This is a genomic window from Bacteroides sp. AF34-31BH (assembly GCF_003602795.1).
In the GTDB taxonomy this organism is placed as follows: domain Bacteria; phylum Bacteroidota; class Bacteroidia; order Bacteroidales; family Bacteroidaceae; genus Bacteroides; species Bacteroides uniformis.
Genome location: NZ_QTLV01000004.1, coordinates 287,562 through 345,232, shown reverse-complemented (window position 1 = coordinate 345,232; position 57,671 = coordinate 287,562). Strand labels below are relative to the sequence as shown.

Sequence of the window (57,671 nt, the reverse complement as noted above, 5' to 3'; positions counted from 1 at the left end):
CCGTGATTGTGGAATCTGCGGAAAAAGGAGATGTGGAGATATATGGCGAGTACGTGGGACGTATTCGCGCTCAGCAGTTTGTAGAGGTACGTGCGCGTGTGGAAGGGTATTTGGAGAATATGCTTTTCGCAGAAGGAACATATGTCACCAAGAACCAGGTACTTTTTGTGATAAACCAGGACCAGTATAGGGCAAAGGCTGACAAAGCTCGTGCACAGTTAAAGAAGGATGAAGCGCAGGCATTGAAGGCAAAGCGCGATTTGGAGCGTATCCGCCCCCTCTATGCGCAGAACGCTGCCAGCCAGCTGGATTTGGACAATGCCCAGGCTGCTTACGAGACTGCAGAAGCCTCAGTAGCGATGAGCCAGGCCGATTTGGACCAGGCTGAATTGGAATTGGGATATACGTTGGTCCGTTCTCCGCTATCGGGACATATCAGTGAAAGAAATGTGGATTTGGGAACATTGGTCGGACCGGGAGGCAAGTCCTTGCTGGCTACGGTTGTGAAAAGTGATACGGTTCTGGTAGATTTCAGCATGACGGCATTGGATTACCTGAAAAGCAAGGAACGGAATATCGATATAGGGCGTCAGGACTCTACACGTTCCTGGCAGCCGAACATTACGATTACTTTGGCGGATAATACCGTCTATCCTTATAAGGGCTATGTGGATTTTGCCGAACCTCAGGTGGACCCTCAGACCGGAACATTCTCCGTGCGTGCCGAAATGCCGAACCCTAACAAAGTGTTGTTACCGGGGCAGTTTACAAAGGTTAAGCTATTGCTGGATGTACGTGAGGGTGCTGTCGCCGTTCCTCAAAAGGCGGTTACCATTGAGAAAGGTGGTGCATATATTTTTGTGATGCGCCGGGACTCTACGGTTGAAAAGCGTTTCATTGAACTGGGACCTGAATTTGGCAACAATTGGGTGGTTGAGCGTGGTCTGGTTGCCGGAGAACAAATTGTGACTGAAGGTTTCCACAAGCTGACTCCGGGTATGAAAGTACGTGCCCAGGCTGCCGTTCCTAAAAAGGAGGAAGAGCAGACGAGTGATTCTCTGAACAAGCAGGTTGTTTCCGAAACGAAGCCGACCGCTCCTGCTGAGAATAAATCAAAGGACAACAACCCTTCAAAGTAATGATGCCATGAAAGTAAGTTTCTTTATAGACCGGCCGGTATTCTCGGCGGTGATATCGATTGTGATTGTGATTGTCGGTATCATTGGCCTGACGATGCTGCCAGTAGACCAATATCCGCAGATAACGCCTCCCGTAGTGAAAATCAGCGCTTCCTATCCGGGAGCCAGTGCGCTGACTGTTTCGCAGGCGGTGGCAACCCCTATCGAGCAGGAGATAAACGGCACTCCCGGCATGTTGTACATGGAGTCCAACAGTTCCAATTCCGGTGGCTTTTCGGCTACGGTCACTTTCGACGTGTCTGCCGACCCGGATTTGGCTGCCGTAGAAATACAGAACCGTGTGAAACTGGCGGAGAACCGTTTGCCGGCCGAAGTGATTCAGAACGGTATTTCTGTGGAAAAGCAGGCTCCCAGCCAGTTGATGACCATCTGTCTGACTTCCAGTGACCCGAAGTTCGACGAAATTTATCTGAGTAACTTTGCCACTATCAATGTACTCGACTTGTTGCGCCGTATCCCCGGTGTGGGACGTGTTTCCAACATCGGTAGCCGCTACTATGCCATGCAGATATGGGCGTTGCCCGACAAACTTGCCAACTTCGGACTGACGGTGCAGGATTTGCAGAATGCCCTGAAGGACCAGAACCGTGAGTCTGCTGCGGGTGTTTTGGGACAACAGCCGGTGAAGGGACTCGACATTACTATCCCTATCACTACCCAGGGACGTTTAAGTTCGGCAAAGCAGTTTGAGGACATTGTGGTCCGTGCCAATGCCAACGGTTCCATTATCCGTCTGCGCGATGTGGCGCGTGTTTCATTGGAAGCATCTTCATATAGCACGGAGAGTGGCATCAACGGTGAGAATGCTGCCGTTCTCGGTATCTATATGCTTCCCGGGGCCAATGCAATGGAAGTTGTAAAGAGCGTAAAGGCTGCTATGGAGGAAATCAGTGCAAATTTCCCTGAGGGGATGAGTTATGAGATTCCCTTCGACATGACGACTTATATTTCCGAATCCATTCACGAAGTGTACAAGACGTTGTTCGAAGCGCTGATTCTGGTGGTGCTGGTTGTATTTCTATCCTTGCAAAGTTGGCGTGCGACGGTGATACCGATTGTTGCGGTACCTATTTCCCTGATTGGTACCTTCGGTTTCATGCTTATTTTCGGTTTCTCTCTGAACATACTGACTTTGCTTGGATTGATTCTCGCCATCGGTATTGTGGTGGATGATGCCATTGTGGTGGTGGAGAATGTAGAACATCTTATGGAGACGGAGAAATTGAGCCCGTATGAAGCTACCAAAAAGGCGATGAACGGATTGGCAAGTGCCTTGATTGCCACATCATTGGTGCTCTGTGCCGTGTTTGTGCCGGTAAGTTTCTTGAGCGGAATCACCGGACAGTTATACCGTCAGTTTACCATTACTATCGCCGTTTCCGTATTGCTTTCTACGGTAGTGGCCCTGACGCTTAGTCCCGTCATGTGTTCGCTCATATTGAAGCCCGACAGTGGAAAGAAAAAGAACATAGTTTTCCGCAAAATCAATGAATGGCTGAACTTGGGCAATCACAAATACGTGGCTGTCATTAACCGGGTCATCAGGAATCCCCGCCGCTTGATGAGTGCGTTCGGCCTGGTACTGGTTGCCATTTTCATTATCCACCGGTTGGTGCCTACCAGTTTCCTGCCGGTAGAAGACCAGGGCTATTTTAAGATAGAGTTGGAGTTGCCGGAAGGTGCTACTTTGGAGCGAACCCGTGTGGTGACCGACCGTGCCGTGCAATACTTGGAGAAGAATCCCTATGTGGCCTATGTGCAGAACGTGACGGGTAGCAGCCCCCGTGTGGGTAGCAACCAGGCACGCAGTGAGCTGACGGTTATTCTGAAACCGTGGGAAGAGCGTAAGGGGATTTCCATCGATAAGATAATGGAGAATGTGGAGCAGGATTTGAAGGAATATCCCGAATGCAAGGTCTATCTTTCCACGCCTCCGGTCATTCCGGGATTGGGTACCTCGGGAGGTTTCGAAATGCAGCTTGAGGCGCGTGGAGAGGCGACGTTTGACAACTTGGTGCAGGCGGCAGATACGCTGATGTATTATGCCCAGAAGCATAAGGAGCTGACGGGGCTTTCATCATCCTTGCAGTCTGAAATACCGCAACTTTATTTTGATGTGGACCGTGATAAGGTGAAAATGCTGGGTGTGCCCCTGGCGGATGTATTCTCTACCATGAAGGCCTATACCGGTTCAGTATATGTGAATGACTTCAATATGTTCAACCGTATATATAAGGTGTATATCCAGGCCGAGGCTCCTTATCGTGAGCATAAGGACAATATCAACTTGTTCTTTGTAAAGGCAAAGGACGGAGTGATGGTGCCGCTTACTTCCTTGGGAAATGCCTCTTATACCACCGGTCCGGGCAGTATCAAGCGTTTCAATATGTTTACCACTGCCGTCATCCGCGGTTCTGCGGCACAAGGCTACAGTTCCGGCCAGGCAATGGAGATTATGGAGCAGATTGCACGTGACCACTTGCCGGACAATATCGGTCTGGAGTGGAGTGGCCTTTCCTATCAGGAAAAGAAGGCGGGAGGACAGACGGGTCTTGTGCTTACGCTGGTATTCCTTTTCGTATTCCTCTTTTTGGCTGCGCAATATGAAAGTTGGACGGTGCCTATCGCTGTATTGCTTTCACTGCCGGTTGCCGCTTTGGGTGCCTATCTGGGCGTTGTGATATGCGGATTGGAGAATGATATTTATTTCCAAATCGGCTTGGTGATGCTGGTGGGGCTTGCGGCAAAGAATGCCATTTTGATTGTGGAGTTTGCCAAGGTGCAGGTTGACAAGGGAGGAGACTTGATACAGTCTGCCATCCATGCTGCCCAACTCCGTTTCCGGCCTATCCTGATGACTTCCCTCGCCTTTGTATTGGGAATGCTTCCTATGGTGTTGGCAAGCGGACCGGGCTCGGCGAGCCGTCAGGCCATCGGTACGGGTGTTTTCTTCGGAATGATATTTGCCATTGTATTCGGTATTGTGCTTGTACCGTTCTTCTTTGTCCTGGTATACAAGACAAAAGCCAAAGTGCAGCATAAGATTAAGAAAGACTGATTTTAAAGACAACGTTTATGAAAAGAAAGAACATATATATTATTTTGTTGCTGAGTATGTTTGCCCTTACCTCATGCAAGGTGGGCAAGAGCTATGTGCGTCCGGAGATGGCATTGCCGGATAGCCTGGCACAGCAGCAGGATAGCATGAGCATAGCCGATGAACAGTGGCAGGCAGTTTATACGGACAGCACGCTGCGTGCTTTGATAGACCGTGCTCTGGAATATAACAAAGACATGCTGATTGCAGCTTCCCGTGTCAAGGAGATGGCTGCCCAAAAACGTATCAGTGTTGCCATCCTTCTGCCGCAGCTCACCGGAAAGGTGGAGGCTGAGCGCGAGGTGGAGAATTACGGTGGTCATAGCCGTGATGTAGGCAATACTTACGAAGCCAAGGCGTTGCTCTCTTGGGAACTGGACCTTTGGGGAAACTTGAGATGGAAGAAAGTGGCTGCTGTGGCCGAATATTTGCAAAGTGTGGAGGCGCAGCGTGCGTTGCGCATGACCATCGTTGCCGAAGTGGCGCAGGCTTATTATGAGCTGGTAGCCCTTGATACGGAACTGGAGATTGTGCGCCAGACACAAAAGGCGCGTGAAGAGGGAGTGCGCTTGGCGCGTATCCGTTTTGAAGGAGGGCTGACCTCGGAGACCTCTTATCAACAGGCTCAAGTGGAGTTGGCTCGTACGGCTACTCTTGTTCCGGATTTGGAACGCCGTATCTCTCTGAAAGAAAATGATATATCCTTCCTTGTGGGGGAATTCCCTACCCGTATCAAGCGTGTCAATTTTCTGCAGGAACTGGATGTGCCGGAGTTCTTACCGGTAGGTCTGCCTTCCGATTTGTTGGAACGTCGCCCCGATGTCCGTGTGGCAGAGCAGCAGTTGAGGGCTGAACATGCCAGAGTGAAAGTTGCTTATACCAATATGTTCCCCCGTTTGGCCCTGACCGGACAATTTGGATTGGAAAGTGATGTGTTATCCAATTTCCTGGAATCTCCCTATTCCTTATTGAATGGGGCAGTCTTGGCACCACTTTTCGGTTGGGGAAAGAACCGTGCTGCATTGAATGCACAGAAGGCTTCTTTTGAAGCCGAAGTGCATAGCTATGAAAAGACAGTGCTGAATGCTTTTAAGGAAGCGAAGAATGCCATTGTAGATTTCAATAAGATAAAGGAGGTCTACCAACTGCGTGCCAAACTTGAACGTTCTGCCAAGGGATATGTGGATTTGGCACAGTTGCAATACATCAACGGTGTCATCAATTATATGGATGTGCTCGATGCCCAGCGTGGTTATTTCGATGCCCAAATAGGGGTGAGCAATGCCATCCGCGACGAACTTATTGCCATGGTAAATGTCTATAAGGCATTGGGGGGTGGCTGGCAAACCGAATGACGTGTGATTAAAGAAGATAGCAAGGGCGTGTATGTACCGAAATATTTGATGGTATATACACGCCCTTGTTCTATAATTGGCTTATTTCATCTAGGATTCTGTATTTAGAGTCTCCTTGTTTTCTTTCTTTTCCTTTGCCTTTTCTACTTCAAGAGCTACGTTTACAGCATTCATGCCTTTAAGGCCACGTTCGAGGTCGAACGTCACAATATTGTTTTCTGCTATATCTGTCAGCACATTGTTAATGTGGAAAAAGTATTTTTCGACCCCGGATAAGTCCTTGATGAAGCCGAAGCCTTTCGATTCATTGAAAAACTCGATACGTCCTCTGCGGATGACCGGTTCTTCCTTGTCTTTTTTGGGAGTTGATATGACGATTTCTTCCAGCTTTATTTCTTCTTTGGGAGTGTTTTCTGCCGGAGGAGTAGAGGTTATCATGCCGTTTTCGTCAACATAGGCAATCATATCTTCAAAGCTATTGGCTTTGTTGGATAGTTTTTTTTCTTCTTTCTTTTTTTGTTTTTCAGCTCGTCGGGCGAGTCTTTTCTTTTCATTTTCACGCTTGTCTGCGGAGATGGATTTGGCCATGTATTTTTATTTATTGAGTTATAAAAAAAGCAGGGGGCATTGTTACAACACCTCCTGCTCTTGTCAGTAGTTAAGAATATTAATATCTTCTGGAGTTGTAACCGCCTCTTCTGTCGCGATTGCCGCCATTGGAAGGTCTTTCTTCGCGGGGGCGTGCCACGTTTACCGAGATTTGTTTGTGGTCAAATTCAGCACCGTTCAATTCGTCAATGGCTTTTTGGCCTGCTGCATCGTCCGGCATTTCTACGAAACCGAAACCTCTGGATCTTCTTGTTTCTCTGTCTGTAATGATTCTTGCAGAAGAAACTTCTCCGTACTCTGAAAATAAATCGTTTAAGTCAGCGTCTGTTGTGCTGAAATTTAAACCTGAAATGTAAATGTTCATTTGAAATTTTAATTAATTGTAATTATTAAATTGGAGTATGGAGAATAATTATGGAAGAGACCGCCTAATAATAGTTGTATATTAAAAGAAGAACAATGCGATAACGACTCGTAACTCAAACTTTGCGGCAAAGATAACACAATAAATCAGTTAATTGCTTTCTTCTCCTTTTTATTTTAGGATAAAAAACGATAAATGTCATTTTATACATTATTTCGGCCTCTCGTTTGCATATCTTACGAAAAAAAGCGAAATTTGCGACGCTTTTAAACGGAACTTTACTAACACCTTTAAATAATTAAGAGAAATGACTAAAAGTGCATTGCAAATTGCAAGGGCTGCCTATCAGCCCAAACTTCCGAAAGCGCTGAAAGGAACTGTTAAGGCTGCAGAAGGCGCAGCTACTCAGTCTGTTGCTGACCAGGAAGAAATCAAGAAATTGTTCCCCAATACGTACGGAATGCCTTTGATTAAGTTTGAAACTACCGATGAGGTGGTTAACTTCCCCGCAATGAACGTGGGTGTTATCCTTTCCGGTGGACAGGCTCCTGGCGGTCACAATGTGATTTCCGGTATTTTCGACGGTATCAAGAAGCTGAACAAAGACAGCAAATTGTATGGCTTTATTCTGGGTCCTGGCGGCTTGGTTGACCATAATTATATGGAACTGACTGCTGACATCATTGATGAATACCGCAATACGGGTGGTTTTGACATCATCGGTTCGGGCCGTACCAAGCTGGAAAAGGAAGAACAGTTTGAGAAAGGTTATGAAATCCTGAAAGAACTCGGCATCAAGGCATTGGTTATCATCGGTGGCGATGACTCCAACACTAATGCTTGCGTACTGGCTGAATACTATGCTGCCAAGAATTATGGCGTGCAGGTAATAGGTTGCCCCAAGACCATCGACGGTGACTTGAAGAATGATATGATTGAAACTTCTTTCGGTTTCGATACTGCTTGCAAGACTTACTCTGAAGTAATCGGCAACATCCAACGTGACTGTAACTCTGCCCGTAAATACTGGCACTTCATCAAGTTGATGGGACGTTCCGCTTCTCATATCGCTTTGGAATGTGCATTGCAGGTTCAACCCAATATGTGTATCATCTCTGAAGAGGTTGAAGCTAAGGATATGTCTTTGGACGACATCGTGACCAGCATTGCCAAGGTCGTTGCTGAACGTGCAGCCCAGGGTAACAACTTTGGTACGGTTCTTATCCCCGAAGGATTGGTTGAATTCATCCCGGCCATGAAGCGTCTGATTGCTGAGTTGAACGACTTCCTTGCTGCCAATGCAGAAGAGTTTGCTCAAATTAAGAAATCTCACCAACGCGATTATATCATCCGTAAACTCTCTCCGGAGAATGCGGCCATCTACGCAAGCTTGCCCGAAGGCGTGGCTCGCCAGTTGTCTCTGGACCGCGACCCGCACGGAAACGTACAGGTATCTCTGATTGAAACAGAAAAGTTGCTGTCCGAAATGGTTGGCACTAAGCTGGCTCAGTGGAAAGAAGAGGGCAAGTTCGTAGGCAAGTTTGCTGCACAGCACCACTTCTTCGGCTACGAAGGACGTTGCGCTGCTCCGTCTAACTTCGACGCTGACTACTGCTACTCTTTGGGTTATGCAGCATCTGCATTGATTGCTAACGGAAAGACCGGCTACATGTCTTCTGTACGCAACACTACTGCTCCTGCCGAAGAATGGATTGCAGGCGGTGTGCCCATCACTATGATGATGAACATGGAACGTCGCCACGGTGAAATGAAGCCGGTTATCCAGAAGGCTCTGGTGAAGCTGGACGGTGCTCCGTTCAAGGCATTCGCTGCTCAGCGTGACCGTTGGGCTATGGAAACAGACTACGTTTATCCAGGCCCTATCCAATACTTCGGTCCGACAGAAGTTTGCGACCAGGCTACGAAGACTTTGCAGCTGGAGCAGGCTAAATAAGTTGATGCATCAACAAGTTGACAATAAAACGGAGGGGCGGTTCATTCCGCCCTTTCTTTTCCTTTGCTCATGGCAACCAAGACCTCCACAAATATCCGGCGTAAAACTACTGCCGCCCGTCGTTCTTCCTCTCCGCGGAGCAAGAAGAAAATGCAGCCGCGTACCATGCCCGTATGGTTGCGCAATCTTTTGGCGGTCTGTATCATTCTTGTTTTTTCTACCGGCTTTTACTGGTTTTTCATTCGTCCTTATGCTTATCGCTGGAAGCCTTGTTATGGTCAGAAAGGTTACGGTGTATGTATGCCTTGCAACTATGAGGTGCATGGCATAGACATATCCCACTATCAGGGAAAGATAGATTGGGAACTCCTGACACATAATAGAGAAGCCCAATTTCCCATTCACTTTATTTTTCTGAAAGCTACCGAAGGCGGCGATCATGGTGACGATACGTTTACGCAGAACTTCGGCCAGGCGCGTAAATACGGTTTTATCCGTGGTGCCTATCATTATTTTATCCCTAAGACCGATGCCCACAAGCAAGCCGATTTCTTTATCCGTACCGTGCAGCTGGTAAAGGGAGACCTGCCTCCCGTACTCGATGTGGAGACTACCGGCAAGCAGTCACCGCAGGAACTTAAAACGGCAGTCAAGACTTGGCTGGATAGGGTAGAGGCGCATTACGGCGTAAAGCCTATTCTTTATACTTCCTATAAATTCAAGAAACGCTATCTCAGCGATTCCATTTTCAATGCTTATCCTTATTGGATAGCCCATTATTATGTAGATTCCGTGCGCTATGAGGGCAAGTGGCACTTTTGGCAGCACACCGATGTAGGCACTGTGCCCGGTATCGAAAAAGAGGTGGATTTGAACGTCTTTAACGGGACACTGGAAGAGTTGCAGGCGCTTACATTGCAGAAGTAATCCGTCGTTACTGTCTTTCATCTGTCCGATAGTGGACATGTGTTCATTTTCGGACACAGGCTTAGTTTCGTTTTTCTTTGATAATCTGATTGTTGGCAGTTTGGTCTGTCTTTTGCTTTTTATCATACATTAATATGTATCTGTATGATAGGAAAATACTTGCAACAATCTTTTATGATGCTGAAGCAGCAACCCTTGTTCAGTTGCTTCTATATTGTCGCTACCGGACTGGCTATCTCTATGGTCATGGTACTGGCTGTCTTGTATTATATAAAGATAGGGGATATCTATCCTGAGACCCATCGTAGCCGTATGCTTGTTGCATCTTCAGCTCATATGCAATATACAAAAGATACGGACTGGAATACTACCTGGAAATTTTCCATCCCTTTTGTAAAGGATTGCTTTTACTCTTTGGAGGGAGTGGAAGCTGTGACTGCCGTGAGCGATGCCGATAGCTGGTTTGTGAAAGTAGGGAATGTGAAGCGTCCTCTTTCAGCACTTGTGAAGCTGACCGATACCGGCTTCTGGAAAGTATTCGATTTTTCCTTCATTTACGGACAACCTTTTACTGATGCCGATTTTCAGAGTGGCATGCGTACAGCGGTTATTTCGGAAGATATGGCTCGCCGTGTTTTTGGAAAAGGGGATGCCGTGGGGGAGTATATCAAACTGAATTATACGGATTACCGTGTATGTGGGGTCGTGAAGTCGCCAAGCTATGCCATGAAGCTGAGTTACGCGCAAGTCTGGTTGCCTTATACCTGCCAGCCTGCCTATGTGAGAGACAATAACCAGTGGGGAGTAATCGGACCGTTTCAGGTGGCAGTTCTTCTGCCCTCGGCAGCAGATGCCGACCGGGTGAAATTGCAGGTAGATGAATATGTACGCAAATTCAATACTCTGCCGCATGATGATTATCATCTGGTGATGCACGGTCAGCCTTATCTTTATTGGAAGACGCTGTTTTATGTCAATGACATGGACGACTTGGATTTCTTTGTGATAGTCCGGCAAATGGGATTGTGGCTGCTGATGCTGTTGTTAGTACCTGCACTCAATTTGTCAGGAATGATTTCCTCGCGCATGGAGCGCAGGCTTCCTGAGATGGGAATACGGAAAGCATTCGGTGCTACCGGGGAACGTCTTTTCTCACAGATTGTATGGGAGAATCTTTTGCTGACGTGCTTGGGAGGCATTATGGGGCTGATACTCTCTTTCAGCATGGTGTACTTTGCTAAGAGTTGGTTGCTGACCATGCTTGACGGAGGAACGCAACCGTTACCGGACAGTGTTCAGATGAGCATAACGACGGATATGCTGTTCAATCCTACCTTGTTTGCAGTTACGTTTGTGGTTTGTGTGGTACTGAATTTACTTTCGGCATTGATACCCACCTGCGTGGCTTTGAAGAAAGATATTGTTTATTCGCTCAGCCGACAAAAATAATAAGTTATGTTACAACAAATCATGAATATGCTGTGGAACAGCCGTCGGCACAATCTGTGGATTATGCTGGAACTGGTGGTGATAACGATAGTCAGTTGGGCTGTTCTGGACCCGTTGTTTGTCTTGACATACAACCAGTCCATCCCGAACGGTTACGATGCTGAAGGACTCTACCGTCTGGAGGTGACGCGTAATAAGGCGGATACACTTTCCGTTCCTGCCCGGGACTTTGAACGGATTATGCAGGGATTGCGCCATCACAAGGACATTGAGTCAGCTACATGTGTGCTGTCCGGAGCCTATCCCAGTTCTCCGGGTAATAATATGAATAGAGTTTTTAAAGATTCAGTAGAGGTACGCATGACGTATATTCCCTTTTTTACGAACTCCGGCTTTTTCCGGACTTGGCGTTTCCGTTCGGCTAAGGATGGTGCTTGGGAGACACTTGAGAAGCTGGAAGTTCCCAAAGGCAGCGTGATAATGTCGGAAGATGCCGTCATGTTGCTTTCCGAAGGCAAGGATTTGATCGGGCAAAGCGTGTACAGTACTTATGATTCCACGGAAATTCGTGTTGCAGGAATCATGAAGCCTATTAAAATGCGGAACAGTATGCAACCTTATCTGGTACGCTTGGTTTCCTATGGAAATGAAGAACAGATGCCCTCATGGGCCTTTGATAGCGGGCTGCGTATATTTTTCCGGACAAAGGCGGATGTTTCCGAAGGGCGTTTTATAGAAGAATTCATGTCGTGGGTGGATGATAACCTTTCGTCCGGTTCGTTGGTGTTCACGAAACTGACTCCTTTCCATGAAGTGCAGCGTGAAAGTGATTTGCAGGAAGGAGCTACGAACGAGATACGGATGAAGTATGCTTTGGCCTATTTCTTCATGATAAATTTGCTGTTGGCTGTAAGCGGTACCTTCTGGCTGCATACACGGACTCGCCGCGAGGAAATAGGTATCCGCCTATCCTATGGAGCCTCTCCCGGAGGTATCTGCCGAATGTTGATAGGAGAGGCTTTTATCATGACAACCATAGCTGTCTTTGTCGGTTGTTTCTTGTATTTCCAGTGGGCCTATTATGAAGGATTCTATACGCTGGATGACGGCGTGCCGGGATATGGCGACCTTTACCTGACCAATCATTTCTTTGCACATTTCTGCATCGTATCACTGCTGGTATATGTGGTGATGATGGCGGTGACATGGCTTGGTGTATACATTCCAGCGCACAGTATCAGCCGTATATCGCCGGTAGAAGCGTTACGGGATGAATAAATGCTCATTTTCTGAACTTCACCGCTGCCCATCGGTTCTTCTCACGATGGTGGACAAAGTGCAGTCCGTTACGTTCGGCTTCTTCGCGGATGACGGGAATGTCATCTATGTAGAAACCGCTCATCAACAACTCCGCTCCGGGATTCATGCGAGCTATGTAGTGCTTCATGTCCGCCAGGAGGATATTGCGGTTGATGTTGGCGATAACCATATCAAACGGACCTTTGCTTTTCAGAGAGGAGGCATCGCCTTGGGATACGGCAATGTTGTCCACTCCATTCAATGCTATATTTTCGAGGGAGTTGCGCACGCACCATTCATCTATGTCGATAGCCGTACAAGGAGAGGCTCCACGCATGCGTGCCAGTATGGCAAGGATGGAAGTTCCACAACCCATATCGAGCAGTGATTTGCCTTGCAGGTCACTGTCCAGCAGTTCGCCGATGATGAGGCTGGTGGTCTCGTGGTGCCCCGTGCCGAATGCCATCTGCGGATTGATGACGATGTCATATTCAGCCTGGGGAACATCATTGTGGAAAGTGCTGTGGATGACACAGCGGTCTCCGATGACGATGGGCTGGAAGAAGTTCTTTTCCCATTCTTCGTTCCAGTCTTTATCTTTGGCTTCCACATAGCTGTATGCTATTTGCGTGTCGGGCAGGGGGAAGTCGGCAAGTGCCTCTTTGAGGACGGTTTCGCTATAAAGGTCTTTCTGTATGTAAGCGGTGATGCCGTCGGTCTGCTCGACAAAACTTTCAAAGCCGGCTTCGCCCAAGACGCCGGAAAGTACATCGTTGACTATTTCTGTGCACGGAACGGTGCGGAATGTAAATTCTAAATATTTCATCGGAATATGATTGTTTGTTAAATACAGAACATGATTTTTAGAAGCAAACCAGTTTCTGCGTATATTTGTTTATCTTTCTGCAAAGGTAATGCAAACCGAGGGTAGAATAAAACGAACGTGCTCTTTTTTATCCGGCAGGGACTTTGATTTATTGAATGATAGGGTATTTAGGGAATTCCCTATAAATCTTTGGGGAAAATCTGCTGCATGGGATAAAATCCGGCGTTATCTTTGTGACGTGAAGAAATAGATAAACGTAAAATCCATAGACCAAACTAATATGAAAAAGATTGTTTTTTTATCGCTTTTTGCCTTGTGCCTCCCATGGACACTGGTGGCACAAAGTATAGATGACGACCTTTACTACACTCCTTCCAAGAATAAGGAAGAGAAAAAAGAAGAGGTGAAGCAGGAGAAGAAAGTCGCTGCTCCCGTAGAAGAGATTGTAGTAAAGTCGAATGTACCGACCACTGTCTATTCATCGCCGGGAAGCACTACTGTTGTAGTAAAAGACCGTAAGGGAAACACCCGCGATGTGGACGAATATAACCGCCGTTATGACTCCCGCGACAATGATTTCGTGATGGAGAACGATACCCTTTACATCAATGAAAAAGAAGATGACGGTCTGGACGGCGAATGGGTGAACGGTGAATTTGAAGGTTCGCAGGATGATTACGAGTATGCTACCCGTATCATCCGTTTCCGTAATCCCCGTTATGCCATCAGCATCAGCAGCCCGCTATATTGGGATGTGGTCTATGGCTTGAATTCCTGGGATTGGAACGTGTATACCGACGGATTATATGCATATGCTTTCCCTACATTCACCAACCGCTTGTGGTGGGATTGGCGCTATAACTCTTATGGTTGGGGCGGTTATCCTTACTATGGCTGGGGATGGAACAGCTGGTACGGTCCGAGCTGGAGCTTTGGCTGGGGCGGCTGGTACGGCGGTGGCTGGTGGGGACATCACCATCACTATCATCCCGGATATTATCCCGGTGGCGGTGGTCATTGGGGAGGCGGCCATTGGGGAAATGCATATACCAATAGACGTTCTTATGGTCCGAGCCGTTCTTCTTATGCCGGAAACAGAGTATCGTCCTCTACTTCCCGCCGTTCTTCTACTGTAAATGGAGGGCAGACTGTACGTCGTAGCAGTACTACTTCCGGTCAAGTGAGACGTAGCAGTACCGGTACGTCAACCCGTCGGGTGGTAGGTACAAGAAGTTCGTCTACAGTTCGTTCAAGTTCTTCTGCAACTCGCTCAAGTGTAAACCGTTCGAGTGCGGCTTCTACCCGCCGTTCCACTTACACCCGTCCAAGCAGTACGCGTAGTAGCTCATATAATAGTAGCGTAGAAGGAGTTCGTAGCAGTCGTTCTTCCGGTGTACGCTCTTCTGTTGGAACTTCCACTCGTAGCAGGACTTCATCGACTTATAACAGAGGTTCAAGCGCCGCACCGGCACGCAGCTACTCCAATGACAACAATCGTAGTAGCAGTCGTTCATATTCTGCTCCAGTACGTTCATCCAGTAGCACCCGTTCTTCTTCCAGCTTCTCTTCAGGCAGTAGCTCACGTTCCAGTTACTCCAGTGGTGGTGGCGGTGGTGCCAGTCGTTCCAGTGGCGGCGGTGGTTCCAGAAGACGGTAAGTATAAGTATGTTTTAATCTAACAAGACTAAGAATTATGAAGAAGATAACCATGATAGCCCTTGCTATGTTTACAGCTGTAGGCGCAGGGGCACAGACAATATATGATGCAACGAATATTGCACAGAAGGAATTGAATGGAACCGCCCGTTTTGTCGGAATGGGCGGAGCTATGGGAGCATTGGGTGGTGATATTTCTACCATAGGAACCAATCCTGCCGGTATCGGTATTTATCGTAGCAATGATGCTATGCTTACCTTTGGCTATTCAATGACGGGCACAGAAAGCAATTATGTAGGTAATAAATTTGAAACGAACAAGAACCGCTGGAGTTTTGATAATGCCGGTTTTGTGATAGCTTCGAAGATAGGCAATCATACTCCTTTGCGGTATGTGAATTTTGGTTTTAATTACCACAAATCAAAGTCATTCTATAAGAATATGACGATGCAGGGGTTGATGGGAAGCATAGATAATCAATATGTATCTCAAGTGCGGAGTATGGCGCAGCAGGCTACGGATGCAGCTTATGCGTTCTATCATCGTCCTCAATATGATTACCCGGATCAAGGAGCTTATTTGGACTATGGGCGCAAGGATATTTATCAACATAATTATGCTGGATGGCTGGGGACTATGGGGTATCAAGGTGCACTTGTTCTTGAGGATATAGAAAGTGAGGACTATAATACTTATCCTCCTTATATTCCTTCCGAAGCGGATGCTTATTTCTTGTCGCGTGAGCGTGGCGGTGTTGACCAATATGATTTCAATATCTCCTTCAATATAAATGACCGTTTTTACTTTGGTGTTACTCTGGGTGCTTATGATGTGGATTACAACAAGTATTCCCTTTATGATGAAAAGTATGCCTATACATTGGAAGGAGATACACATGTTTATGATGACGAAGGTTATTCCTTGGAGAGCTTTAATCGTATACATGGTTCGGGTTTCGACTTTAAATTCGGCGCCATTTTCCGGCCGATTGAAGATTCTCCGCTTCGTATAGGTTTAGCTGTGCATACTCCTATCTATTACAAACTGACTTATACTACGGGGGCATTACTGACTTCGGATTTGTATTTGCCTGATGATGCGGGGAATGAACGTCTTACTCGTACAACTGTAGATACTTATTCTGCATTGGGCGGTAGAGACATGGACCGTGACTTTAAACTGCAAACCCCGTGGGTGTTTAACGCCAGTTTAGGCTATACGGTAGGTAATAATCTGGCTTTGGGAGCTGAATATGAATATGAGGATTACTCAAGCATGAAGTTCAAATATCCTGAAGGTGATGAGATGGCATGGGAAACGGGTGAGGCTGACCTCTGTATGAAGGGGGTAAGTACGCTTCGTTTAGGAGCAGAATACAAGCCGATACCTGCTTTCTCTCTGCGTGCCGGTTACAATTACAGTACTGCAGCCTATAAAAAGGATGCTATTAAGGCATTGCCTTCCAATTCTATAAATACAGATACGGATTTTGCCAATAGCAAATCGATGAATACTTTCACTTTAGGTATCGGTTATCGCTTTTCTTCGTTTTATGCGGATTTGGCTTATAAATTCGATACTTATAAATCTGATTTCTATCCGTTTTATAATGATATAAATGGCTTGGTAACACCGCCAACAACGGAAGTTACCAACACTCGCAGTAAAGTGCTATTTACATTGGGCATGCGTTTTTAGAAGAACAATTTTTATTGCAGATAACCTTTCATTGTCAATACCTTAGGGTATAAAAGAACTCCCCGGAATGTACAAATACATTTCGGGGAGTCTTGTGTTATAGGGGAGGGATTACAGATACCATGCCACGCCAAATGAATAGGGAGATACTTCCGGTCCCTTGTCTTTCTGGAATAATCCGTATGTGGAGTAGCGCAGGTAAATGCCGATATTACCATAACCGGCTTGTGCCAGCAGGTTTATGCCGACGGGCTGCACATACATACCTTTGCCTACGGTTTTCTTCTTGCCTCCGTTGATGTGTGAGAATGACTTCACGCTGTGACGTATCTCAAATTCGGGACCGGCATTGAAGAACACTTTGTTTCTTCCCACTCTTTGCTGCCATTCCATCAATACGGGTACACGGAAGAAGAAATGGCGCAGACGGCTTTTATTGTAACTGGTGTCTTCGTTGCCTGCGGTGAAGATGCTGGTTCCGTTTTCCTTCAGCAAGGCATAGTTACCGTCGATATTGAAAGAACGGTATCCCCAGCTGACTCCCAGGTTGATTCCCCAATGCGGGTTCTTCTTGAAGTTGTGATATACGGAGAGGATGTTGAAGCCGAATTCCCATGACTTGGATAAGTCGAGTCCCATCTTGTCGCTTGCTCCGAAGGAAAGGAAGTCGTTAGCCAGCCGGCTGTAGCCAATATACAGACCGGAACAGTGCGGTTCGTAAGCATTGTATCTTCTCTTTTTGGGGATGAATGGCAGGGCGTCGAGGAAAGTGCGCTTGTCTGCATCCACTTTCTCAAGATAGACTCCTTCATAAATTTGTACTTCTTTCTTTTCTCCGTCTTCCAACTGCTCTTCGTACACCTTGATGCGCATGTCTCCTTTTCCTTTCCGGATGATGATGGAGTCGCCTTGTGTCTGTACTGTAGCTTTCTGTTCAGGGTCAGTCTGTTGTTGTGCTGCCATGCGGCCGGCCGGCACAGCAAGCAGGCAGGCCAAAATCATAATTCTGGTTTTCATATCGTATATTGTTTTTAGTGTTATTCCGATTTGTAAAGCATATCCATCATTTCCTTTTCACTGAGCAGACCCTCTATGTAAATCAAAGTGCCCATGGAGTCTTTTCCTATCTTGAAAATGATGTAGCGGTTCAGCTTCTTTCCATTGCGTTCCACCTCTTTCAGTTGGTAATAAGCGCTGCGCAGCACACCGCTTTCCATTACCTCCTGCGCCTTCTTTGCGTTATCTTGCTTGTCGTGTACAATGGCCTGCTGAATTTCCCGGCGATAGGGGGATACATTCTTGAACACAAGGCTCTTGTAGGTAGTCATGCGGTAAGATTTCAGGATACTGCCGTTCAGTTCTACCCTGGTCACGTCCTTTTGCTCGCCATACTTGCTGAATAGGTCGGCTATTTGCAGTCTCTCTTGTGCATGTACAAAGGCTGGCAGGCAAATCAGCAGGGAAAAGAGGCACAGACTACGTATGCAAATCAGTATAGATGTTTTCATAACCTTGTTATATTAGTGTTGAAACAGTAAGTTGCTTAAATCTTCATCCGTGAAGCTGGCGTTCTGCAGGGCTTCTAGTGCTTTGGCTTCCACCAGTTTCTCGTCTGTATACCGCTGGCCGTCGATGACGACATAATTTTCGGGAACATCGGAAAGCGGAAATATAATCTTAGCTACCCCGAGAAGCAGGAGCAATCCGGCGGCAATGCCGCTGACAGCATAGAATGTGCGATAGAGACGGAAAGGCTTCCGCTGTGCGGGTACTTCCTTTGCCGATTCTGTTGTTACGGATTTTTCCTCTGTCGGTTCTGCCATTGAAGTTGCTTCCCGGTTCAGATAAGCGAATAGGGGGCGGTACGTTTGCAGGTGCTCCGGCACTTCCTCTTCGGTAAAGAAACGGCGCAGTTCACGCTCTTCTTCGCAGGAAGTTTCCCCTTCGAAATATTTATCCAGCAGTTCATCTATCTTCATGGCTCATTTCTCCTTTCTTTTCTTTCTTGTATGGTTCGCAGGTAAACGTCTCTCACTTTCTTCCGGGCTCTTGACAGATTGCTGCGGATGGCTTCCGGTCCGCATCCCGTGATTTCGGCGATTTCGTCCGTTTCGTATCCTTCGATGTCCTTCATCCGCATGATGGTGCGTTGAAGATTGGGCAGCGAGTCGATGATTTCGTGCATCAGGTGGATTTCATCTTTGATTTCCAACAGCCGTTCCGGTGTTCCGGTGGGGGATGCCGCCTGCACTATGTCGAGAGATAGGGTGTCGTTGCGTTTGCAGCGCCACATATCTATACAGATGTTGTGCGTCAACGTCATGGCAAATGCTTCGATGCTCCGGTATTGCTCCAGTTCAAGCCTTTTGTTCCATAGCTTGAGCAGTACCTCCTGGACGGCATCTTCTGCATCCTCCGGTTCGTCGGTCAACTTCCGTGCATAGTTCAACAGCTTGGCACGGAGTGGAAGAACGGTTATTTTGAATTCTTTGAGTTCCATTTACACAGATAAGACGAATGGGAAATACAAACGTGACATTGTAAAGTGAAAAAAGTTGGAATAAAAAAAGGGACTTACTAACATTAGCAGTCCCTTTTCTTCACATTACTATAAAAGTATAGGATTATTTCTTGAAATAGCGGTTGTACAGACCTTCGAAACCTTTACCGTGACGGGCTTCGTCCTTAGCCATTTCGTGAACGGTGTCATGGATAGCGTCGAGGTTCAATGCTTTGGCACGGGTAGCGATACGCTTCTTGTCTTCGCATGCACCTGATTCTGCGTTCATTCTCTTTTCGAGGTTTGTCTTGGTGTCCCATACGCAGTCGCCCAGCAGTTCGGCAAACTTGGAAGCGTGTTCTGCTTCTTCCCAAGCGTAACGCTTGAAAGCTTCTGCAACTTCGGGATAACCTTCACGGTCTGCCTGGCGGCTCATTGCCAAGTACATACCAACTTCTGTACATTCGCCCATGAAGTGGTTGTTTAGGTCCTTAATCATTTCGTCGTCGCAACCTTTGGCTACGCCGATTACGTGTTCGTCGGCAAATACCAGCGGGCCGTCAGCTGTTGCTTCTTCAACTTCTACGAACTTGCTTGCGGGAGCTTTACACAATGGGCACTTTTCGGGAGCTGCATCTCCTTCGTATACGTAACCGCATACAGTACATCTAAATTTTTTCATTTTCTCTCAGATTTTAATTAGTTGAATTAGTTATTCTTTGTTGTTCTTAAACGTTCTTCTTCTATGCAATGTTTACAGATTCCTTTATAATAGTAGTGGATTTCCTGCACATCGTGCCCGTCCATATCCATGTCGGCCACTTTCTTGATGTTGTTATTGCACATCAAGTCATAAATCTTTCCGCAACGCTTGCACAAGAAATGACCGTGCGGGCTGGTATCGGCATCATAACATGTGTTACGCTCGTCGATAGTCAGGGTTTGTGCGGCACCTTGCTCGCTCAGTAGTTTCAAGGTATTGTATACCGTTGTTTTAGACAGTGTCGGTATGGAGGGAGACAGTGCCGTATAGATTTCATCCACCGTGGGATGCGTACGATGCTCTATCAAGTAATTCATGATGGCTATGCGCTGTACTGAAGGCTTGATATTATGATTCTGCAATCGTTTTACTACATCCATATAATCTAAAGTTTCAAACTTGTAATTATTACATTTTTAATTCACTTGCAAAGATAGGAAGTTCCTATAATTCTCCAAAAGATTTTTGGAAAATTTTTAGTTGCGGTCATTAAAATTGTTTATATATGTTCCTCTTCTTGTAGGTAGGTTGCCGTATTTTTGTCATAAAAGCGAAGGCAGGATGCACCCGGTTTTAGTCAGTTTCTCGTGCCGATATAGATAAAACGTTTTTCCCTTATCTCTCTTAATCAGAATTTTGCCGTATCTTTGCACCGAATAAATAATATAGCATCCTTATGAATTACGGATATGTAAAAGTAGCGGCGGCTGTGCCCCGTGTCAAGGTGGCTGACTGTAAGTTCAATGCCTCAGAGATTGAAAAAGAGATTATTATAGCCGATGGGAAAGGTGTGCAAATCATTGCTTTTCCGGAGTTGTGCATTACCGGATATACTTGTGGCGACCTCTTTGCCCAGCAACTTCTGCTCGAAGAGGCGGAAATGGGGCTGATACAGATTCTGAACAATACGCGCCAGATGGATATCATTTCGATATTGGGCATGCCCGTTGCACTGAACGGTGTGTTGCTGAATGCGGCGGTTGTCATTCAGAAGGGGAGAGTGCTGGGCGTTGTCCCGAAGACTTATCTTCCCAATTATAAGGAGTTTTATGAGAAGCGCTGGTTTACTTCCGCATGTGATGTGGCAGAAAACAGTGTGCGCCTTTGCGGGCAGATTATTCCGATGGGGAGAGACCTGCTGTTCGAAACGGCAGATACCACTTTCGGAGTGGAGATATGCGAAGATTTGTGGGCACCCATACCGCCCAGTTCCACGCTGGCACTGCAAGGTGCGGAAATCTTGTTCAATCTTTCGGCCGACAATGAAGGTATCGGCAAGCACAATTATCTGCGCTCGCTTATCAGCCAGCAGTCGGCACGGTGCATTGCCGGTTATGTATTCAGCTCATGCGGTTTCGGAGAATCCACTACGGATGTGGTGTTTGCCGGCAACGGACTGATTTATGAGAACGGGACTCTGCTGGCGGCAAACGAACGCTTCTCTTTCGAAGGGCAGGTGGTCATCAGTGAAATTGATGTGGAACACTTGCGTACGGAGCGCCGGGTGAATACGACCTTCGCGGCTTGCCATGCAAATTGTGTTTCGGCCCTTCCGGTACGAATCTCTACGGAGTATGTCAACAGCAGGGATTTGAACCTGACACGTACTTTTGAACCGCATCCATTTGTTCCGCAGGGGATAGCGTTGGACGAACGCTGTGAGGAGGTATTCTCCATCCAGGTGTCCGGACTGGCGCAACGTCTGGTGCATACTAAAGCGAAAAGTGCCGTTATCGGCATTTCGGGTGGACTGGATTCTACGCTGGCGCTGCTGGTTTGCGTAAAGACTTTCGATAAGTTGGGATGGTCCCGCCAGGGTATTGTCGGTGTCACCATGCCGGGATTCGGAACGACCGACCGTACTTACACGAATGCCATCGACCTGATGAACTCCCTCGGTGTGACTGTCCGCGAAGTCAGTATCAAGGAGGCCTGCATACAGCATTTCAAAGACATAGACCATGATGTCCATGTGCACGACGTGGTTTACGAGAATGCGCAGGCACGGGAGCGTACCCAAATCTTGATGGATATTGCCAACCAGACCTGGGGAATGGTTATCGGTACGGGCGACCTTTCGGAACTTGCTTTAGGATGGGCCACTTACAACGGCGATCACATGTCGATGTACGGTGTGAATGCCAGCGTCCCCAAGACTCTGGTGAAGCACTTGGTGAAATGGGTGGCAGAGCATGATATGGACGATGCTTCACGTGCTACCTTGCTCGATATTGTGGATACTCCCATCAGCCCGGAACTGATTCCGGCAGATGAGAACGGTAATATCCAGCAGATTACCGAGGATTTGGTGGGGCCGTATGAGCTTCACGACTTCTTCCTTTATTACTTCCTGCGCTGCGGTTTCCGTCCTTCCAAGATATTTTTCCTGGCAGCACGCACATTCAAGGGGATGTATGATGAAGAAACCATCAAAAAATGGTTGCAGACTTTCTGCCGTCGTTTCTTCAACCAGCAGTTCAAGCGTTCCTGTTTGCCGGATGGTCCGAAGGTGGGCAGTATCTCTCTGAGTCCGCGCGGTGATTGGAGAATGCCGAGCGATGCTTCGTCGGAGATGTGGCTAAGGGAGGTGGAAGGACTCTAATTCTTTACTTCGGGTATGCCGTAATATCGATATGGGTATTTGATGACTGCATCTTGTTTGCATTCTTGCTGCATGTATTTTGCAGTGCGACTGCAAACGTGTTGCAGTATCACTGCATAACTGTTGCAGTCGTACTGCATATCGGTGTGCAGTGCCACTGCAACGGCTTTGCAGTGGCACTGCAAAATGTATGCAGGATTTTGCAGTAATAAGCTGTTGATTGATAACTAGTTGTAAAAGTAGGGATATGCTGCGTGTATGGAAAAGTGCAGCTTAGTTTCGTTTCCCGTAGTATCGTTTGTAGATTTTCTTGTATTCTTTTCCCTTTTTGAAACTATCCAGCCATGTGTTGAGGCTGTCCAGCAGGATAGGGGACTGTTTGCTTACCCCCCAGGAATAGAATTGCGTGAAGCTGATGGCGGTATTGATGTCTATTTGAGGAATGCTGTCGGCTGCGGTACGGGCAATGCTTTCGTCGCATACGGCATAGTCGATGTCTCCATGGGCTACCAAGGCAATCAGTTGTTCGGAACCGTACTTCTCTATTTCCTCAACGTAGATGGTGTCGCCTATCTCATTTCCCAGGTTGCGGATGCGTAGTATGGAAGGGGAGCCTTTCACTACGTGCAGTGTCTTTCCAGCCAGGTCCAGTTGGCTTTTGATGAATAATGACGAGTCGGAAATATTCTCAAGCTTGCGTTGCACCAGCACTTGCTTGTTCAGCACAATAGGGGTGGTAAGCAGCAAGGAGTCTTTCAGCTCACTGGTGGCGAGGATGCCGTAGGCAATCACGTCATATTGCCCGTCGGCCAGGCCTTCCAGCCGCTTGTTGAAGCTCATTTCCGGTGATATGGCCGCTTGCAGCCCGTGGTCGCGTGCAAAAGCTTCTATCAGCTCGTAGTGGAAACCGGACAAGGTGTCATCATCCACATAGAAACTGATGGAGTTGTATTCCGTCGAAGCATGTATGATGCCTTCGGCAGCTATCTCGGCATAATCGCGCGGATGACCTTTCGGTTTCTCTTCTTTCTTGATGAGATAGTGGGCAATGAGAGCCGCTGCAATTCCCAGAAGTGCGTATTTGAGCAGTCTGCTTTTCGTCATACAGTCATCTGTTAGTCATAGAAATTCCATGAGACGCCAATTTTGAACAAGCGCGGATTGATGGGGTAGTGCGGCACCAGGAAGGAATTGGCGCTTCCCATACCCGCGTTGACGTGATACATCATGGCAAAGATACGCGTCCGCTTCAAGTGCAGGTTGGCATATACGTTTACGATGGGGTAACCGCCTATTTCCACCAAATCGTCCGTAGGTTGCAGATGGAACTGCTGGACGCCGGGTGCATAGGCGGGTGCGTTGTACTTGGTGAAGTAACGGACATCGGCACCCAACTGAACGGTCAGCACCTTCTTGGCGAGTTTAGCCAATATGTAGAAGTTATGGTAGAGCGAGAGTTGGGGCAGTGGAAGTACTGTTTCATTGCTCGTCTTCTGCCAGGTCACCTCGTTGTCCAGGTGGAAGACACCAAGGCGGAAGTCTTGTTTCAGCGTGGCAGACAGCACTTGTATGTTGCCTCCGTTCTGTTCGGGCAGGGCGCTTTGGTTGAAGTAAGTGTAGTTCTTTATATTCTCTACACCGGCACGGAGATTGGTTCCCCAATGGGAAATGTTCAGCTCGCCTTCCACACGCGTACGGAATTCTTTGTCCATGTTGTCATTGTCCCAGTTGTAGTGGTTGGAGTGATAATGACGCATATAGAAGGAAGGAAGCGTGTTGCTCACATAACCGCGGGCGTAGAAGTTCACCGTATCTTTCCATAGACGGAAGTTCAGGTCCAGATTGGCGTTGACGCGGAACTGCCCGATGGCTTTGTCTACCAACCCCACTTCACCGTTTACGTTGTAGTGCAGCAGTTTGCCTTCGCGCTTGGCGAGTTCGCCACCCAGGAAGATTTCCTGCTCGGTGTAGCGGATGCGGCGCATGTCGGTAAGTGTGTCCGTATTCATCAGGTCGTACCGGCTGAACTTGTGGGAGATATAAGCCGTAAGTCCGGCTTTGGCGTATTTGTTGAAACCTTCCAGCAAGGCTATTCCGAACACGTTCTTTACACTGAATGCCGTGGTGGAGTCGTTGCTGTAATTCTTGTAAAGCTTGTAGTCTTCCGGGAAGAATCCTTCGGGCTCGCTTCCCGAACGGAATTGGTGCCGCGACCGCTCTACTTTCAAGGTATGGATAAAGCTGGTGACGGGGACGAACTCTTCTTCGAAAAGTGAGTCGTTGTCTGCGGTAGAAACAGACGGCAGGCTGTCATTGGCAGCTGCAAGTGTGCTGACCGATTTTGATGCTATGCTGTCGTTTGGCAATGCTATGTCGTTGTTCGAAGCGGATATTTCGGATTCAGAGGACGGGGAGGATGAAGCTTTGGGTACGGACACCGCCGGTTTGCCTTCTTGTGTGCTCCGTATTCTCCGCGTAAAACCAAGACGATAGCGCTGTGTCAGATAGATATAAAAATCCTTGTTACGGTTGGAACTCTGTTCCAATTTGACCGGAATAGTGGTGGACTCGTACTCTTTCTTTCCTCCGGACATGTTTTCGGGACGGGTGATGTATTGGTCGTCTGCAATACCGCCGTTCTCGTTCATCTTCAGGAAAAAGTTGTTGTAGACTGCTTGTACCTGGTATTTCTCGCCGATATAGCTACCGAACAGACCTGCATTGAAGTGCGAGGTGGACTGGTTCTGGTAATAACCGCGTCCGTACAGATAGTCGATGTTAAAGCCAAATGCCAACTGCTTGTTGACGTTGACGGAGAAATAGGACTTGAAGCGTTCTTCACCGTTCACTTTGTTGCCGGCCTTGTAGTAGGTAAGATTGGTGTAAGGCACATTGCTGTTGGTGAAAAGCACCTGGTCGGGACGTGTGAAAAAACTGGAGAAGGGAGCCATGAAGATGGTAGGTTCGCTTTCCTCCCGTTCGAAGAACAGACGTGAGAGACGTGGAGAACCTAAATTTCCCAAGTAGTTGTAGTGGCCGAACATTCCTTCCACCAGATTGGTGCTCTGGAAGTTGAGGCTGGCTGTGTCGGCAGGTATGATGGTACGGTTGCCCAGTGTCTCACTTAGTTTCCACATGTAAAGCTTGGGCGGAAGACTTTGAATCTCAGTATTGGTACTGTCTTCCAGATTGTCCGGCTGGGTATTCGGGTCAATCTGGTTACCGAACCGGTCGCGATTGTTCATCGGGTTTAAGGTGTTTTGCGCCATAGCCCCCCATATCCCTATAACGGACAGAAATATATATGTCAGTACAATTCGTCTCATAATTAGGCGCAAAGATACAATAAAAAATTATTTGCTTACTGAATTCAGCCTTTTTTGCTTCTTTTAAACTGTCTTGTTTTCTGTTTTGTTCTATACTGCTTCCGGTTCTCTGCCCTTGAATCCATACTTTTTCCGGCTTGAAATGAAATAAGCCCTTGCAATAAATCAATATCACAAGGGCTTATCCGTTTTCCTTTATCTCTTATTCTGGCGTAAAGTTCCTCCTCTTATGGGGAGTGGCTTTACATAGCCTTTCATTTCATTTCCTGAATAAGTTCCATTCCTTTCTTGATAGCTTCTTCGTTCATCGGTATCAAGTGGTGGTGGCGTTCGGGCAGTGTCTTCTTCAATCCTCTGAGTACACTGTCCAGTGTAACCATCGGCTTGATTTTCAATAATCCACCCAATACAATCATGTTGAATGCCTTGGCGTTGTTCATTTCATTGGCGGCATCCATGGCGTTGATGCGGTAAACGTGGATGTCCTTACGCGTCGGCGGGTTGATGATGCCGTAACCGTCGTAGATAAGTACGCCTCCGGGTTTTACCTTGCTTTCGAATTTCTCCAGTGACGGCTGGTTCAGGATGATGGCGGCATCGTACTTGCTTAAGATGGGTGAGGATATTTTCTCGTCACTTACGATGACTGTTACGTTGGCTGTACCACCACGTTGTTCCGGTCCGTAAGCCGGCATCCAAGTCACCTCTTTGCCTTCCATCAATCCGGAATATGCCAAAATCTTTCCCATGGACAATACACCTTGTCCACCGAAGCCTGCTATAATGATTTCTTCTTTCATTGTTCTTCTGTCTTTAGCATGATTATTTATCTTTCAGGTCGCCCAGCGGATAGAAGGGGAACATGTTCTCTACCATCCATTCATTGGATTTCGCAGGAGACATCTTCCAGCCGGAGTTACAGGTGGAAACGATTTCCACAAGGTTGGAACCTTTGCCTGCCATAGAGTTCTCGAATGCTTTGCGGATAGCCTTTTTCGCTTTGCGGATGGCGGGAACGGACTGTACGCTTTGGCGTGTCACGTAAGCGGTTCCTTCCAATTGTGCAGCAATATCGGCCATCTTCAGCGGATAGCCGTGCAGATGCACGTCACGTCCGTAAGGGCTGGTCGATGTCTTCATGCCTACAAGGGTAGTGGGAGCCATTTGTCCCCCGGTCATACCATAGATGGCATTGTTGATGAAGATGATGGTGATGTTTTCGCCGCGGTTCAAGGCGTGGATGGTTTCGGCAGTACCGATACAAGCCAGGTCGCCGTCTCCTTGGTAAGTGAACACCAGGCGGTCTGGCCAAAGGCGCTTGATGGCAGTGGCAAGTGCGGGCGCACGTCCATGGGCGGCTTCCTGCCAGTCGATGTCTATATAATTATAGATGAACACGGCACATCCCACGGGGGAGATGCCTATTGCTTTGTCTTCCAGTCCCATTTCTTCGATAACTTCGGCTACGAGTTTATGAACTACGCCGTGACTGCATCCCGGGCAGTAGTGCATGGGATTGTCGTTCATCAGAGTCGGTTTCTTGGCAACCAGATTCTCGGGCTTTATAATATCTTCTTTTGTCATAATCACTTCTCCTATCTGTTGGTGAACCGTATGAAAAACTCCATCAACTTGACGAATATCGCCGCGCCGCAGACGTAGATGAACAGCTTGAAGTCATCTTTTGCAGCAAAATATATAATGATAGCTGCCAGGGCAAGTACCATGAAGAGAATGTTCAGTACGTTTCTTATTTTATCAGGATTCATTTCTTAATCAGTTTTTCTTTCAATGCATCTACTATCTCATCCGGATCGGGAACAATGCCGCCGAGGCGTCCGAAATGTTCTACTTTCACTTTACCGTTCACGGCAAGGCGGACATCTTCCACCATCTGTCCGGCATTCAATTCTGTAACGAGCATACCTTTCACCTTGTCGGCATACGCGACAATGGCTTTGGTCGGGAACGGCCACAACGTGATGGGGCGGAGCATACCTACCTTTATTCCTTCTTCGCGTGCCAGCTCCATTGCTTTCTGTCCGATGCGTGCCATAGAGCCGAAGGCTACAATCAGGTAGTCGGCATCATCGCAATGAATTTCCTCGAAGCGAACCTCATTCTCTTCTATCTGCTTGTATTTGGCCTGGAAACGGATGTTGTTCTTTTCCATTTCTTCCGGTTTCAGTTCCAATGAGGTGATGACGTTGGGTTTGCGGCCATTGGTTCTGCCGGTAGTGGCCCATGGGCATTGTTCGATGACTTCCGCATCGGTGCGGCGTGGCTTTTGTACCGGGAGCACCACTTTTTCCATCATCTGGCCGATGACACCGTCGGCAAGGATGATTGCCGGATTACGGTATTTGAAGGCAAGTTCGAATGCCAGTCCTACGAAATCTGCCATTTCTTGTACGGAAGCCGGAGCAAGGGCAATCAGACGATAGTCACCGTGGCCGCCTCCTTTTACTGTCTGGAAATAGTCGGCCTGGCTCGGTTGGATGGTTCCCAGACCGGGACCGCCGCGCATAACGTTTACAATCAAGCAAGGCAGCTCGGCACCTGCCAGATAAGAGATACCTTCCTGCTTTAGGCTGACACCGGGGCTGGAGGAGGAGGTCATGACCATTTTACCACTTCCGGCACCGCCGTACACCATATTGATAGCTGCCACTTCACTTTCTGCCTGAAGAACCACCATGCCGGTCGTCTCCCAGGGTTTCAGTTCGGCAAGAGTTTCCAATACCTCCGATTGCGGAGTAATGGGATATCCGAAGTAACCGTCTGCACCGCAACGGATGGCTGCGTGGGCGATGGCTTCGTTTCCTTTCATTAATACAACTTCTTCTGCCATATTCTACTGATTTACAGATTTATTCTACTTTTATTTTATATACTGAGATACATCCGTCCGGACATACTGTGGCGCACGAGGCGCAGCCGTTACAAGTATCTTCCAATATCTGGTGGGCATAGTTATACCCTTTCACATTCACCTCCTTGGTGAGGGCTATTACGTTGAGCGGACACGCTACCACACACAAGTTGCAGCCTTTGCAACGTTCGGTGTCTACTACGATTGCTCCTTTGATTTTTGCCATAATTTACGTTCTTTATTTATTGATTGTACATATCCTTGTTGTAGAAGTTCAGGATGTCCATAGCCATTTGATAGGCATGTTGTGCCGGGCTTTCGGGGTTCAGGTCGATGGCATACTGATAGTTGTTCAGTGCTTGTTGCCAGTTGCCTTGTTTCCGATAGGCATTTCCCCGCAGGTAGTAAGCTTCGTCTTTGCCGGGAAAGTCTGTTTGCAGTATTTCGTCAAGCTGCTGGATGGCTTGCTCTACATTTCCCTGGTTGATAAGCTCTTTTATGGTATTCAGTCGTTCCATATCTAAAAAATATCCGGGTTATCGAACCACAAAGATAGTTTTTATTTGAAGACAATGAGCATCTTCACTGTGAAAAATAAGAAAAAGGGGCAAATAAAAAGCCCGAAGTTTCTCACGATTCTATCAGAATGTCAGAGCTTCGGGCGGATATCATAAAGAATGTGATTCTACTGCTTTACAAGTGTACCGGTATCTTGTCCACTCTTCGTTGGTGGCGTCCGCCTTCGAATGGTGTACTGAAGAATTCCCTCATAATCATGTCGGCTTCTTCGGTACTGATGAATCGCCCTGGCATGACAAGCACATTGGCATCATTGTGCTGGCGTGCCAAATGGGCTATTTCTGCCGTCCAGCAGAGGGCTGCGCGGATACCCTGATGCTTGTTCAGCGTTATGCTGATACCTTCACCGCTTCCGCAGATGGCAATTCCCGGATAGCACTCTCCGGCTTCAACGGCCAGTGCCAAAGGATGTGCAAAGTCGGGATAGTCGCAACTCTCGGTTGAGTAGGTCCCGAAGTCCTTGTAAGCCCAGCCTTTGGCTTCCAACCAGCCGCGAACATATTCCTTCAATTCGAAGCCTGCATGGTCGGAACAGATTCCTATTGTTTTCATGATGGTCAGTTAATATACCAATGTGCCAATGTGCTGATGCCTGCAGCTTGTAGGGCGCGGGCAATCAGCACATCAGCACATTGGATAATGATTATAACATTGCTTTTACTTGTTTGTAAACGTTCTCTGCGGTGAAACCGAGCTTTTCGTCCAGCACTTTATAAGGTGCCGAGAATCCGAATGATTCCAATCCCCATACTTTACCGCGGGGACCTACCAGCCCTTGCAGTGTGACGGGCAGACCGGCTGTCAGGCCGAATACCTTGGCACCACACGGGATAATGCCTTCTTGATATCCCGGAGCTTGGCTACGGAACAGACCTTCGGAAGGAACGGACACGATACGCACCTTGATGCCATCCTTGCGCAGCAATTCAGTACCGGCTACCAATGTGGCAACTTCCGAGCCTGAAGCAACGAGGATTATATTTGGATTTTCATCGGAGCCGGCTACAATATAAGCGCCTTTGGCAGCTTGTTCGTAATCGTTGCCTTCGGGCAGGTTGGCGATGTTCTGGCGGGAGAAAATCAAACCGGTTGGGGTTGTGGTATTTTCCATTGCCAGTTTCCATGCCACAGTTGTTTCTTCTGCATCTGCCGGGCGGAGTACCAACATGGAATTATGTCCCTTGTGGTTTTTCAGTTTTTCCATCAGGCGGATTTGGGCTTCCTGCTCTACCGGTTCATGGGTAGGACCGTCTTCACCTACACGGAAGGCATCGTGTGTCCAGATGAACTTCACGGGAACTTCCATCAGGGCTGCCATACGTACGGCAGGTTTCATGTAGTCGGAGAATACGAAGAAAGTTCCGCAAGCGGGGATTACACCGCCATGCAGTGCCATACCGATACAGCAACATGCCATAGTCAGCTCGGCAACACCGGCCTGGAAGAATGCACCGCTGAAGTCACCTTTCTTGAAGGCATGTGTTTTCTTGAGGAATCCGTCTGTCTTGTCGGAATTGGAAAGGTCGGCAGAAGCAACAATCATATTTTCTACTTGAGTGGCGAGAGCACTGAGCACAGTGGCAGATGCTGCGCGGGTGGCAACGCCTGCTTTCTGTTCGATGGCGGCCCAATTCACTTCGGGAGCCTTGCCGGAGAAAAACATTTCCAGTTTGGCAGCCTTTTCCGGATTGGCTTTTGCCCATGCGGCTTTGGCTGCATACTTTTCAGCCATGATTTTCTTCAGCTCAGTTGCACGCTTGGCATATAGTTCGGCCACTTCGGGGAAGATGACAAACGGATTTGTCGGGTCACCACCCAAATTCTTGATAGTGTTTATATAAGCGTCGCCGCCCAGAGGAGCACCGTGCGTGGCACAATCAGCCTCGTAGCTGCTGCCGTCTGCCTTGCGGGCACCTTTACCCATTACGGTATGACCGATAATCAGCGTCGGACACTCTTTCTCAGCTTTGGCTTCGTTCAGTGCACCGCGGATGGCATCGGGATCGTTACCATTGATTTTAATGACTTTCCAGCCCCAAGCTTCGTATTTCTTGCCGGTATCTTCGATGGTCACATCCTTTGTCTCGGTAGAAAGCTGAATGTCGTTGGCATCATAGAACATGATGAGATTATCCAACCCTAATGCTCCGGCGATACGGCCTGAGCCTTGGGAGATTTCTTCCTGGATGCCACCGTCAGAAATATAAGCGTAGATGGTCTGTGGCATTACTTCTTCGAAACGTGCCTTCATGAACTTGGCTGCGATGGCTGCACCGACTGCAAATGTGTGTCCCTGGCCGAGCGGTCCGGAAGTGTTTTCGATGCCGCGCATGATGTCACGTTCGGGATGTCCCGGAGTAGGGCTTCCCCATTGGCGGAACTCTTTCAGTTCGTCCAGCGTGAACTTGCCGGTCAGGGCCAATGTAGAGTAAAGCATCGGTGACATGTGTCCCGGGTCGAGGAAGAAACGGTCACGACCTTCCCAAGCCGGATTTTCAGGGTCATATACCAGGAACTCTGAGAAGAGTACATTTACAAAGTCAGCACCACCCATGGCACCGCCCGGATGCCCGGAGTTGGCTTTCTCAACCATGGATGCAGCAAGGATACGGATATTGTCCGCCGCACGGTTCATAAGTTTGTTGTCGTTCATATTGAATCTAATTAATTTTGAATATTATCAATAGGTTATTTGGTCCTTGTAGGTTTTCCAAGGGCAAAGATAACTCTTTATGCGTAATTCACAACACTCGAAGAGTGTCTTTTTTATCAGTATTACTGCCTTTTTGCTGCTAAAATGATACTAAACGTATTTAGCTGATTTTGTGCGGTGCACGGTAGTTTTACTGTAACTCAATAGTAACGATTGATTTGGCCGGAAGTTTAATCTTGAGAATATCTTTATTGATTTTTACCTCTTTGAACGGAACGGGTTTCACATTGTCGGGATTTTCAAATGAATTGTAGTCCGTCAGATTGGTGGAAGTCAATATTTCACCAACTGCTTTCTTGGCTTTCGTTCCAGACAGATTGATGGTCACTTCCTGTGCATTGTCTGCATCTACGTTGGACATGGAAATGTGTATCTTGCCGTTTGGGTCTTTGGAGGCGGTAGCGCTGACCATTGGTATTCTGCGGTTGTCGCGTACATCCATCATGTCGCAGTTCAGCTCAAGAGGAATGTAGGTGGCATCCTGGTGTACATTGTACATTTTGAATACATAATAAGTGGGGGTGAGTACCATGTTTTTTCCGCTGGTCAGAATCATGGATTGCAATACATTGACGATTTGGGCAATGTTTGCCATTTTCAGACGGTCGGTATATTTATGGAAGATGTCGAAGCTGAGGGAGGCGACAAAAGCATCACGCAATGTATTCTGCTGGTACAGATGTCCGGGATTGGTACCCGGTTCAGTGTCCCACCAGGTTCCCCATTCGTCAAGCATAAGAGCCACGTTCTTTTGAGGGTCGTATTTATCCATAATGGTGCAATGCTTCTTGATGACATCTTCTATTTCGCGGCATTTGCCCAGTGTCCAGTAATAATCGTCTTTACTGAATCGGGTGGCGGCGCCTTTACTGCCGTTCCATCCGCTGACGGTATAGTAGTGCAAGGAAAGACCGTGCATACGGCCGCCTACGCGGTCCATCAGCACTTTGGTCCAGTTATAGTCGTAGTCGCTGGCACCGCTGGCTATCTTGAAAAGGCTATTGCCGTCATAGTTGCGGCAGTAGGTGGAATAGCGGCGGTAGAGGTCGGCATAATATTCGGGACGCATGCTCCCACCGCAACCCCAGCTTTCGTTACCCACGCCGAGGTATTTTACTTTCCAGGCTTTGTCGCGACCGTTCTGGCGGCGCAGGCGTGCCATGGGGGAGTCTCCTTCGGAGGTCATGTATTCCACCCATTTGGCAAGTTCTTCTACGGTACCACTGCCTACGTTTCCGCTGATATAGGGTTCACAACCCAGCATTTCGCAGAGATTGAGGAACTCATGGGTTCCGAAACTGTTGTCTTCGATAGTGCCTCCCCAGTTGTTGTTCACCATTTTGGGGCGGTTTTCTTTAGGGCCGATACCGTCCATCCAGTGGTATTCATCGGCAAAACAGCCGCCCGGCCAGCGGAGGACGGGTACACGGAGCTCCTTCAGTGCATTGAATACGTCGGTGCGATAACCGTTGATGTTGGGAATATCGGAGTTTTCACCTACCCAAAGTCCGCCATAGATACAAGTTCCCAAATGCTCTGCAAATTGGCCGTAGATTTCTTTGGGAATGATTTGCCCGCTCTGGTCTGTGTGTAAAGTGATAGTGGCACTTTTCTGTGCGAAGAGTGACAACGAGGTGGAGAGAAATATGCTACTGATAAATAACTTTGTGTTCATAGTTTTTTAGTGTTATTAAATACTTAGTTCTTGAATCTTACTGCTGCTTCTTCGATGGGCAAACCTGCTTTATAGCTTTCAATGTAGGTGTTGAATCCGCTTACATCTTCGGCTGTCGGTGAGATTTCAATACCGGCATCTCCGGTGAATACATGCTTGTCCAGGAAGTCGGCAAGGGATTGGCTGTTTCCGTTATTTGCGAGGTAGGAAGCGAGGAGGGCAATACCCCAGGCACCACCTTCGCCGGCTGTTTCCATAACGGAAATGGGTGAATTGATGGCAGCTGCCAGTATTCTCTGGCCTACTCCTTTGGTTTTGAAGAGTCCTCCGTGACCGGTGATTCTGTCTACTCTGATTTTCTCTTCATTGAAAAGGATGTCGTTGCCGATTTTGAGAACTCCCACTGAAGCATACAGATGGGTGCGCATGAAGTTGGCAAGGTTGAACTTGTCGTTTGCCGAACGTACAAACAGTGGACGTCCGTCTGCCAGTCCCGTTATAGGTTCGCCTGATATGTAGTTGTATGAGATGAGGCCTCCGCAGTCTGCATTGCCTGTCAGGGCGTGGTTATAGAGCTTTCCGTAGATTTCGTCCATATCTACGGGGATACCCATCAGTTCCTGGTATTCTTTGAAAATATTGATCCAGGCATTGAGGTCGGAAGTGCAATTGTTGCAATGCACCATAGCTACGAGGCTTCCGTCGGGGGTGGTTACCATGTCAATCATTTCGTAGGGCTTGGACAATTCTTTCTCCAATACAATCATTGAGAAAGAGGAGGTGCCTGCCGATACGTTTCCAGTGCGCTGCTTTACGGCGTTGGTGGCAACCATGCCGGTTCCTGCGTCACCCTCGGGCGGACAGACGGGAATTCCTGCTTTCAGATGTCCCGATACGTCGAGGCGACTGGCTCCTTCGGGAGTAAGGAAGCCTGCGTTTTCACCGGCCGACAATACCTTCGGCAGAATATCTCGAAGCCTCCAGTCGTATCCTTTCGGAGCAATAAGTCTGTCGAACTTATCCACCATTTCAGAAGAATAGTTTTTGGTGATGGGATCGATGGGGAGCATACCGGAGGCATCTCCTATGCCCAGTACCTTTTGACCGGTTATTTGCCAGTGGACAAAACCTGCAAGGGTGGTCAGGTAATTGATGGATGGAACGTGTTCTTCATTATCGAGGATGGCTTGGTAGAGGTGGGAAATGCTCCAACGCAGAGGGATGTTGTAGACAAATAGTTCGGATAGGGCTGCGGCAGCCTGGCCGGTATTGGTATTTCTCCAGGTACGGAAGGGCACAAGGATTTCTTCTTTTTCGTTGAATGCCATATAGCCGTGCATCATGGCACTGACACCGATGGCTGCCAGGGTTTCTATCTCTGTATCGTAAAGGCTCTTTACATTAGCACGAAGGTCTGCGTAGCAATCCTGCAACCCATACCAGACAGCTTCGACGCTATATGTCCACAGTCCGTCGACTAACTGATTCTCCCAAGTATGGCTTCCCTGGGCGATGGGTTTGTTTTCCTGGTCAATCAAAACCGCCTTGATTCGTGTGGAACCGAGTTCTATGCCAAGGATGGCCTTACCTGCCTCAATGGTTGATTTTGCATCTAATTTCATGGTATTAATGATAATTTACGGATTTATAGTACGATTATAAACAACGGATTACTAATTGCAAACTACTAGTTACGTTTGTGGTACGTGTAATTAGTAGTCCGCAATCGGTAATCCGTAATGATTATCAGCAAAGTGCCTTGTTCAGCATATAGTAGACTTCATTCATGCGCAGTTCTTTTTTGAACTCGCTGATGGTGGTATTTTCATCGATGACTACCATTTCGATGCCGGCCATTTCGGCAAAGTCTTCCCAATATTCCACCGTCAGGTCGTAGGAGAAGCTGGTATGATGTGTACCTCCGGCCAGAATCCAGGCTGCAGCGCCCACCTCGAGGTTGGGCATTGGAATCCACAGTGCGCTGGCAACGGGCAACTTGGGCAGAGGCTTGCTCTTGATGCATTCTACTTTGTTCACAATGAGGCGGAAGCGATTGCCCAGGTCTACGATGGTAGCGGCTACACCTTCACCTTGCTTGCTGGTAAATACCAGGCGGGCTGTTTCGCTGTCGATACCGATGCTCAGACGGTGCACTTCCAGTTTCGGCTTCTGTTCGGCAATCAGTGGACAGACTTCCAACATGTGTGCCTGCAGGATGGCGCTCTTTTCTCCGTCGAAGTTCAGCGTATAGTCTTCGAGGAAGGAGCACCCCTTCGGCATGCCTTGACTCATCACCCAAGTGGTACGGTATAGTGCCGCAGTTTTCCAGTCGCCTTCGGCACCGAAGCCGTAACCTTCCGCCATCAGTCGCTGTGAGGCCAGTCCGGGGATTTGGTCAAAGTCGCCCAAATCGTTGAAGTTGGTGGTGAAGCCTTTGGCACCCGTGTCTTTCAGCACACGGCGAATGGCGATTTCGGCCTTGGCGGAGTTCCATACTTTGGTGTAGGCTTCCGTACGTGCGTCTTCCAGTTCGGGAGCGTGGTCGTAGAGCTTGAAGTATTCTGCTACGAGTGCCTTCACGTCCTCGTCGCTGACAGCATTGTAGTGTGTCATCACATCATTGATGGGATAGTAGTCCACATGATAGCCCAATACTTGTTCGGCACTGACCTTGTCACCGTCTGTCACAGCCACGTTGTTCATCTGGTCGCCGAAGCGGATGATGAGCATATCCTGCGCATCAGCCCATGCGGCAGCTACGCGCATCCATGCGGCAATCTGGTTTTGGGCTTTTTCGTCCTGCCAGTGGCCTACTACCACTTTGCGGTTCTTTCGCATACGTGTCACGATGTGTCCAAATTCGCGGTCGCCGTGAGCCGATTGGTTTAGGTTCATAAAATCCATGTCCATCGTCTCCCAGGGAATTTCCTTGTTGAACTGTGTATGGAAGTGTAGTAATGGCTTCTTCAGTTCCTGCAAACCGTGAATCCACATTTTGGCAGGAGAGAAGGTGTGCATCCAGGTGATGACCCCGATACACTTTTCGTCGTTGTTGGCGGCCTTGAAGGCAGCAGTTACTTCTTTGGATGAATTGACCGTACCTTTATATACTACCTTTACGGGCAGTTTCCCGGAATCATTCAGACCTTTCACCATTTCATTACTATGTGCGTCTACTGCGATAACTGCGTCACCTCCGTACAAGAGCTGTGCTCCGGTTACGAACCATACTTCATATTGTTCAAATGTGTTCATACAATTTATTTTTATAGTTTATATTTAAAGAATGATAGTTATTTCTGTCCATAATAAGCGTTAGGACCGTGCTTGCGGCTGAAATGTTTTTCTATCAGCAGCGGATTCATGGTCAGATTGGGGTTCACGGCATAGGCTATACTTGCCATTTTTGCCACCTGCTCCATCACTACGGCATTATGTACCGCTTCGTGTGCGTCTTTTCCCCACGAGAAAGGACCGTGGTTCTTTACCAATACTCCGGGAGTATGTACCGGGTTCAGCCCCTCAAAGCGTTTTACGATGACATTTCCCGTTTCCAGTTCATACGCTCCTTCCACTTCCTCCTTCGTCATGTCTGCTGTGCAGGGTATGGCGTCGTGGAAGTAATCGGCATGTGTTGTCCCGATATTCGGTATGTCACATCCGGCTTGTGCCCAGGCTGTGGCGTAAGTAGAGTGCGTGTGCACCACACCGCCGATTTCGGGGAATGCTTTATAGAGAACCAGGTGGGTCGGCGTGTCTGAAGAGGGCTTTAACCGTCCTTCCACGACCTTACCGTCAAGATTCACCACTACCATATCTGTAGCTTTCATGTCATCGTAGCTTACACCACTGGGCTTGATGACTACCAATCCCGTCTCACGGTCGATGGCCGAAACATTGCCCCAGGTGAAGATAACCAGTCCATGCTTCACCAACTCAAGATTGGCATGGAATACTTTTTCTTTCAGTGCTTCTAACATAACTCTATTTTACAGTTTAAATTTCGGTGCCTTACGATATAGATTCTCGTTGAACTGATATAGTGCAGCTCCCCGTTTGGAGCCGGTTTTGTCTATTTTGTCCGTCTTTTCGATACAGTCCAGTTCGGCTATCCGCTTACGGAAGTTGCGTTTGTCCATGGCTTCTCCATAGATGGCTTCGTATAGACTTTGTAGCTGCGATAAGGTGAACAGCTTGGGTAGCAGGTTGAAGCCTATCGGCTCGGTAGAGGCCTTCTGCTGCATCAGCTTCCGTGCCTGCGCTACCATTTGCGGATGGTCGAAAATCAGTTCCGGCAGTTCGTTGATATTTACCCAAAATGCATTGTGTTTCTGCACCAGTTCTTTATCATACTCATTGATGTTGATTAGTGAGTAGTAGGCAATAGAGACAACACGTTCGCCCGGGTCACGGCCGATGGCTCCGAATGAGCCGACCTGCTCCATGTATACATTGTCCAGTCCGGTCAGTTCATGCAGTACGCGTTTGGCAGCATCGTCCACGCTTTCATCCTCTTGTACAAATCCTCCCATCAGAGACCATTCGCCCATTGCCGGCTGAAAGTTACGCTTCAGCAGCAGCAGGTTCAGTTCCCCTTCGTTGAAACCGAAAATGATGCAGTCCACGGAGACGTAGAATTTGGGGTTCTTACTATAATAAGTTGTCATAAGTATGTATATTTATCGTTTGACAGTTGAGTGTTACCAGAAATAAATATAGAATAGAGCACAGAGAATCACAACTCCCAGTGAAGCAATGACATCCCATTTATTCCAACTTTCTCTGATTAGTTTTTTGTAACTGCCGGTGAAGGTTATGGCTTCTATCTGCTCGGCAGTGGGTTTGGGAGTGAAACAAGAAACTACTGCCATCAGTACGAGCAGGAATACAAGCAGCCAAATTTCGAAGATGAGCCAGTTGGTCTGCCAGAACCAGCTGGTGTATTCCCAGTACCAGCCGTTCATGACGTCTTTACCGGTATTGGTAAAGATATTCGTCAGTAGGCGTACCATACCGATGATGAATCCTACAATCATGCCTACTTCACCCGCTTTCGGTGTAATCCGTTTTGAGAAGATACCCAATGCAAATACGGCTACCATGGCAGGAGCCAGGAGTGACTGGATGCCTTGGAGGTAATCGTATAGACTTCCTAGACTCATCATGATGGGAATCCATGCCATACCAAGGATAACAACTACTACTGTGGCAATACGTCCTACCAATACGTAGGTAGCTTCACTTTTACCTTTGCACATGGGTTTATAGAAATCTTCAGTGAAGAGAGTGGCACATGAATTGAAGAATGCAGCCAGCGAAGCAACCAGGGCACAGATGAAACCGATAGTTACAATGCCTTTTACACCGGCGGGCAACACGTCTTTTACCATAACGGCAAAAGCGGCATCTGTGTTTGACATGTCGAACTCGCCTTTGGCGGCCAGGGCTGCTGCCACCATGCCCGGAATGAGGAACATGAATACCGGCAGAATCTTGAAGTAACCGGCTGCAATGCTACCGCGACGGGCGCGCTTCATTACGACATCATTCGCTTCTCCTTTACTTTGTCCAAGCACACGTTGAACAATGTGCTGGTCTGTACACCAATACCAGAAACCGATGATGGAAGCTCCGATGAATACCCAAAAACCGGGATATTCCTGATACATCGGGTCTGCTTCACTCCAATGGAACATGTGGTTGGCACCGTATGCATGGCCGTCTGCTCCTACATTCATGGCATTGCGGGCATGTTCCATCATTTCTGTCCAGCCGGTAGCGATACTTCCACCACCTAGAGCTGACAGCCCCAGGAACAGAACGAGAAAGGAACCGATAATTAGAATAGGGGTCTGGATAGCTGAAAGGGTCATTACCCCCTTCATACCACTCAATACCGTGAAAAGACCGGTCAGTACAATCAGGCCGATAGCTCCGTACCAGAATGGTAGTCCAAGAAGAAATTCGAGGAAGATACCTCCGGTATAGGCTGTTACGCTCACTTTAGTCAGAATGTAGGCAATCAGTGTTATGATGGAGAGCCATGAACCCGTGCGTTGTGTGTAACGGTATTTCAGAAAATCGGGCATAGTGATGATTTTTCCCATCTTATTATTCAGCAACTGATAGAACGGAACAAACAACCATCCTAAAAGAAGAATCATCCAGCCTTGCATTTCCCAGTGAGCCATGCCTACTCCCGATTTTGCTCCGGTTCCGGCAAGACCTACCAGGTGTTCCGAGCCAATGTTGGCAGCAAAGATTGCTGCACCGATAATGTACCAGGGTTCTCCTTTACCAAATAGATAATCAGCACTGCTTGCTCCTTGTTGCATACGTTTGTCTTTCTGGACAGCACGCCATACAGCCCATATTACAGCTGCCATGCCGACTATGAGGATTACCCAGTCGAGCCATATAAATTCATGTGAATTCCAATTCATTGTACGATGTGTATTTAAAAGGTTATTTTTCTATAGTGAATTTAAAGATACATTCGCTGTTGTAAATTTGTCCGGGTTCCAGTACGACAGAAGGCCATTGGGATTTGTTGGGGCTATCCGGATAATGTTGTGTCTCGAGGCATACGGAAGCGCGTTGGTTGTAAGTAATGCCTTTTTTACCTTTTACGGTGCCGTCCAGGAAATTCCCGGTATATACTTGTATGCCTGGCTCATTGGTATAAACTTCCAGGGTGATGCCGCTTATAGGCGATGTCAGTTTGGCTGCCACTTGGGATAGGTCACCTTTAGTATTCAGTACCCAATTGTGGTCATATCCGTTTCCATTCTTTATTTGTTCAAAGTCCGTCCGGTTGATGTCTTGTGCCACACTCTTGGGAGTGGTAAAGTCCATTGGTGTTTCTTTGACGGAGATGATGTCACCCGTTGTCATGAAAGTACTGTCTACCGGAGTATAGTTGTCTGCATTGATGTATAAGATGTGGTCTGTTGCTGCCTTTGAAGGATCACCTGATAAATTGAAATAAGAATGGTTAGTCATATTGATAACCGTCTTTTGGTCTGTTGTTGCACTGTATTTTATATCAATGGCATTGTCATCCGTTAACTTGAAAAGTACTTTTGCCGTAACATTACCCGGGAAATTCTCGTCTCCATCCGGTGAAATGCGGGTGAGCTTCAGAGTTGTGCTGTCAATGGGATTGGCACTGTATACTTGGTATTGCCATCCTTTGGGGCCACCGTGCAGGCAATGTCCGAAATTGTTCTGTGGTAACTGTATGGTATCTCCGTCAAGAACGATTTTCCCTTGGTTAATCCGGTTGGCGTAGCGTCCGATAGAAGCACCAAAGTCACTTGGTATGTTGATGTAATCGGCAATGCTGTCAAAGCCCAATACTACATCCTGCATAACTCCATTTTTGTCGGGTACCATAATGGATACAATACGTCCTCCAAAGTTTGTGATGCATACTTCCATGCCCGCTTTATTCTTCAGCGTATAAAGCTGTGTCTGGGCGTCATTGACTGTTGTTTGGAATTTTACTGGATCAAGACCGGACAGCGTAAGCGTTGTTTCTGTCTTTTGATTGCACGCAGTTAGCATCATTGCGGCAATTCCTGCAAGTAGAACATGTCTTTTCATGGTTTTGTATTTAATGTAAATGAGATGATTATCTTTCTTTGGGTGTAAAAGTAACACTTTTCTTTAGTGTAGGCTGTACACTTTTATATGTTATGCAACATAAGTGTCAAGAAACATATCTGTGCCAACTGGCTGTACAGATAGATGTGTTCGGAATAAACTTCTCGGATGATTTTGTTTTTAGAGTGGAAAACGGTGGAATAGGGGAGAAGAAAAAGGCGCTTCTCATTACTGGGAAACGCCTTTTATTTGAATGCTGATGTCTATTATTCTAATCTGCGGGCACCGTCGCTGATGACTACATCATATACTTTTGGGCTTCTGCCGAACTTCTTCTTGAATTCATCTTTTGCTTTTTCGATGAATGTACTGTACAATTCATCCTTTACCAGATTGATTGTACATCCACCGAATCCACCGCCCATGACACGTGAACCGGTAACTCCACAATCGAATGCAAGGTCATTCAGAAAATCGAGTTCTTCGCAGCTTACTTCATACAACTTACTCATGCCATGATGTGTTTCATACATCTTTTGGCCTACAGTTTCATAATCGCCTTTTTCCAGGGCGTCGCAAACGTCGAGTACGCGTTGAATCTCTTCGATGACATATTCTGCACGCATATAGTCTTCTGCGCTGATGTCGGCTTTGGCTTCTTCCAGCATGCCCATGGTAACGTCACGCAGGAATTCTACGTGTGGATGCTTCTTCTGAACAGCGGCAACAGCAGCTTCGCAGCTTTGACGACGTTTGTTGTATGCTGAAGATGCAAGTTCGTGTTTCACTACAGAATCTACAAGAACCAGACGATAGCCTTGCGGGTCGAATGGGAAATACTGATATTCCAGTGAACGGCAATCCAGGCGGATAAGGCTTCCTTTCTTTCCGAATACAGAAGCAAATTGGTCCATGATACCACAGTTTACGCCACAATAGTTGTGTTCTGTAGATTGTCCCACTTTTGCCAATTCAAATTTGTCTATCTTGTTGTCACCGAACAAGTCGTTCAAAGCATAGGCATAGGTACTTTCCAAAGCTGCTGACGAGGACATTCCTGCACCCAGAGGCACATCGCCTGCAAAAGCGGTATTGAAACCTTTTACATCTACACCGCGTTTCATCATTTCCCGGCACACGCCAAAGATATATCTTGCCCAGCTTGCGCGGGGTGCATCTTCTTCATTCAAGCCAAATTCCACATAATCTTTCAGGTCGATGGAATAAGCTTTTACTGTGTTTGTGCCGTTGGGCTTTATTTCTGCAATCATTCCCTTATCGATTGCTCCGGGGAATACAAAACCACCGTTATAGTCTGTATGCTCACCGATAAGGTTGATGCGACCCGGAGAAGCATAAACAGCTCCCGTTGTTCCGTCAAAGTGCTTGATGAAACGGCTTCTTACGTATTCTATATCCATGATATTTATATTTTATAAGGTGAATAAATAAATTACCTATATTTTCTTGTTAATCGACCTTGATGTCCTTATTGACATTTTTGCAGCCTACCAAACCGTAGAACAACAGATAGCCAAGGGCTGCGATGATAACCCAGTAACTCGGCATGAAACCTGCAATGTCGGCCACCAAACCTTGGATAACGGGCAAGATGCCGCCGCCGCATACCAATACCATGAACAGACCGGAAGCCGCTGCCAGATATTTACCCAATCCTTCTACGGCCAAATTAAAGATACCACCCCACATGATGGAAGTACACAGACCTACCAGTACCAGATACATTGCGTTGATAGGTACTTCTGCAAATCCGAAAGAGAGACCTCCCGTAGCGCTTTGTTGGAGTACCGGCAGATTGACAAGCGAACCGGTAGATGAGAAGATGGCAAGGAATACCAAAAGTAAGCCTAATGCGGAAGTAAAGGTAAGCATTGCCTTACTGGAGATTTTTGCACCCAATGAAGCGCCGGCCAGACGTCCAATCAGCATGAGGAACCAATATGTACCTACAACAAAACCGGAAATGGTGGAAGAAATGCCTGCTCCTCCCTTTTCAATCGGGTCGGTCAAGAACAAGTTCAGAGTACCCGGTACACCAACTTCGACACCTACATATACAAAGATTGCTATAGCTCCCAAAATGAAGTGGCGGAATTTTAAAGCGCCTGACATCAACTTACCGATAGGTTCTGTTGAAGTTGCAGCATTGGGTTCCGGTATGGGCACAATCAAAAGAACGAAGAACGCGATGGCAAATACAGCCATTGCTGTGTACATTACAGGGAATATCTGAGAGATAGTAGCTTTTTCAATGGAACCGGCAATCAGGATACCTACGAACATCGGAGTAATGGTGGCCATTACGGAGTTGAAAGAACCACCCACTTGGATAAGCTGGTTTCCTTTGTTACCTTCGCCGCCGAGCTTGTTCAGCATCGGGTTGACTACCGTATTAAGCAAACACATGGAGAAACCGGCGATGAAAGCGCCAATCAAATATACGGCAAAAGCCATATCAGGGCTTGAATGACCTGATAAATATTGGATACCTACACCGATAAAGCCTACAGCTACTGCTATCAATGCCGTTTTTTTATACCCTACCCGTTGTAGTAAGATGCCGCTTGGTATTCCCATCACTGCATATGCAATAAAGTTACCAAAGTTACCCAACATCCCTAAAGCGTTGGATACTGAAAACTGATTTTTCAGTACGATTCCCATAGGGGCAGCAAGGTTGGTAACAAATGAAATCATACCAAAAAGGAAGATCATCGTGATAATTGCGATGAGTTTACCATTCTGTTTTTGTTGTGTCATGGTTTTGTAAAATTAATAAGTTTATAAATTGGATTAGTTATTTCATTCTTGTACACCAAACTTGTAGATTGTCACTTGCTGGTACTCATCACCCGGTAGCAATACTGCCGACGGAAAATGGGACTTGTTGGGCGTATCGGGAAAACACTGGGCCTCAAAGCAGACTGCACTTCTTGCAGGGAAAGTGGCTCCATGGGCACCTTCAAAGCCCCCGAGCCAGTTTCCTGTGTAGAGCTGGACGCCATTTTCAGTGGTATATACTTCCATCGTTCGCCCGCTGTTGGGCTCTATGCAGGTGGCTGCAAGGCTCAGCTCTCCACTTTCAGTCTTGTTCAGTACATAGCAATGGTCATATCCTGCGCCATTCACAATTTGTGTATGTTTCTCATCAATTCGTTCACCAAGAGTATGGGGAGTACGGAAATCCATAGGAGTACCTTCTACCTTCAATATCTCTCCGGTAGGAATGGATACTTCATCGATGGGTACATAAAAATCTGCGTTGATGGTAACGATATTGTTTAAGACTGTAGGGGAGGGATTGGCTATACCGGCAAGATTGAAGAAACCGTGATTGGTCAGATTGACGATGGTGGCTTTATCGGTAGTAGCCCGGTATTCGATGACCAGAGCATTGGTCTCATCCTCCAGGCGATAAGTCATTTCTACTTCGAGATTTCCGGGGAAGCCCTCTTCGCCGTCAGCGGATGTGTAGTTGAAGATGACTGTTGATGGCTCTGGCTGGACAGCATCCCATACACGGGTATGAAAACCAGTCGGACCACCATGCAGTGAGTTGGGACCATTGTTGATTGCCAATTGGTGCTCTTCGCCGTATAAAGTAAACTTTCCTTTAGCTATCCGGTTACCGTAGCGTCCGATGGTAGTGTTTAGAAAAGGTTCCGGGCTGTTGATTACATGTTCAATACTGTCGTGTCCTAATACAACATTGGCATATTTGCCATTTTTGTCGGGTACCATGATGGAAAGTATTGCACAGCCGTAATTAGTAACTGCAACTTCCATTCCCTGGGCATTCTTCAGGATAAACAAATCTGTCTTTTTGTTATTTATATCCTTTTGAAAGTCTTTTTGGTTCAAACCGGACAAATTACTTTCTGTTGGAGTAGTGTTTATCATATCCATGGTATTAATTAAATTTCTTGCAAATAAAAAGAAATTCTTTTGTTCCCCCAAGTAATTGGAAGGAAATGTGGAGAACATTTTAGGAAAGTTTAGCGTTTAACAAATGGAATACAAATTGATATTTTTTGTATGTTTGCCCCCGGAATCTAAAAAAATCACATCATTAACAGAAAGTTCTAATAAAAACAACGAATGTATCCTCTAAAATTTGAGCCTATTCTGAAGCAGACGCTTTGGGGAGGCGACAAGATTATTCCATTCAAACATTTGAATGATACCCTTGCCAATGTAGGCGAGAGTTGGGAAGTGTCGGCAGTAGAAGGCAGTGAGTCTATAGTGGCCAATGGTGCAGACAAAGGATTGACGCTGCCGGATATGGTCAGAAAATATAAGGAAGACCTGGTAGGAGAAGCCAACTATGCACGTTTCGGAAATAAGTTTCCTTTATTGATAAAGTTTATTGATGCCAAGTTGGACTTGTCGATTCAGGTACACCCGGGTGACGAGTTGGCTAAGAAACGTCATAACAGTTTTGGTAAAAATGAAATGTGGTATGTTATTGCTGCTGACCAGGGTGCCAAGCTGATTTCCGGTTTTGCAGAGCAGATTACTCCGAAAGAATATAAGGAACGAGTGTATAATGGTACGTTTGCGGATGTTCTGCAGACTTGCGCCATTAAACCGGGCGATGTGTTTTATGTGCCTGCAGGTCGGGTACATGGAATCGGTGCGGGAGCTTTTGTAGCAGAAATACAGCAAACGTCGGATATCACTTACCGTATTTTTGATTACAATCGTAAGGATAAGGATGGTAAATCAAGAGAACTGCATACAAGCCAGGCCATTGATGCCATTAATTTTGCAGATGTGCAGGACGATTTTCGTACGGAGTACGAGCAGGTGCAGAATGAACCGGTAGAAATGGTGGCAAGCCCGTATTTCACGACTTCCATCTATGACATGACGGAAGAAATCACTTGTGACTATTCTGAACTGGATTCTTTTGTTATTTTTATTTGTGTGGAGGGTTCTTGCCGTATTATTGATAATGAGAAGAATGAAGTTTCCGTACAAGCGGGCGAAACAATCCTGCTGCCAGCTGCAACCCAAGAAGTGACGATTGTGCCTGAAGGAGCAGTGAAGTTGCTTGAGACGTACGTATAAAAGTGCTCAGACTATATCGGATAAAAAAGAGGGGATGACTGTTATGGCCATCCCCTCTTTTTTTATCCGATATTCTATCTCTTTCTTCCAAATATTTTTCTGAATTTCTTCATTACCTTTACCCCCAATACTATACCGTCAAAAACAGCCATACCCGTGTTGAATGCTCTCATCATGGCATTTGCCTTGTTGGTAGCTGGTTCCAGCGGAGCAAAAATTTCTTGTGTAAGCCCAGTCATGATTTCTTTCTGGAGTCGTATTTCTTGTAGCAGCATGGCTTTTTTCTGGGCGATGCTTTCTAAAGTGACGGGAGTCGTATTGGTCGTATTATCCATGAATATTTCGAATTAATTGTCTAAGAATAATTCTGCGATAAGTTTTACTGTCGGATCAATAATGAGCTTTTTGCGGAATAGGACAAGCAGAACGATGAGTAGGATATGGAAGCACGTGATAAGTGCAAAACTCATCATTAGCCCGCCTACCAGCGGAGCTAAGATATAGACCAGCGTAAACGACAGATGAAACAGAACCACTACGCCGAGTATGACGACCAATAGCACCAATAAAAGCGTAGAAAGCAGTTTGGACAGTTTTTCGGTGACTTCCAGTTTGGTATATTCTTTTTGCAGCTCCAGGTATTTCTTGAATTCAATGAAGAGCTGCTGCATATTTTCTATACTTTTGTCGTCTGCAAACATAGTGGTTCTGTTTTTTACCTTATTCCGTTACCTCACCTTTGATTTCCGCAGCAATTTCATCTACCAAGTCTTCCATTTCGCTTCGGTTCAGACGAATCCCTTTCTTACGGAGAATTTCTGCGATTTTGTTACGGGTGTCTTCTCCTTTTTCAGGAGCAAATAAGATACCGAGGGCTGCACCTACTGCGGCGCCACCCAGGAAAGCTGCTAAAACATTTAATCCTTTCATAATGATATTCCTTTCTTTTTTGAGGTTCGTACGACAAAACTAACAAATTTTTTTGAAACTTTGTTCGGAATATCAGTTTTTTTATGATTGTCTTTATCTTCCAACTCCTTTTTGGGTGTTGTTTTGCGAGGTTTGCTTTTTTCTTCTCCAAAAGTCTCCATTCGTACGGCTCCCGCGATAGATTTTGTTTTCCTTGGTTTTGGCCTTAATTTCTTCAGTCTTGATTTTCTGGGCTTTTAAACCATCGGCGGTGACAAAAGGGTGTTCTTTTATTACTGGGATACTTTTCCCTATCAATTTTTGGATATCTTTCAGGTAAGGCAGTTCTTCCGATTCGCAAAAGGAGAGGGCAATACCGTCGTGGCCGGCACGTCCGGTTCGTCCGATACGGTGCACGTATGTTTCCGGAATGTTGGGCAACTCATAGTTGATGACGTGTGATAGTTGGTCCACGTCGATACCTCGTGCTGCAATATCGGTTGCTATCAGTACACGCAGTTCATGGTTCTTAAAGCCGGTCAGTGCTCGCTGTCGGGCATTCTGCGACTTGTTTCCATGTATGGCTTCGGCTCTTATTCCGGACTTACTAAGGGTACGTGCAAGTTTGTCTGCTCCATATTTAGTTCTGGTGAAGATAAGTACGGACTTGATAGCCGGATTCTTCAGCAGATGAATCAGTAAGTCTTTTTTCTCTTTTTTCTCAACGAAATAGACTGATTGGGAGATTGTGTCAACCGTAGACGATGCAGGGGTGACTTCCACTTTCTCGGGGTGCGTCAGCATGGAGTTTGCCAAGGTCTCTATTTCCGGAGGCATTGTGGCCGAAAAGAAGAGAGTCTGCCGTTTTGCGGGCAATAGCTTTAATATGCGTCGGATATCATGTATGAATCCCATGTCCAGCATCCGGTCTGCTTCGTCCAATACGAAGAATTCGAGTGCTTTTAGGTTAATGAAACCTTGGTTGACCAGGTCTTGCAGTCGTCCGGGAGTTGCAACCAGTATTTGTACTCCACGTTTCAGTTCATCTGTCTGTGGCTTTTGTCCTACACCACCGAAGATGACGGCATGTCTCAGTCCGGTATACTTACCGTATGCACTGAAGGATTCTCCTATCTGTATGGCCAACTCGCGGGTCGGCGTCAGAATGAGTGCTTTGATACTTTTGCGATTATCCGTTTTATATAACTTTTGCAAGATAGGGATGGAAAATGCGGCGGTTTTGCCTGTTCCGGTTTGAGCACATCCTAATAAGTCTTTTCCTTGAAGTAATATAGGGATCGATTTTTCCTGGATTGGGGTAGGGGTGGAATACCCCTCTTCTTGAAGAGCCTTCAATATAGGTTCTATCAAATTCAAATTTTCAAATGTCATGTAATCAATTAAGTGAGCCTCATGCCCTGTTTATATTTGGCAAATATACGTCAAGTCTTCCGGGAAATCTCTTTTTATGGAGGGGTTTAATTATATTTAACTAAGGATGCTGAGGTATAATCGCATGTTATGGTGTACTTTTGTTCCATATTTAGATAGTGGCATGGAAAAATGATGAAATTGCATTTAAAATATCTTTGGATTGTATTGGTGGCTTGTACTTTGACCGCTTGCATGAATGGTGGGGGTGACTTGGCCGGTAAGTGGCAGTTGCGTCAGTATCAATATGCCGACGGTACATCAGAGAAGGTGGACAGTGTATTCTATAATTTTCAAAAAGGAAGTTTTTCTGCCATATGTTTGTTGAAAGATGGAGGGTTGACTACGTTTTTTGGAAATTATTCTTTGAAAGGTGCTGAAATTTCCATTATTTTGTTGCCTGAAAGCGTTAACGATAAAAATTATGATACTTATTTCGGGTGGCCGGAAGGAAAATGTACCTTTAAAGTAGAAGATTTGTCCTACTCTTCATTGCGTTTGGAATATGAGGGTACGAAATCTATTTTTCGGAAATTTTGAGATAAAGAATAAGAATAGACGATTTTACTAATAAAAACAATAGAAAAGATGAAAAAATTAGCCGTATTGGGAATGGGAGTATGCATAGCTCTGGCATTCTCTTCTTGTAAATCAAGTGAAAGTGCTTATAAGAAAGCATATGAAAAGGCAAAACAGCAGGAATTGGCCGAGCCGCAAACAACTGCCCCTGCTGAAGAGGTGGCTCCAGTGGTTACCGCTCCGGTAGAAGTAAAGGTGGTGGAAAGTGCACCTGCCGGCATGCGTCAGGAAAAGGTGACTGTGGTATCAGGTGGTACCAGCTTGAAAACCTTTAGTGTAGTTTGCGGAGCTTATAGCGTGAAAGCTAATGCGGAAGGTGTGAAGCAGGCATTGGTGAATGAAGGCTATACTGCAATGGTGGTTTACAATGCAGAAAGAAACCTGTATCGTGTAGTTATCGGTACATTCGATGACAGAGCATCCGCCGAGAATCTGCGCGACTCTTTCAAAGCTAAACATCCTTCGAATGATGACTTCCAGAAGGCATGGTTGCTGTATAGCGTCAATTAATAGAATTCTTTTTGGTAATTCATAACAGAAAGGAATGTATGTTTCCTTTCAAGATGAGGCAGTAACTGCGAAGTTACTGCCTTTTTCATGATATGCCGAAAGAATGTGAAGGCTGGCGCTGTCGCGTGTTTGGTTTGGCAAAACAAAGTGTTTCCTTTAACAGAACAGTTTGTTTCATTAAAGAGAACACTTTGTTTCTCTTAACAGAACATCTCGTTCTATCGCATAAAAACAAAATGTTTTTATATACTGAAACAACTTGTTTTTAAAGGTTGAAACAAAGTGTTCAGTACTGTGAACTAACGGACTAATTGAGAAAAGACCCAGATAAACTCATGTTGTCACAGTCTCTTTAGTTCCTCTTCCTTCGTGAATATTTCACTCTATTTCTCTGCTCCGGATTGATTTTTCTGATTGTGAAAAGTGCTTATAATATTCTCTCTTTCGTTTAAAAGAAGTTATAAAACCGGAGGTGGAAACTTTCGGACCTAAAAAAGTTTTTAATTTTGTGCCTTATCTTTGAGAAGAATATAGTATGGAACAACAATATATACTGAATGCGATTGATGCCGCTTTGCAGGCTGGCGAGAAAATTCTCTCCATTTACGATAATCCGGCATCGGATTTTCAGGTAGAAAAAAAAGCGGATAATTCTCCTCTTACTATTGCCGACCGTAAGGCTCATGAAACTATCTGCCGTTTTTTGGCTGATACACCTTTCCCTCTGCTAAGCGAGGAAGGCAAACATTTGCCTTTTTCGGAACGACGGAGTTGGGAAACTTTATGGATTGTAGACCCTTTGGACGGTACGAAGGAGTTCATCAAGAGGAACGGTGAGTTCACAGTGAATATAGCTTTGGTGCATCACTCGGTACCGGTAATGGGAGTTATTTATGTGCCGGTAAAAAAGGAGCTCTATTTTGGAGTGCATGATTCGGGTGCTTATAAACTATCCGGTATTACTGCACGTGATGGAATGTCGTGGGATGAACTGCTTGCGAAAGCTGTCCGGCTGCCGGAAACAAGCGTGCACGAACGGTTTGTAATTGTGGCTTCCCGTTCGCATCTGACGCCCGAGACAGAAGATTATATCGAGAAAATGAAATGCAGCCATGCGGAAGTTGAGCTTATATCAAGTGGAAGTTCCATCAAGATTTGTCTGGTAGCTGAAGGCAAGGCTGATGTATATCCTCGTTTTGCCCCTACGATGGAATGGGATACGGCGGCTGGGCATGCTATTGCACGTGCTGCCGGAATGGAAATTTATCAGGCGGGGAAGGAAGAACCTTTGCAATATAATAAGGAGGATTTGCTGAATCCGTGGTTTATCGTAGAACCCAAGCATACCGAAATAAAATAACGACTTTATGACATTTGAGATATTGTTTGTGCTGCTGGCATTGTTGGGCATGGTGATTGCCTTGGTTCTGGATAAAATGCGTCCGGGCATGGTGCTCTTTTCTGTCGTAGTATTGTTCTTGTGTGCAGGTATCCTCACTCCTAAGGAGATGCTGGAAGGGTTCAGTAATAAGGGGATGATGACTGTTGCCATGCTGTTTTTGGTCAGTGAAGGCATCAGGCAGTCGGGTGCTTTGGGGCAAGTAATCAAGAAGCTGCTTCCCCAAGGTAAGACTACGGTCTTTAAAGCGCAGTTCCGTATGTTGCCCACCATTGCTTTTATTTCAGCTTTTCTAAACAATACTCCGGTGGTTGTTATCTTTGCTCCCATTATCAAGCGTTGGGCCGAATCTGTAAAATTGCCTGCTACCAAGTTCCTTATACCCCTTTCTTATGTGACGATACTTGGCGGAATCTGCACCCTGATAGGGACGTCGACCAATCTGGTGGTGCATGGTATGATATTGGAAGCCGGATATGAAGGCTTTACTATGTTCGAGTTGGGTAAAGTGGGCATTTTCGTCGCGATTGCAGGCATCCTTTATCTGTTCGCTTTTTCCTCAAGGCTTTTGCCGGATGTTCGTACGGATGCGGTAAAGCTGGATGAGGAACCGGAGGAGCATGGAGATTTACATCGGGTGGAAGCTGTACTCGGCGCCCGTTTTCCCGGTATCAACAAGAAACTTGGTGATTTTAACTTCAAGCGGCATTATGGGGCCGAAGTGAAGGAGATTAAGCGTAGCGGTCAGAGCATTGTTGGAAATCTGGAAAATGAATATCTCCGCGAAGGGGATACGCTGGTGGTGATGGCTGATGACTCTTTTGTAAAGACCTGGGGGGAATCTTCGGTGTTCGTGTTGCTGGCCAATGGCAAGGATACGGAACCAGTGCCCGGAAAGGGAAAGCGCTGGTTTGCCTTGGCTTTGCTGATATTGATGATAGTGGGTGCAACGGTTGGTGAACTTCCGGTTGTCAAGGAAGCTTTTCCGGAAATCAAGTTGGATATGTTTTTCTTCGTTTCCATTACTACTATCATTATGGCCTGGACAAAGATATTTCCGGCCCGCAAGTATACCAAATATATATCTTGGGATATTCTGATAACGATTGCTTGTGCTTTTGCTATCAGCAAGGCGATGGTGAATTCCGGAGTGGCAGATGCTGTGGCGCGTTTCATTATAGGCATGAGCCATCATTATGGCCCCCACGTGTTGCTGGCTGCTGTGTTTATCATAACGAACTTGTTTACAGAACTGATTACGAACAATGCGGCCGCGGCACTCGCTTTCCCGTTGGCACTTTCCATCTCTTCACAGATGGGAGTCAGTCCGATGCCTTTCTTCGTTGTAATTTGTATGGCGGCTTCCGCCAGCTTCTCCACTCCTATAGGGTATCAGACTAATTTGATTGTACAAGGTATCGGTAACTATAAGTTCACGGATTTTGTACGCATCGGATTACCTTTGAATATCATTACTTTCCTGATATCCATTTTCTTGATTCCTTTAATTTGGCCATTTTAAAAAAAAGAAGAAATAATAACATATGGAAGAAAACAACCACATATATCCGATATTTGACAGAATGCTGATGCGGAAAGACAAAGAAGACTTGTTGAAGCAGCACAGCGTGATGGTTTGGTTTACCGGCTTGAGCGGCTCCGGCAAAAGTACGATAGCCATTGCCTTGGAGCGCGAACTTCATAAAAGAGGATTGCTTTGCCGTATCCTGGATGGTGACAACATCCGCAGTGGCATCAACAATAATCTCGGTTTTACGGAGGCCGACCGTGTGGAGAATATCCGGCGTATAGCCGAAGTTTCCAAACTCTTTCTTGATACGGGTGTTATAACAATCGCGGCTTTTATCAGTCCTAATAACGATATTCGTGAAATGGCGGCTGATATTATCGGACAAGACGATTTTCTGGAAGTTTATGTCAGTACCCCGCTTGAAGAGTGTGAACGCCGTGACGTGAAGGGACTTTATGCCAAGGCACGTAAGGGAGAAATCAAGAATTTTACAGGTATTTCCGCGCCTTTTGAGGAACCGGCTCATCCGGCTTTGACATTGGACACCTCTGTTCTCAGCCTGGAAGAATCGGTCAATAAACTGTTGGAACTCATTTTACCAAGAATTCAGAAGAAATAAGATATAATGAAAGAAGAATATAAATTGAGCCATTTGAAGGAACTCGAAGCAGAGTCCATTCATATTATCCGTGAAGTGGCAGCGGAGTTTGAAAATCCGGTGATGCTGTATAGTATCGGCAAGGATTCTTCGGTTATGGTGCGCTTGGCCGAAAAGGCGTTTGCTCCCGGCAAAGTGCCGTTCCCGTTGATGCACATCGATTCCAAGTGGAAGTTTAAGGAGATGATACAGTTCCGTGACGAGTATGCCAAGAAGTATGGTTGGAACCTGATAGTGGAAAGCAATATGGAAGCTTTCAATGCAGGTGTCGGGCCTTTTACGCATGGCAGCAAGGTGCATACGGACTTGATGAAAACGCAGGCTTTGCTCCACGCATTGGATAAGTATAAGTTTGATGCGGCATTTGGTGGTGCTCGTCGCGACGAGGAGAAGTCACGTGCCAAAGAGCGTATTTTCTCTTTCCGCGACAAGTTCCATCAATGGGACCCCAAAAATCAGCGTCCCGAATTGTGGGATATTTATAATGCCCGGGTACATAAAGGAGAGAGTATCCGCGTATTTCCGTTAAGTAATTGGACGGAGCTGGACATCTGGCAATATATACGTTTGGAAAACATCCCTATTGTGCCGTTGTATTTTGCCAAGGAACGTCCTTGTGTGGAGATTGACGGAAATCTGATAATGGCGGATGACGACCGCTTGCCGGAACAGTACCGCGACCAGATAAAGATGCGTATGGTGCGTTTCCGTACGCTGGGTTGCTGGCCGCTGACCGGTGCTGTGGAAAGCGATGCCGATACCATCGAGAAGATTGTCGAGGAAATGATGACCACCACCAAGAGTGAACGGACGACCCGTGTCATTGACTTCGACCAAGACGCAAGCATGGAGCAGAAGAAGCGCGAGGGATACTTCTAAAGGAATTAAAAATTAAGAATTAAAAATTAAATCATTAAGGATGAACGATTCTACACTTGATATAAAGGCTTTTCTTGATAAGGATGAGCAGAAAGACTTGTTGCGCTTACTGACTGCCGGTTCTGTGGATGACGGAAAATCCACATTGATAGGCCGTCTGTTGTTCGACAGCAAGAAACTATATGAGGACCAGCTGGACGCACTGGAACGCGACAGCAAGCGCATGGGAAATGCCGGCGACCACATTGACTACGCCCTTTTGCTGGACGGCTTGAAGGCGGAGCGCGAACAAGGCATCACCATCGACGTGGCATACCGCTACTTCTCGACCAACAATCGTAAGTTTATCATTGCCGACACTCCGGGACACGAGCAATATACACGCAACATGATTACCGGGGGCTCTACAGCTAACTTGGCAATTATTCTGGTGGATGCACGTATGGGTGTCATTACGCAGACGCGCCGGCATACTTTTCTGGTGTCGTTGCTTGGCATCAAGCATGTGGTGCTTGCTGTCAATAAGATGGACCTGGTGGATTTCTCCGAAGAACGTTTTAATGAGATAGTCGATGAATACCGGAAGTTTATAGCTCCATTGGGTATTCCTGACGTAAACTGCATTCCGCTGTCAGCTTTGGATGGCGACAATGTGGTGGAGAAATCGGAACGTACTCCTTGGTATGAGGGTATTTCACTTCTTGACTTTCTGGAGACGGTACATATTGACAACGACCATAATTTGAAGGATTTTCGTTTCCCGGTTCAATACGTCTTGCGTCCCAATCTCGATTTCCGTGGTTTTTGCGGTAAGGTGGCTTCGGGTATTATTCGTAAGGGAGATGAAGTGATGGCATTGCCTTCTGGTAAGAAGTCGCATATCAAGAGTATAGTTACATACGACGGCGAATTGGATTACGCCTTTCCGCCCCAGTCCGTCACCCTGACTCTGGAGGACGAAATAGATGTGTCGAGAGGAGAAATGCTGGTACATCCGGATAACCTGCCCGTCATGGACCGCAATTTTGAAACGATGCTGGTTTGGATGGATGAAGAGCCGATGGATATCAACAAATCATTCTTCATCAAACAGACCACCAATATAAGCCGCACCCGCATCGACAGCATCAAGTATAAGGTGGATGTCAATACGATGGAGCATCTTTCCATTGACAACGGAAAGTTGAGCAAGGAAACATTGCCGATGCAGCTCAATCAGATTGCGCGCGTGGTGCTGACCACTGCCAAAGAGCTTTTCTTTGACCCTTATCAGCAGAATAAGGCTACCGGTTCGTTTATTCTGATAGACCCGATAACCAACAATACCAGTGCTGTAGGTATGATTATCGATAGGGTGGAGGATAAGGACATGCACTTAGCTGAGGACCTGCCTATACTGAATTTGCCTAAGCTGGGTATAGCTCCCGAACATTACGAAGCTATAGAAAAGGCTGTGAAAGAGCTGGAACGCCAGGGCGTGGCTGTACGGATAGAGCGCAGTACTTCTTTATAAGTATTGCAGTTCTCTCTCGGTATCACCGGAAGAAAACCATAACATATTAATATAAAGATAATAATGGGATTGTTAGAATTCAATAAGCTTCCGATAAACACCCTGGTAGGTGCGGATTGGAAAACATTCAAGGATATAACGGGCGGTCGTGACATCGGTGCTGCCTACAAAGGTAAGTATCGGCTGACAAAAGCCGTCTGCCGCCTGCTGTCCACTTTGGCTCCTCTGCAGGACAGACGCTATGAAAAGCTCCTGGCAGATAAGCCCTTGGAGCATGATCCGGTATTCATTTTGGGACACTGGCGTAGCGGGACTACGTTTGTGCATAATGTTTTCTCCTGCGACAAGCATTTCGGCTACAACACGACATACCAGACTGTATTTCCGCATCTTATGATGTGGGGGCAGCCTTTCTTCAAGAAGAACATGAGTTGGTTGATGCCGGACAAACGTCCCACGGACAATATGGAACTTGCCGTTGACCTTCCGCAAGAAGAGGAATTTGCTTTGGCAAATATGATGCCCTACACCTATTATAATTTCTGGTTTCTGCCCGAATATCAGCAAGAGTATGCCGATAAATACCTGCTGTTTGATGACATCACAGAGAAAGAGCTGAAAGTATTTGAGGAGACTTTCGTCAAACTGATAAAGATTTCTCTTTGGAATACGAACGGAACCCAGTTTCTTAGTAAGAATCCGCCTCATACGGGACGTGTGAAAGAGCTTGTCAAGATGTTCCCCAATGCCAAGTTTATCTATCTGATGCGTAATCCTTATACTGTTTTCGAAAGCACACGTAGTTTCTTTACTAACACCATTCAGCCGTTGAAACTGCAGGATATCAGTAATGAGGAGCTTGAGAAGAATATTTTGTCCATTTATGCCAAACTGTATCATAAATACGAAGCGGACAAGGCATGTATTCCTGAAGGAAACTTGATAGAGGTGAAGTTTGAGGACTTCGAAGCGGACGCAATGGGAATGACTGAACATATCTACAAGGCTTTGTCCATTCCGGGCTTTGCAGAGGCGCGTGCCGATATTGAGAAGTATGTAGGCGGAAAGAAAGGATATAAGAAGAATAAATACAAGTATGATGAGCGTACAGTGCAGTTGGTTCAGGATAACTGGAATTTTGCGCTGGAACAGTGGAAGTACGATTTATAATGATTGTCAATTATCAATGAGAGAAATGATTCAAAAGAAAATTCGTATGTTGGGAGTGCTGTCTGCCATGCTTTGTTGCGGAGCCGTTTCTGCGCAGCAGCACGAGGTAGAGATGATTCCTTTCGGAAATATGGATCAATGGATTGACCGCCAAATCAAGGAATCCGGTATTATTGGCGGTGCCACGAAGAATGTGTATGCCATCGGCCCTACTGCTACTGTCACCGAAACCAAGGCATACAAGAATATGGGAGGTTCGCCGTGGGCGACATCCAATGTGATGGCCCGGGTAGCCGGTATCACGAAAACTAATACTTCTGTTTTTCCGGAAAAGCGAGGGGATGGTTTCTGCGCCCGCATGGACACCCGTATGGAGAGTGTGAAGGTTTTTGGAATAGTAGATATCACGGTGCTGGCTGCCGGCTCTATGTTTCTGGGTGAGGTGCACGAACCTATCAAGGGAACCAAAAATCCGCAGAAAATGCTGAATTCCGGCATACCGTTTACAAAGAAACCTATCGCCATACAGTTTGATTATAAAGTAAAGATGTCCGACCGCGAGAAGCGTATCCGTGCAACGGGCTTTAGCCGTATCACAGATGTGGAAGGAAAGGACTTCCCGGAAGTGAATCTGTTTCTGCAAAAGCGTTGGGAAGATGAGAAGGGGAATATCTATGCCAAGCGCGTAGGAACGATGGTCGTAAGATATTATACTACTACCGATTGGCATAATAATGCCACTTATTCCATCATGTACGGTGATATTACCGGTGACCCTGCGTACAAGGCCCACATGATGCGTCTTCAGGTTGAAGAACGCTATGCAGTTAATAGTAAAGGAGAGAGCGTACCTATTAAGGAGGTTGCCTGGGGAACGGAAGATGATGTGCCTACTCATTTGTTGTTACAGTTTACCTCCAGCCACGGTGGTG

Annotated in this window: 53 protein-coding genes (2 of these 53 cut by a window edge); 20 read left to right on the top strand and 33 right to left on the bottom strand. The window is 46.6% G+C overall.

The features are described 5' to 3' along the window. The 3 genes in view from DWZ67_RS09550 to DWZ67_RS09540 are tightly spaced (at most 17 nt apart) and all read left to right on the top strand, a layout consistent with a single transcriptional unit that may run on beyond the window. Positions 1-1,139, top strand: partial view of an efflux RND transporter periplasmic adaptor subunit gene (locus tag DWZ67_RS09550; protein ID WP_057097699.1) — the 3' portion only. The gene continues 136 nt to the left of window position 1, outside the view; 1,139 of the gene's 1,275 nt are visible here — the last part of the coding sequence; the start codon falls outside the window, past its left edge; it ends in the stop codon at positions 1,137-1,139. A 7-nt stretch (positions 1,140-1,146) separates the two neighbouring features. Continuing rightward, positions 1,147-4,257, top strand: coding sequence for an efflux RND transporter permease subunit (locus DWZ67_RS09545; protein ID WP_120138686.1), 3,111 nt, complete (start codon positions 1,147-1,149; stop codon positions 4,255-4,257). A gap of 17 nt (positions 4,258-4,274) precedes the next feature. Next, positions 4,275-5,651 carry an efflux transporter outer membrane subunit gene (locus DWZ67_RS09540; protein WP_120138684.1) on the top strand — a complete coding sequence of 459 codons (1,377 nt, stop codon included), beginning with the start codon at positions 4,275-4,277 and terminating at the stop codon, positions 5,649-5,651. 90 nt (positions 5,652-5,741) lie between these two features. Here DWZ67_RS09540 and DWZ67_RS09535 read toward each other — a convergent pair whose 3' ends face one another. Both DWZ67_RS09535 and DWZ67_RS09530 read right to left on the bottom strand, forming a co-directional pair. After that, positions 5,742-6,239, bottom strand: coding sequence for a cold-shock protein (locus DWZ67_RS09535; protein ID WP_005826650.1), 498 nt, complete (start codon positions 6,237-6,239; stop codon positions 5,742-5,744). 79 nt (positions 6,240-6,318) lie between these two features. Next, complete coding sequence (locus tag DWZ67_RS09530) at positions 6,319-6,624, bottom strand: RNA recognition motif domain-containing protein (protein ID WP_005826648.1); 306 nt, start codon at positions 6,622-6,624, stop codon at positions 6,319-6,321. 307 nt (positions 6,625-6,931) lie between these two features. Here DWZ67_RS09530 and DWZ67_RS09525 point away from each other — a divergent pair, with 307 nt between their 5' ends. The 4 genes from DWZ67_RS09525 (at position 6,932) to DWZ67_RS09510 (ending at position 12,232) form a co-directional block, all read left to right on the top strand. Next, positions 6,932-8,578 (top strand): diphosphate--fructose-6-phosphate 1-phosphotransferase, encoded by a 1,647-nt coding sequence (locus DWZ67_RS09525; RefSeq protein ID WP_005826644.1) that lies wholly within the window; start codon positions 6,932-6,934, stop codon positions 8,576-8,578. A gap of 69 nt (positions 8,579-8,647) precedes the next feature. Further along, the gene (locus tag DWZ67_RS09520; protein WP_165852464.1) at positions 8,648-9,505 is read left to right on the top strand and encodes a glycoside hydrolase family 25 protein; all 858 of its coding nucleotides are present in this window, start codon (positions 8,648-8,650) and stop codon (positions 9,503-9,505) included. 144 nt (positions 9,506-9,649) lie between these two features. Next, on the top strand, positions 9,650-10,954 hold the full coding sequence (locus tag DWZ67_RS09515; RefSeq protein WP_016273402.1) for an ABC transporter permease: 1,305 nt from the start codon (positions 9,650-9,652) through the stop codon (positions 10,952-10,954). 6 nt (positions 10,955-10,960) lie between these two features. Continuing rightward, positions 10,961-12,232, top strand: coding sequence for an ABC transporter permease (locus DWZ67_RS09510; protein ID WP_016273403.1), 1,272 nt, complete (start codon positions 10,961-10,963; stop codon positions 12,230-12,232). 4 nt (positions 12,233-12,236) lie between these two features. Here DWZ67_RS09510 and prmA read toward each other — a convergent pair whose 3' ends face one another. Continuing rightward, positions 12,237-13,079 carry a 50S ribosomal protein L11 methyltransferase gene (prmA, locus tag DWZ67_RS09505; RefSeq protein WP_120138682.1) on the bottom strand — a complete coding sequence of 281 codons (843 nt, stop codon included), beginning with the start codon at positions 13,077-13,079 and terminating at the stop codon, positions 12,237-12,239. Between the two features lie 280 nt (positions 13,080-13,359). On the opposite strand from prmA, the gene DWZ67_RS09495 reads away from it, so the two are divergent. After that, complete coding sequence (locus tag DWZ67_RS09495; RefSeq protein WP_044468199.1) at positions 13,360-14,736, top strand: hypothetical protein; 1,377 nt, start codon at positions 13,360-13,362, stop codon at positions 14,734-14,736. Positions 14,737-14,772: 36 nt separating this feature from the next. After that, entirely contained in the window at positions 14,773-16,434 is a 1,662-nt protein-coding gene (locus tag DWZ67_RS09490; protein ID WP_044468198.1) for an OmpP1/FadL family transporter, read from the top strand. Positions 16,435-16,545: 111 nt separating this feature from the next. Here DWZ67_RS09490 and DWZ67_RS09485 read toward each other — a convergent pair whose 3' ends face one another. The 6 genes from DWZ67_RS09485 to DWZ67_RS09460 form a co-directional block, all read right to left on the bottom strand. Beyond that, positions 16,546-17,451: an outer membrane beta-barrel protein gene (locus tag DWZ67_RS09485; protein WP_005826629.1), complete on the bottom strand. Its 906-nt coding sequence runs from the start codon at positions 17,449-17,451 to the stop codon at positions 16,546-16,548. Positions 17,452-17,471: 20 nt separating this feature from the next. Then, positions 17,472-17,942, bottom strand: coding sequence for a DUF4252 domain-containing protein (locus DWZ67_RS09480; protein ID WP_005826627.1), 471 nt, complete (start codon positions 17,940-17,942; stop codon positions 17,472-17,474). A gap of 12 nt (positions 17,943-17,954) precedes the next feature. Continuing rightward, positions 17,955-18,413 carry a hypothetical protein gene (locus tag DWZ67_RS09475; protein ID WP_044468197.1) on the bottom strand — a complete coding sequence of 153 codons (459 nt, stop codon included), beginning with the start codon at positions 18,411-18,413 and terminating at the stop codon, positions 17,955-17,957. Then, positions 18,410-18,934 (bottom strand): RNA polymerase sigma factor, encoded by a 525-nt coding sequence (locus tag DWZ67_RS09470; RefSeq protein WP_005826624.1) that lies wholly within the window; start codon positions 18,932-18,934, stop codon positions 18,410-18,412. The genes DWZ67_RS09475 and DWZ67_RS09470 overlap by 4 nt, the downstream gene beginning before the upstream one ends. A gap of 124 nt (positions 18,935-19,058) precedes the next feature. Further along, complete coding sequence (locus DWZ67_RS09465) at positions 19,059-19,616, bottom strand: NADH peroxidase (protein ID WP_005826622.1); 558 nt, start codon at positions 19,614-19,616, stop codon at positions 19,059-19,061. Between the two features lie 26 nt (positions 19,617-19,642). Then, positions 19,643-20,077, bottom strand: a complete 435-nt coding sequence (locus DWZ67_RS09460; RefSeq protein WP_022402095.1) for a Fur family transcriptional regulator — start codon at positions 20,075-20,077, stop codon at positions 19,643-19,645. Between the two features lie 296 nt (positions 20,078-20,373). Between DWZ67_RS09460 and DWZ67_RS09455 the strand changes: the two genes are divergently transcribed. After that, positions 20,374-22,299, top strand: coding sequence for an NAD(+) synthase (locus tag DWZ67_RS09455; protein WP_005826617.1), 1,926 nt, complete (start codon positions 20,374-20,376; stop codon positions 22,297-22,299). A gap of 273 nt (positions 22,300-22,572) precedes the next feature. Here the strand turns inward: DWZ67_RS09455 and DWZ67_RS09445 are convergent, their stop codons facing one another. From DWZ67_RS09445 to DWZ67_RS09345, 20 genes are all read right to left on the bottom strand, one after another. Further along, entirely contained in the window at positions 22,573-23,403 is an 831-nt protein-coding gene (locus tag DWZ67_RS09445; RefSeq protein ID WP_044467289.1) for a transporter substrate-binding domain-containing protein, read from the bottom strand. Between the two features lie 11 nt (positions 23,404-23,414). Next, positions 23,415-25,625, bottom strand: a complete 2,211-nt coding sequence (locus DWZ67_RS09440; protein WP_120138680.1) for a putative porin — start codon at positions 25,623-25,625, stop codon at positions 23,415-23,417. Between the two features lie 254 nt (positions 25,626-25,879). Next, positions 25,880-26,425: a 2-oxoacid:acceptor oxidoreductase family protein gene (locus DWZ67_RS09435; protein ID WP_005826606.1), complete on the bottom strand. Its 546-nt coding sequence runs from the start codon at positions 26,423-26,425 to the stop codon at positions 25,880-25,882. Positions 26,426-26,447: 22 nt separating this feature from the next. Further along, positions 26,448-27,209: a thiamine pyrophosphate-dependent enzyme gene (locus tag DWZ67_RS09430; protein WP_005826605.1), complete on the bottom strand. Its 762-nt coding sequence runs from the start codon at positions 27,207-27,209 to the stop codon at positions 26,448-26,450. Positions 27,210-27,220: 11 nt separating this feature from the next. Then, positions 27,221-27,394 (bottom strand): hypothetical protein, encoded by a 174-nt coding sequence (locus tag DWZ67_RS09425; protein WP_005826603.1) that lies wholly within the window; start codon positions 27,392-27,394, stop codon positions 27,221-27,223. Then, entirely contained in the window at positions 27,391-28,476 is a 1,086-nt protein-coding gene (locus tag DWZ67_RS09420) for a 3-methyl-2-oxobutanoate dehydrogenase subunit VorB (RefSeq protein ID WP_120138678.1), read from the bottom strand. Before DWZ67_RS09420 ends, DWZ67_RS09425 begins: the two co-directional genes overlap by 4 nt. A gap of 19 nt (positions 28,477-28,495) precedes the next feature. Beyond that, positions 28,496-28,723 (bottom strand): ferredoxin family protein, encoded by a 228-nt coding sequence (locus DWZ67_RS09415; protein WP_005826600.1) that lies wholly within the window; start codon positions 28,721-28,723, stop codon positions 28,496-28,498. A 16-nt stretch (positions 28,724-28,739) separates the two neighbouring features. Beyond that, a complete protein-coding gene (locus tag DWZ67_RS09410; RefSeq protein WP_005826598.1) occupies positions 28,740-29,015 on the bottom strand; it encodes a tetratricopeptide repeat protein in 276 nt (91 codons plus the stop codon). Positions 29,016-29,190: 175 nt separating this feature from the next. Then, entirely contained in the window at positions 29,191-29,628 is a 438-nt protein-coding gene (gene rpiB / locus DWZ67_RS09405) for a ribose 5-phosphate isomerase B (RefSeq protein ID WP_005826596.1), read from the bottom strand. A gap of 91 nt (positions 29,629-29,719) precedes the next feature. Beyond that, entirely contained in the window at positions 29,720-31,729 is a 2,010-nt protein-coding gene (locus tag DWZ67_RS09400; RefSeq protein WP_009036826.1) for a transketolase family protein, read from the bottom strand. A gap of 190 nt (positions 31,730-31,919) precedes the next feature. Then, positions 31,920-33,464 (bottom strand): alpha-N-arabinofuranosidase, encoded by a 1,545-nt coding sequence (locus DWZ67_RS09395; protein WP_005836036.1) that lies wholly within the window; start codon positions 33,462-33,464, stop codon positions 31,920-31,922. A 23-nt stretch (positions 33,465-33,487) separates the two neighbouring features. Further along, on the bottom strand, positions 33,488-35,086 hold the full coding sequence (locus DWZ67_RS09390) for a xylulokinase (RefSeq protein WP_016273410.1): 1,599 nt from the start codon (positions 35,084-35,086) through the stop codon (positions 33,488-33,490). Between the two features lie 124 nt (positions 35,087-35,210). Beyond that, positions 35,211-36,719: an L-arabinose isomerase gene (gene araA / locus DWZ67_RS09385; protein WP_117959098.1), complete on the bottom strand. Its 1,509-nt coding sequence runs from the start codon at positions 36,717-36,719 to the stop codon at positions 35,211-35,213. Between the two features lie 38 nt (positions 36,720-36,757). Continuing rightward, positions 36,758-37,444, bottom strand: a complete 687-nt coding sequence (locus tag DWZ67_RS09380; RefSeq protein ID WP_044468144.1) for an L-ribulose-5-phosphate 4-epimerase — start codon at positions 37,442-37,444, stop codon at positions 36,758-36,760. Between the two features lie 9 nt (positions 37,445-37,453). Further along, positions 37,454-38,131, bottom strand: a complete 678-nt coding sequence (locus tag DWZ67_RS09375; protein WP_044468143.1) for an NUDIX hydrolase — start codon at positions 38,129-38,131, stop codon at positions 37,454-37,456. A gap of 33 nt (positions 38,132-38,164) precedes the next feature. Further along, entirely contained in the window at positions 38,165-39,907 is a 1,743-nt protein-coding gene (locus tag DWZ67_RS09370; RefSeq protein WP_044468142.1) for a sodium:solute symporter, read from the bottom strand. Positions 39,908-39,929: 22 nt separating this feature from the next. After that, the gene (locus DWZ67_RS09365; protein WP_120138676.1) at positions 39,930-41,069 is read right to left on the bottom strand and encodes an aldose epimerase family protein; all 1,140 of its coding nucleotides are present in this window, start codon (positions 41,067-41,069) and stop codon (positions 39,930-39,932) included. A gap of 266 nt (positions 41,070-41,335) precedes the next feature. Beyond that, positions 41,336-42,490, bottom strand: coding sequence for a galactokinase (gene galK / locus DWZ67_RS09355; protein WP_005826576.1), 1,155 nt, complete (start codon positions 42,488-42,490; stop codon positions 41,336-41,338). Positions 42,491-42,539: 49 nt separating this feature from the next. After that, complete coding sequence (locus DWZ67_RS09350; protein WP_005826573.1) at positions 42,540-43,850, bottom strand: sugar MFS transporter; 1,311 nt, start codon at positions 43,848-43,850, stop codon at positions 42,540-42,542. A gap of 42 nt (positions 43,851-43,892) precedes the next feature. Next, positions 43,893-44,990, bottom strand: coding sequence for an aldose epimerase family protein (locus DWZ67_RS09345; RefSeq protein WP_034528954.1), 1,098 nt, complete (start codon positions 44,988-44,990; stop codon positions 43,893-43,895). Between the two features lie 198 nt (positions 44,991-45,188). Between DWZ67_RS09345 and DWZ67_RS09340 the strand changes: the two genes are divergently transcribed. Further along, complete coding sequence (locus DWZ67_RS09340) at positions 45,189-46,160, top strand: type I phosphomannose isomerase catalytic subunit (RefSeq protein WP_005836045.1); 972 nt, start codon at positions 45,189-45,191, stop codon at positions 46,158-46,160. 74 nt (positions 46,161-46,234) lie between these two features. Here the strand turns inward: DWZ67_RS09340 and DWZ67_RS09335 are convergent, their stop codons facing one another. The 4 genes from DWZ67_RS09335 to DWZ67_RS09320 form a co-directional block, all read right to left on the bottom strand. Beyond that, positions 46,235-46,495: a hypothetical protein gene (locus DWZ67_RS09335; RefSeq protein ID WP_005826570.1), complete on the bottom strand. Its 261-nt coding sequence runs from the start codon at positions 46,493-46,495 to the stop codon at positions 46,235-46,237. Between the two features lie 12 nt (positions 46,496-46,507). Then, positions 46,508-46,861 carry a phage holin family protein gene (locus DWZ67_RS09330; RefSeq protein ID WP_005826569.1) on the bottom strand — a complete coding sequence of 118 codons (354 nt, stop codon included), beginning with the start codon at positions 46,859-46,861 and terminating at the stop codon, positions 46,508-46,510. 19 nt (positions 46,862-46,880) lie between these two features. Then, positions 46,881-47,090 (bottom strand): YtxH domain-containing protein, encoded by a 210-nt coding sequence (locus DWZ67_RS09325; RefSeq protein ID WP_005826568.1) that lies wholly within the window; start codon positions 47,088-47,090, stop codon positions 46,881-46,883. Between the two features lie 93 nt (positions 47,091-47,183). Continuing rightward, positions 47,184-48,461 (bottom strand): DEAD/DEAH box helicase, encoded by a 1,278-nt coding sequence (locus tag DWZ67_RS09320; protein ID WP_057281801.1) that lies wholly within the window; start codon positions 48,459-48,461, stop codon positions 47,184-47,186. 174 nt (positions 48,462-48,635) lie between these two features. On the opposite strand from DWZ67_RS09320, the gene DWZ67_RS09315 reads away from it, so the two are divergent. From DWZ67_RS09315 to DWZ67_RS09275, 9 genes are all read left to right on the top strand, one after another. Further along, positions 48,636-49,040, top strand: a complete 405-nt coding sequence (locus tag DWZ67_RS09315; RefSeq protein WP_172685027.1) for a lipocalin-like domain-containing protein — start codon at positions 48,636-48,638, stop codon at positions 49,038-49,040. Between the two features lie 48 nt (positions 49,041-49,088). Beyond that, positions 49,089-49,589, top strand: coding sequence for an SPOR domain-containing protein (locus DWZ67_RS09310; RefSeq protein WP_005826564.1), 501 nt, complete (start codon positions 49,089-49,091; stop codon positions 49,587-49,589). 535 nt (positions 49,590-50,124) lie between these two features. After that, positions 50,125-50,949 (top strand): 3'(2'),5'-bisphosphate nucleotidase CysQ, encoded by an 825-nt coding sequence (cysQ, locus tag DWZ67_RS09305; protein WP_057281802.1) that lies wholly within the window; start codon positions 50,125-50,127, stop codon positions 50,947-50,949. Between the two features lie 7 nt (positions 50,950-50,956). Then, on the top strand, positions 50,957-52,510 hold the full coding sequence (locus tag DWZ67_RS09300; protein ID WP_035448034.1) for an SLC13 family permease: 1,554 nt from the start codon (positions 50,957-50,959) through the stop codon (positions 52,508-52,510). Positions 52,511-52,532: 22 nt separating this feature from the next. Further along, positions 52,533-53,138 carry an adenylyl-sulfate kinase gene (gene cysC, locus DWZ67_RS09295; protein WP_005826559.1) on the top strand — a complete coding sequence of 202 codons (606 nt, stop codon included), beginning with the start codon at positions 52,533-52,535 and terminating at the stop codon, positions 53,136-53,138. Between the two features lie 6 nt (positions 53,139-53,144). After that, on the top strand, positions 53,145-54,056 hold the full coding sequence (gene cysD / locus DWZ67_RS09290) for a sulfate adenylyltransferase subunit CysD (protein WP_005826557.1): 912 nt from the start codon (positions 53,145-53,147) through the stop codon (positions 54,054-54,056). 40 nt (positions 54,057-54,096) lie between these two features. Next, entirely contained in the window at positions 54,097-55,569 is a 1,473-nt protein-coding gene (gene cysN, locus DWZ67_RS09285) for a sulfate adenylyltransferase subunit CysN (RefSeq protein WP_120138674.1), read from the top strand. A gap of 63 nt (positions 55,570-55,632) precedes the next feature. Beyond that, a complete protein-coding gene (locus DWZ67_RS09280; RefSeq protein ID WP_087332663.1) occupies positions 55,633-56,739 on the top strand; it encodes a sulfotransferase family protein in 1,107 nt (368 codons plus the stop codon). A 25-nt stretch (positions 56,740-56,764) separates the two neighbouring features. Next, positions 56,765-57,671, top strand: partial view of a PCMD domain-containing protein gene (locus DWZ67_RS09275; RefSeq protein WP_057088318.1) — the 5' portion only. The gene runs 59 nt beyond the window's last position; 907 of the gene's 966 nt are visible here — the first part of the coding sequence; its start codon is at positions 56,765-56,767; its stop codon lies off the right edge, out of view.

Bases quoted from the DNA above. Each gene is read 5' to 3' on its own strand.
- DWZ67_RS09545 (WP_120138686.1), top strand. From the start codon at position 1,147: ATGAAAGTAAGTTTCTTTATAGACCGGCCGGTATTCTCGGCGGTGATA.
- DWZ67_RS09540 (WP_120138684.1), top strand. From the start codon at position 4,275: ATGAAAAGAAAGAACATATATATTATTTTGTTGCTGAGTATGTTTGCC.
- DWZ67_RS09535 (WP_005826650.1), bottom strand. From the start codon at position 6,239: ATGGCCAAATCCATCTCCGCAGACAAGCGTGAAAATGAAAAGAAAAGA.
- DWZ67_RS09530 (WP_005826648.1), bottom strand. From the start codon at position 6,624: ATGAACATTTACATTTCAGGTTTAAATTTCAGCACAACAGACGCTGAC.
- DWZ67_RS09525 (WP_005826644.1), top strand. From the start codon at position 6,932: ATGACTAAAAGTGCATTGCAAATTGCAAGGGCTGCCTATCAGCCCAAA.
- DWZ67_RS09520 (WP_165852464.1), top strand. From the start codon at position 8,648: ATGGCAACCAAGACCTCCACAAATATCCGGCGTAAAACTACTGCCGCC.
- DWZ67_RS09515 (WP_016273402.1), top strand. From the start codon at position 9,650: ATGATAGGAAAATACTTGCAACAATCTTTTATGATGCTGAAGCAGCAA.
- DWZ67_RS09510 (WP_016273403.1), top strand. From the start codon at position 10,961: ATGTTACAACAAATCATGAATATGCTGTGGAACAGCCGTCGGCACAAT.
- prmA (WP_120138682.1), bottom strand. From the start codon at position 13,079: ATGAAATATTTAGAATTTACATTCCGCACCGTTCCGTGCACAGAAATA.
- DWZ67_RS09495 (WP_044468199.1), top strand. From the start codon at position 13,360: ATGAAAAAGATTGTTTTTTTATCGCTTTTTGCCTTGTGCCTCCCATGG.
- DWZ67_RS09490 (WP_044468198.1), top strand. From the start codon at position 14,773: ATGAAGAAGATAACCATGATAGCCCTTGCTATGTTTACAGCTGTAGGC.
- DWZ67_RS09485 (WP_005826629.1), bottom strand. From the start codon at position 17,451: ATGAAAACCAGAATTATGATTTTGGCCTGCCTGCTTGCTGTGCCGGCC.
- DWZ67_RS09480 (WP_005826627.1), bottom strand. From the start codon at position 17,942: ATGAAAACATCTATACTGATTTGCATACGTAGTCTGTGCCTCTTTTCC.
- DWZ67_RS09475 (WP_044468197.1), bottom strand. From the start codon at position 18,413: ATGAAGATAGATGAACTGCTGGATAAATATTTCGAAGGGGAAACTTCC.
- DWZ67_RS09470 (WP_005826624.1), bottom strand. From the start codon at position 18,934: ATGGAACTCAAAGAATTCAAAATAACCGTTCTTCCACTCCGTGCCAAG.
- DWZ67_RS09465 (WP_005826622.1), bottom strand. From the start codon at position 19,616: ATGAAAAAATTTAGATGTACTGTATGCGGTTACGTATACGAAGGAGAT.
- DWZ67_RS09460 (WP_022402095.1), bottom strand. From the start codon at position 20,077: ATGGATGTAGTAAAACGATTGCAGAATCATAATATCAAGCCTTCAGTA.
- DWZ67_RS09455 (WP_005826617.1), top strand. From the start codon at position 20,374: ATGAATTACGGATATGTAAAAGTAGCGGCGGCTGTGCCCCGTGTCAAG.
- DWZ67_RS09445 (WP_044467289.1), bottom strand. From the start codon at position 23,403: ATGACGAAAAGCAGACTGCTCAAATACGCACTTCTGGGAATTGCAGCG.
- DWZ67_RS09440 (WP_120138680.1), bottom strand. From the start codon at position 25,625: ATGAGACGAATTGTACTGACATATATATTTCTGTCCGTTATAGGGATA.
- DWZ67_RS09435 (WP_005826606.1), bottom strand. From the start codon at position 26,425: ATGAAAGAAGAAATCATTATAGCAGGCTTCGGTGGACAAGGTGTATTG.
- DWZ67_RS09430 (WP_005826605.1), bottom strand. From the start codon at position 27,209: ATGACAAAAGAAGATATTATAAAGCCCGAGAATCTGGTTGCCAAGAAA.
- DWZ67_RS09425 (WP_005826603.1), bottom strand. From the start codon at position 27,394: ATGAATCCTGATAAAATAAGAAACGTACTGAACATTCTCTTCATGGTA.
- DWZ67_RS09420 (WP_120138678.1), bottom strand. From the start codon at position 28,476: ATGGCAGAAGAAGTTGTATTAATGAAAGGAAACGAAGCCATCGCCCAC.
- DWZ67_RS09415 (WP_005826600.1), bottom strand. From the start codon at position 28,723: ATGGCAAAAATCAAAGGAGCAATCGTAGTAGACACCGAACGTTGCAAA.
- DWZ67_RS09410 (WP_005826598.1), bottom strand. From the start codon at position 29,015: ATGGAACGACTGAATACCATAAAAGAGCTTATCAACCAGGGAAATGTA.
- rpiB (WP_005826596.1), bottom strand. From the start codon at position 29,628: ATGAAAACAATAGGAATCTGTTCCGACCATGCAGGCTTCGAATTGAAG.
- DWZ67_RS09400 (WP_009036826.1), bottom strand. From the start codon at position 31,729: ATGAACGACAACAAACTTATGAACCGTGCGGCGGACAATATCCGTATC.
- DWZ67_RS09395 (WP_005836036.1), bottom strand. From the start codon at position 33,464: ATGAACACAAAGTTATTTATCAGTAGCATATTTCTCTCCACCTCGTTG.
- DWZ67_RS09390 (WP_016273410.1), bottom strand. From the start codon at position 35,086: ATGAAATTAGATGCAAAATCAACCATTGAGGCAGGTAAGGCCATCCTT.
- araA (WP_117959098.1), bottom strand. From the start codon at position 36,719: ATGAACACATTTGAACAATATGAAGTATGGTTCGTAACCGGAGCACAG.
- DWZ67_RS09380 (WP_044468144.1), bottom strand. From the start codon at position 37,444: ATGTTAGAAGCACTGAAAGAAAAAGTATTCCATGCCAATCTTGAGTTG.
- DWZ67_RS09375 (WP_044468143.1), bottom strand. From the start codon at position 38,131: ATGACAACTTATTATAGTAAGAACCCCAAATTCTACGTCTCCGTGGAC.
- DWZ67_RS09370 (WP_044468142.1), bottom strand. From the start codon at position 39,907: ATGAATTGGAATTCACATGAATTTATATGGCTCGACTGGGTAATCCTC.
- DWZ67_RS09365 (WP_120138676.1), bottom strand. From the start codon at position 41,069: ATGAAAAGACATGTTCTACTTGCAGGAATTGCCGCAATGATGCTAACT.
- galK (WP_005826576.1), bottom strand. From the start codon at position 42,490: ATGGATATAGAATACGTAAGAAGCCGTTTCATCAAGCACTTTGACGGA.
- DWZ67_RS09350 (WP_005826573.1), bottom strand. From the start codon at position 43,850: ATGACACAACAAAAACAGAATGGTAAACTCATCGCAATTATCACGATG.
- DWZ67_RS09345 (WP_034528954.1), bottom strand. From the start codon at position 44,990: ATGATAAACACTACTCCAACAGAAAGTAATTTGTCCGGTTTGAACCAA.
- DWZ67_RS09340 (WP_005836045.1), top strand. From the start codon at position 45,189: ATGTATCCTCTAAAATTTGAGCCTATTCTGAAGCAGACGCTTTGGGGA.
- DWZ67_RS09335 (WP_005826570.1), bottom strand. From the start codon at position 46,495: ATGGATAATACGACCAATACGACTCCCGTCACTTTAGAAAGCATCGCC.
- DWZ67_RS09330 (WP_005826569.1), bottom strand. From the start codon at position 46,861: ATGTTTGCAGACGACAAAAGTATAGAAAATATGCAGCAGCTCTTCATT.
- DWZ67_RS09325 (WP_005826568.1), bottom strand. From the start codon at position 47,090: ATGAAAGGATTAAATGTTTTAGCAGCTTTCCTGGGTGGCGCCGCAGTA.
- DWZ67_RS09320 (WP_057281801.1), bottom strand. From the start codon at position 48,461: ATGACATTTGAAAATTTGAATTTGATAGAACCTATATTGAAGGCTCTT.
- DWZ67_RS09315 (WP_172685027.1), top strand. From the start codon at position 48,636: ATGAAATTGCATTTAAAATATCTTTGGATTGTATTGGTGGCTTGTACT.
- DWZ67_RS09310 (WP_005826564.1), top strand. From the start codon at position 49,089: ATGAAAAAATTAGCCGTATTGGGAATGGGAGTATGCATAGCTCTGGCA.
- cysQ (WP_057281802.1), top strand. From the start codon at position 50,125: ATGGAACAACAATATATACTGAATGCGATTGATGCCGCTTTGCAGGCT.
- DWZ67_RS09300 (WP_035448034.1), top strand. From the start codon at position 50,957: ATGACATTTGAGATATTGTTTGTGCTGCTGGCATTGTTGGGCATGGTG.
- cysC (WP_005826559.1), top strand. From the start codon at position 52,533: ATGGAAGAAAACAACCACATATATCCGATATTTGACAGAATGCTGATG.
- cysD (WP_005826557.1), top strand. From the start codon at position 53,145: ATGAAAGAAGAATATAAATTGAGCCATTTGAAGGAACTCGAAGCAGAG.
- cysN (WP_120138674.1), top strand. From the start codon at position 54,097: ATGAACGATTCTACACTTGATATAAAGGCTTTTCTTGATAAGGATGAG.
- DWZ67_RS09280 (WP_087332663.1), top strand. From the start codon at position 55,633: ATGGGATTGTTAGAATTCAATAAGCTTCCGATAAACACCCTGGTAGGT.